The 56713-nt window shown below is 62.9% G+C and carries 53 protein-coding genes and 1 riboswitch (1 of these 54 cut by a window edge); of the genes, 30 read left to right on the top strand and 23 right to left on the bottom strand.

Features of this window, described 5'->3' with window-relative positions:
- Both AC57B1_RS21375 and AC57B1_RS21370 read right to left on the bottom strand, forming a co-directional pair.
- Positions 1 to 89, bottom strand: the 5' end (the start) of a protein-coding gene (locus tag AC57B1_RS21375; RefSeq protein WP_496418840.1) for a cobaltochelatase CobT-related protein. The gene continues 1666 nt to the left of window position 1, outside the view; the window shows 89 of its 1755 coding nt (coding positions 1-89); it begins with the start codon at positions 87 to 89; its stop codon lies off the left edge, out of view.
- Between the two features lie 5 nt (positions 90 to 94).
- The gene (locus AC57B1_RS21370) at positions 95 to 1324 is read right to left on the bottom strand and encodes an AAA family ATPase (protein ID WP_496418574.1); all 1230 of its coding nucleotides are present in this window, start codon (positions 1322 to 1324) and stop codon (positions 95 to 97) included.
- Between the two features lie 181 nt (positions 1325 to 1505).
- Here AC57B1_RS21370 and AC57B1_RS21365 point away from each other — a divergent pair, with 181 nt between their 5' ends.
- Entirely contained in the window at positions 1506 to 2612 is a 1107-nt protein-coding gene (locus tag AC57B1_RS21365; RefSeq protein ID WP_494410813.1) for a porin, read from the top strand.
- A 21-nt stretch (positions 2613 to 2633) separates the two neighbouring features.
- On the opposite strand, the gene AC57B1_RS21360 is transcribed toward AC57B1_RS21365, so the two are convergent.
- Together AC57B1_RS21360 and AC57B1_RS21355 are read right to left on the bottom strand one after the other, a co-directional pair.
- Positions 2634 to 4997 carry an FdhF/YdeP family oxidoreductase gene (locus AC57B1_RS21360; RefSeq protein ID WP_408345993.1) on the bottom strand — a complete coding sequence of 788 codons (2364 nt, stop codon included), beginning with the start codon at positions 4995 to 4997 and terminating at the stop codon, positions 2634 to 2636.
- Between the two features lie 79 nt (positions 4998 to 5076).
- Positions 5077 to 5310: a hypothetical protein gene (locus AC57B1_RS21355; protein WP_408345990.1), complete on the bottom strand. Its 234-nt coding sequence runs from the start codon at positions 5308 to 5310 to the stop codon at positions 5077 to 5079.
- 207 nt (positions 5311 to 5517) lie between these two features.
- Here AC57B1_RS21355 and AC57B1_RS21350 point away from each other — a divergent pair, with 207 nt between their 5' ends.
- The gene (locus AC57B1_RS21350) at positions 5518 to 5763 is read left to right on the top strand and encodes a DUF6723 family protein (RefSeq protein ID WP_091808250.1); all 246 of its coding nucleotides are present in this window, start codon (positions 5518 to 5520) and stop codon (positions 5761 to 5763) included.
- Between the two features lie 40 nt (positions 5764 to 5803).
- Here AC57B1_RS21350 and AC57B1_RS21345 read toward each other — a convergent pair whose 3' ends face one another.
- A complete protein-coding gene (locus tag AC57B1_RS21345; RefSeq protein WP_496418573.1) occupies positions 5804 to 6040 on the bottom strand; it encodes a hypothetical protein in 237 nt (78 codons plus the stop codon).
- A gap of 156 nt (positions 6041 to 6196) precedes the next feature.
- On the opposite strand from AC57B1_RS21345, the gene AC57B1_RS21340 reads away from it, so the two are divergent.
- The 3 genes from AC57B1_RS21340 (at position 6197) to tkt (ending at position 9597) form a co-directional block, all read left to right on the top strand.
- Complete coding sequence (locus tag AC57B1_RS21340; protein WP_496418572.1) at positions 6197 to 6457, top strand: hypothetical protein; 261 nt, start codon at positions 6197 to 6199, stop codon at positions 6455 to 6457.
- A 239-nt stretch (positions 6458 to 6696) separates the two neighbouring features.
- Positions 6697 to 7242 carry a cupin domain-containing protein gene (locus tag AC57B1_RS21335; protein WP_496418571.1) on the top strand — a complete coding sequence of 182 codons (546 nt, stop codon included), beginning with the start codon at positions 6697 to 6699 and terminating at the stop codon, positions 7240 to 7242.
- Positions 7243 to 7512: 270 nt separating this feature from the next.
- A complete protein-coding gene (gene tkt / locus AC57B1_RS21330) occupies positions 7513 to 9597 on the top strand; it encodes a transketolase (protein ID WP_496418570.1) in 2085 nt (694 codons plus the stop codon).
- A gap of 174 nt (positions 9598 to 9771) precedes the next feature.
- On the opposite strand, the gene AC57B1_RS21325 is transcribed toward tkt, so the two are convergent.
- The 4 genes from AC57B1_RS21325 to AC57B1_RS21310 form a co-directional block, all read right to left on the bottom strand.
- Entirely contained in the window at positions 9772 to 10857 is a 1086-nt protein-coding gene (locus AC57B1_RS21325) for a hypothetical protein (protein ID WP_091808258.1), read from the bottom strand.
- A gap of 233 nt (positions 10858 to 11090) precedes the next feature.
- Entirely contained in the window at positions 11091 to 12197 is a 1107-nt protein-coding gene (gene zapE, locus AC57B1_RS21320) for a cell division protein ZapE (protein WP_496418569.1), read from the bottom strand.
- Positions 12198 to 12324: 127 nt separating this feature from the next.
- Positions 12325 to 14655 carry a PAS domain S-box protein gene (locus tag AC57B1_RS21315; RefSeq protein WP_408345974.1) on the bottom strand — a complete coding sequence of 777 codons (2331 nt, stop codon included), beginning with the start codon at positions 14653 to 14655 and terminating at the stop codon, positions 12325 to 12327.
- 4 nt (positions 14656 to 14659) lie between these two features.
- Positions 14660 to 15463 (bottom strand): alpha/beta fold hydrolase, encoded by an 804-nt coding sequence (locus AC57B1_RS21310; protein ID WP_091808265.1) that lies wholly within the window; start codon positions 15461 to 15463, stop codon positions 14660 to 14662.
- Positions 15464 to 15636: 173 nt separating this feature from the next.
- Between AC57B1_RS21310 and AC57B1_RS21305 the strand changes: the two genes are divergently transcribed.
- Positions 15637 to 15852, top strand: coding sequence for a hypothetical protein (locus tag AC57B1_RS21305; protein WP_496418568.1), 216 nt, complete (start codon positions 15637 to 15639; stop codon positions 15850 to 15852).
- Here AC57B1_RS21305 and AC57B1_RS21300 read toward each other — a convergent pair.
- Positions 15814 to 16716 (bottom strand): YihY/virulence factor BrkB family protein, encoded by a 903-nt coding sequence (locus AC57B1_RS21300; protein ID WP_408183946.1) that lies wholly within the window; start codon positions 16714 to 16716, stop codon positions 15814 to 15816. The two genes, AC57B1_RS21305 and AC57B1_RS21300, sit on opposite strands and share 39 nt — an antisense overlap.
- Positions 16717 to 16911: 195 nt before the next feature.
- Here AC57B1_RS21300 and AC57B1_RS21295 point away from each other — a divergent pair, with 195 nt between their 5' ends.
- From AC57B1_RS21295 to AC57B1_RS21265, 7 genes are all read left to right on the top strand, one after another.
- Positions 16912 to 18072, top strand: a complete 1161-nt coding sequence (locus AC57B1_RS21295; protein ID WP_496418567.1) for a ligase-associated DNA damage response exonuclease — start codon at positions 16912 to 16914, stop codon at positions 18070 to 18072.
- Complete coding sequence (locus AC57B1_RS21290; protein ID WP_496418566.1) at positions 18069 to 19745, top strand: ATP-dependent DNA ligase; 1677 nt, start codon at positions 18069 to 18071, stop codon at positions 19743 to 19745. The genes AC57B1_RS21295 and AC57B1_RS21290 overlap by 4 nt, the downstream gene beginning before the upstream one ends.
- A 357-nt stretch (positions 19746 to 20102) precedes the next feature.
- Positions 20103 to 20543, top strand: coding sequence for a response regulator (locus tag AC57B1_RS21285; RefSeq protein WP_408346441.1), 441 nt, complete (start codon positions 20103 to 20105; stop codon positions 20541 to 20543).
- 212 nt (positions 20544 to 20755) lie between these two features.
- Positions 20756 to 21622: an SDR family oxidoreductase gene (locus AC57B1_RS21280; protein WP_408345962.1), complete on the top strand. Its 867-nt coding sequence runs from the start codon at positions 20756 to 20758 to the stop codon at positions 21620 to 21622.
- Between the two features lie 170 nt (positions 21623 to 21792).
- Complete coding sequence (locus tag AC57B1_RS21275) at positions 21793 to 22341, top strand: (2Fe-2S)-binding protein (protein WP_496418565.1); 549 nt, start codon at positions 21793 to 21795, stop codon at positions 22339 to 22341.
- Positions 22338 to 23342 (top strand): FAD binding domain-containing protein, encoded by a 1005-nt coding sequence (locus AC57B1_RS21270; RefSeq protein WP_496418564.1) that lies wholly within the window; start codon positions 22338 to 22340, stop codon positions 23340 to 23342. Before AC57B1_RS21275 ends, AC57B1_RS21270 begins: the two co-directional genes overlap by 4 nt.
- On the top strand, positions 23339 to 25588 hold the full coding sequence (locus tag AC57B1_RS21265) for a xanthine dehydrogenase family protein molybdopterin-binding subunit (protein ID WP_408345953.1): 2250 nt from the start codon (positions 23339 to 23341) through the stop codon (positions 25586 to 25588). The genes AC57B1_RS21270 and AC57B1_RS21265 overlap by 4 nt, the downstream gene beginning before the upstream one ends.
- Positions 25589 to 25727: 139 nt before the next feature.
- Here the strand turns inward: AC57B1_RS21265 and AC57B1_RS21260 are convergent, their stop codons facing one another.
- Positions 25728 to 26132: a PRC-barrel domain-containing protein gene (locus AC57B1_RS21260; RefSeq protein WP_091809299.1), complete on the bottom strand. Its 405-nt coding sequence runs from the start codon at positions 26130 to 26132 to the stop codon at positions 25728 to 25730.
- A gap of 213 nt (positions 26133 to 26345) precedes the next feature.
- Between AC57B1_RS21260 and glgX the strand changes: the two genes are divergently transcribed.
- The 3 genes from glgX (at position 26346) to AC57B1_RS21245 (ending at position 31139) form a co-directional block, all read left to right on the top strand.
- The gene (gene glgX / locus AC57B1_RS21255; RefSeq protein WP_408345947.1) at positions 26346 to 28562 is read left to right on the top strand and encodes a glycogen debranching protein GlgX; all 2217 of its coding nucleotides are present in this window, start codon (positions 26346 to 26348) and stop codon (positions 28560 to 28562) included.
- 147 nt (positions 28563 to 28709) lie between these two features.
- The gene (locus tag AC57B1_RS21250; RefSeq protein ID WP_496418563.1) at positions 28710 to 28889 is read left to right on the top strand and encodes a DUF2934 domain-containing protein; all 180 of its coding nucleotides are present in this window, start codon (positions 28710 to 28712) and stop codon (positions 28887 to 28889) included.
- A 225-nt stretch (positions 28890 to 29114) separates the two neighbouring features.
- Positions 29115 to 31139 carry an AI-2E family transporter gene (locus tag AC57B1_RS21245; protein ID WP_496418562.1) on the top strand — a complete coding sequence of 675 codons (2025 nt, stop codon included), beginning with the start codon at positions 29115 to 29117 and terminating at the stop codon, positions 31137 to 31139.
- A 135-nt stretch (positions 31140 to 31274) separates the two neighbouring features.
- Here AC57B1_RS21245 and AC57B1_RS21240 read toward each other — a convergent pair whose 3' ends face one another.
- Together AC57B1_RS21240 and AC57B1_RS21235 are read right to left on the bottom strand one after the other, a co-directional pair.
- On the bottom strand, positions 31275 to 31457 hold the full coding sequence (locus AC57B1_RS21240) for a hypothetical protein (RefSeq protein ID WP_408345938.1): 183 nt from the start codon (positions 31455 to 31457) through the stop codon (positions 31275 to 31277).
- 121 nt (positions 31458 to 31578) lie between these two features.
- On the bottom strand, positions 31579 to 33144 hold the full coding sequence (locus AC57B1_RS21235; protein WP_496418561.1) for an FAD-dependent oxidoreductase: 1566 nt from the start codon (positions 33142 to 33144) through the stop codon (positions 31579 to 31581).
- Positions 33145 to 33170: 26 nt separating this feature from the next.
- On the opposite strand from AC57B1_RS21235, the gene AC57B1_RS21230 reads away from it, so the two are divergent.
- The 6 genes from AC57B1_RS21230 to AC57B1_RS21205 all read left to right on the top strand — a co-directional run bounded on the left by AC57B1_RS21230 (position 33171) and on the right by AC57B1_RS21205 (position 40470).
- Positions 33171 to 33326 (top strand): hypothetical protein, encoded by a 156-nt coding sequence (locus AC57B1_RS21230; RefSeq protein WP_496418560.1) that lies wholly within the window; start codon positions 33171 to 33173, stop codon positions 33324 to 33326.
- A gap of 128 nt (positions 33327 to 33454) precedes the next feature.
- The gene (locus AC57B1_RS21225) at positions 33455 to 35608 is read left to right on the top strand and encodes a hybrid sensor histidine kinase/response regulator family protein (RefSeq protein WP_496418839.1); all 2154 of its coding nucleotides are present in this window, start codon (positions 33455 to 33457) and stop codon (positions 35606 to 35608) included.
- A 143-nt stretch (positions 35609 to 35751) separates the two neighbouring features.
- Entirely contained in the window at positions 35752 to 36051 is a 300-nt protein-coding gene (locus AC57B1_RS21220) for a hypothetical protein (RefSeq protein WP_091808297.1), read from the top strand.
- 333 nt (positions 36052 to 36384) lie between these two features.
- A complete protein-coding gene (gene tssF, locus AC57B1_RS21215; protein WP_496418559.1) occupies positions 36385 to 38274 on the top strand; it encodes a type VI secretion system baseplate subunit TssF in 1890 nt (629 codons plus the stop codon).
- Positions 38274 to 39356 (top strand): type VI secretion system baseplate subunit TssG, encoded by a 1083-nt coding sequence (gene tssG, locus AC57B1_RS21210; RefSeq protein ID WP_496418558.1) that lies wholly within the window; start codon positions 38274 to 38276, stop codon positions 39354 to 39356. Before tssF ends, tssG begins: the two co-directional genes overlap by 1 nt.
- Before the next feature lie 91 nt (positions 39357 to 39447).
- On the top strand, positions 39448 to 40470 hold the full coding sequence (locus tag AC57B1_RS21205) for an alpha/beta hydrolase (RefSeq protein WP_496418557.1): 1023 nt from the start codon (positions 39448 to 39450) through the stop codon (positions 40468 to 40470).
- A gap of 64 nt (positions 40471 to 40534) precedes the next feature.
- On the opposite strand, the gene AC57B1_RS21200 is transcribed toward AC57B1_RS21205, so the two are convergent.
- The 3 genes from AC57B1_RS21200 to AC57B1_RS21190 all read right to left on the bottom strand — a co-directional run bounded on the left by AC57B1_RS21200 (position 40535) and on the right by AC57B1_RS21190 (position 42524).
- Positions 40535 to 41554, bottom strand: coding sequence for a class I fructose-bisphosphate aldolase (locus tag AC57B1_RS21200; RefSeq protein WP_496418556.1), 1020 nt, complete (start codon positions 41552 to 41554; stop codon positions 40535 to 40537).
- A 97-nt stretch (positions 41555 to 41651) separates the two neighbouring features.
- The gene (locus AC57B1_RS21195) at positions 41652 to 42071 is read right to left on the bottom strand and encodes a secondary thiamine-phosphate synthase enzyme YjbQ (RefSeq protein WP_496418555.1); all 420 of its coding nucleotides are present in this window, start codon (positions 42069 to 42071) and stop codon (positions 41652 to 41654) included.
- Positions 42072 to 42203: 132 nt separating this feature from the next.
- Positions 42204 to 42524: a thioredoxin family protein gene (locus AC57B1_RS21190; RefSeq protein ID WP_408345914.1), complete on the bottom strand. Its 321-nt coding sequence runs from the start codon at positions 42522 to 42524 to the stop codon at positions 42204 to 42206.
- Positions 42525 to 42765: 241 nt separating this feature from the next.
- On the opposite strand from AC57B1_RS21190, the gene AC57B1_RS21185 reads away from it, so the two are divergent.
- The 4 genes from AC57B1_RS21185 to AC57B1_RS21170 all read left to right on the top strand — a co-directional run bounded on the left by AC57B1_RS21185 (position 42766) and on the right by AC57B1_RS21170 (position 46663).
- On the top strand, positions 42766 to 43062 hold the full coding sequence (locus tag AC57B1_RS21185; protein WP_091808309.1) for a DUF2628 domain-containing protein: 297 nt from the start codon (positions 42766 to 42768) through the stop codon (positions 43060 to 43062).
- 174 nt (positions 43063 to 43236) lie between these two features.
- On the top strand, positions 43237 to 44559 hold the full coding sequence (locus AC57B1_RS21180) for a sugar efflux transporter (protein ID WP_408345911.1): 1323 nt from the start codon (positions 43237 to 43239) through the stop codon (positions 44557 to 44559).
- A 298-nt stretch (positions 44560 to 44857) separates the two neighbouring features.
- Complete coding sequence (gnd, locus tag AC57B1_RS21175) at positions 44858 to 45955, top strand: phosphogluconate dehydrogenase (NAD(+)-dependent, decarboxylating) (RefSeq protein ID WP_286162239.1); 1098 nt, start codon at positions 44858 to 44860, stop codon at positions 45953 to 45955.
- 15 nt (positions 45956 to 45970) lie between these two features.
- Positions 45971 to 46663, top strand: coding sequence for an HAD family hydrolase (locus tag AC57B1_RS21170; protein ID WP_091808317.1), 693 nt, complete (start codon positions 45971 to 45973; stop codon positions 46661 to 46663).
- A 151-nt stretch (positions 46664 to 46814) separates the two neighbouring features.
- Here the strand turns inward: AC57B1_RS21170 and AC57B1_RS21165 are convergent, their stop codons facing one another.
- On the bottom strand, positions 46815 to 47351 hold the full coding sequence (locus AC57B1_RS21165) for an ankyrin repeat domain-containing protein (protein ID WP_496418554.1): 537 nt from the start codon (positions 47349 to 47351) through the stop codon (positions 46815 to 46817).
- A 140-nt stretch (positions 47352 to 47491) separates the two neighbouring features.
- Positions 47492 to 47617 (bottom strand): hypothetical protein, encoded by a 126-nt coding sequence (locus tag AC57B1_RS21160; RefSeq protein ID WP_286162203.1) that lies wholly within the window; start codon positions 47615 to 47617, stop codon positions 47492 to 47494.
- A gap of 416 nt (positions 47618 to 48033) precedes the next feature.
- Here AC57B1_RS21160 and AC57B1_RS21155 point away from each other — a divergent pair, with 416 nt between their 5' ends.
- Positions 48034 to 50427, top strand: a complete 2394-nt coding sequence (locus tag AC57B1_RS21155; protein ID WP_496418553.1) for a phosphoketolase family protein — start codon at positions 48034 to 48036, stop codon at positions 50425 to 50427.
- 7 nt (positions 50428 to 50434) lie between these two features.
- On the top strand, positions 50435 to 51601 hold the full coding sequence (locus AC57B1_RS21150) for an acetate/propionate family kinase (RefSeq protein WP_496418552.1): 1167 nt from the start codon (positions 50435 to 50437) through the stop codon (positions 51599 to 51601).
- Positions 51602 to 51603: 2 nt separating this feature from the next.
- Here the strand turns inward: AC57B1_RS21150 and AC57B1_RS21145 are convergent, their stop codons facing one another.
- Positions 51604 to 51864 (bottom strand): BON domain-containing protein, encoded by a 261-nt coding sequence (locus AC57B1_RS21145; RefSeq protein ID WP_408345899.1) that lies wholly within the window; start codon positions 51862 to 51864, stop codon positions 51604 to 51606.
- A gap of 181 nt (positions 51865 to 52045) precedes the next feature.
- Positions 52046 to 53257 carry a D-amino acid dehydrogenase gene (locus tag AC57B1_RS21140; RefSeq protein ID WP_091808326.1) on the bottom strand — a complete coding sequence of 404 codons (1212 nt, stop codon included), beginning with the start codon at positions 53255 to 53257 and terminating at the stop codon, positions 52046 to 52048.
- Positions 53258 to 53447: 190 nt separating this feature from the next.
- Positions 53448 to 53540: riboswitch (glycine riboswitch) on the bottom strand.
- Positions 53541 to 53749: 209 nt separating this feature from the next.
- Between AC57B1_RS21140 and AC57B1_RS21135 the strand changes: the two genes are divergently transcribed.
- Complete coding sequence (locus tag AC57B1_RS21135) at positions 53750 to 54382, top strand: LysE family translocator (protein ID WP_496418551.1); 633 nt, start codon at positions 53750 to 53752, stop codon at positions 54380 to 54382.
- Positions 54383 to 54423: 41 nt separating this feature from the next.
- Entirely contained in the window at positions 54424 to 54819 is a 396-nt protein-coding gene (locus tag AC57B1_RS21130) for a PaaI family thioesterase (protein ID WP_091809312.1), read from the top strand.
- A gap of 27 nt (positions 54820 to 54846) precedes the next feature.
- On the opposite strand, the gene AC57B1_RS21125 is transcribed toward AC57B1_RS21130, so the two are convergent.
- The 3 genes from AC57B1_RS21125 to AC57B1_RS21115 form a co-directional block, all read right to left on the bottom strand.
- Complete coding sequence (locus AC57B1_RS21125; protein ID WP_496418550.1) at positions 54847 to 55374, bottom strand: GNAT family N-acetyltransferase; 528 nt, start codon at positions 55372 to 55374, stop codon at positions 54847 to 54849.
- A 6-nt stretch (positions 55375 to 55380) separates the two neighbouring features.
- The gene (locus tag AC57B1_RS21120; protein WP_496418549.1) at positions 55381 to 55953 is read right to left on the bottom strand and encodes a helix-turn-helix domain-containing protein; all 573 of its coding nucleotides are present in this window, start codon (positions 55951 to 55953) and stop codon (positions 55381 to 55383) included.
- Positions 55954 to 56057: 104 nt separating this feature from the next.
- Positions 56058 to 56624, bottom strand: coding sequence for a lipocalin family protein (locus AC57B1_RS21115; protein WP_496418548.1), 567 nt, complete (start codon positions 56622 to 56624; stop codon positions 56058 to 56060).
- Positions 56625 to 56713: the final 89 nt, after the last annotated feature.

The following is a 56713-nucleotide window of genomic DNA, read 5'->3' as shown; positions in this document are numbered from 1 at the left end:
TACTGCCCGGTCAGCACGCGGGCGACCTTGCTGAGTGTGGATTCGAATGCGAAGCCGCGCGTGTCGCGCGGATTGCGCGTGGCGTGCATGGTGTTCAAGCGTCGGTGGCCGGCGCGATGTGATGACGGATGATGCCGCGAATCAACGCGGCGTCTTCCGGGCTCACCTTCGCATAAATTGCCGGGCCGGCTGCGCGTTCGGGGTCGCCCGTGCGCAGCATCAGTTCGGCCCAGTCGAGCAGTCGCCGGGTGGAGAACGCACTCGACAGGTCTTCGCGGGCGAACGCCGCGCGGCAGTCGGCGGCGATCGCGGCAAGCGTGGTGGCGAGCGCGCGCGTCATGTGCGGGGCGAGCGTGGCCATCAGCACATCGGCTTCTTCCGCGGGTGACAGATAGTCGAGTAGATAGACGCGCCAGCGATCCAGAAACGCCTCGTTCATCAGATTGGCGCCCTGATACAGATGCCGGAACTGACTCATTGCGCCGACCGCATTCGCCGTGGCGAACAGCCGGAAGCCCGGATGTGGCGCGACGATCTCGTTGCCTTTCTCCTTCAGCACGAGGCGGCCGTGCGGTTCGAGCACGGCGGTGAGGGCGGCGAGAATGGACGGCTCGGCAAAATCGATTTCGTCGACGATCAGCCAGAGCCCTTCGCGCATGGCCGTGGGCAGCACGCCGTCCACCCAGATCGTCTCACCGCCCTTGACCGTCCAGAAACCGACAAAGTCGCCGACGGTGGTCTGCCCGTTCATATTGGAGCGCAACACGCCATGATGCGAACGCGCCGCGACCTGTTCGATCAGGCTGGTCTTGCCCGCGCCGGTATGGCCGATCAGCATCACGCGCCGGTTCTCGACGATGTCCTCGACAATGTCGTTAAAGCGCTCGGAGAACAGATAGGCCGGGTTCAGGCGCGGCACGAGCGGATTGCCCACGCCGCAGCGCACATCCACATGACCGATGCGCACGGTCTCGCCGTTACCTTCCACCTGCCGATGTTTTGCCGCCGCGGTCTGTGCCGCGGCGCGCTGCAATTCCGGCATAAAGGCGACGCGCCCGGCCGCGGATTGCTCGCTTGCGGCATTGTCCGTGTCGATCGCGAAGCCTTCGCGGCGCCATTTCTTGAGCTTCGCGCGCAGATTTTCCGCATCGACAACGAGATCGATATCGACCGCGCCAGGCTCGCCGCCGTTGTCCACGCCATGTTCGAGGCGATAGGTTTCCGGCCGGTCTGCCACACTGACGCGCCACCATTCCGCGCCGTCTTCCGTTGCGCGTTGGTAGAGGCCAAGATTTTCGTCTTCGGTCAGTTCGGGCGCGTTCATGGCAAAGGTTGAATAGTCAATGACGAATAGTGCGTTGCGATTTGGCTGACGCCGAATGACCGACTATCTTATCTTGAGCGGCTTTCGAACTGCCAATTGCATTCCGGGCTGGCCGGCAGTTTCGAAACATTCGCAGTCCGCTTTGCCCCACATCGCGAAAGAACAAATCGAAGGCAGAACAATGAGACTACATACAAAACTCATGGCTGCGCTGGCCGTGGCAAGTCCGCTGGCATATGGCCAAACGAGTGTGACGCTATATGGCCGCCTCGACGCGGGCCTCGAATATCTGAATCACATCAACAACGGCGCGGGCGGCAGTTCAAGCCGCTGGAGCGCGGAAGGAGGCGATTGGGGCACCAGTATGCTCGGCCTCAAAGGCAATGAAGGCCTGGGCGGCGGCCTGAATGCGATCTTCAACCTCGAAACCGGCTTGCAGGTCATGAACGGTACGACAAGCGGCGGGCGGCTCTGGTCACGGCGCGCGTTCGCGGGTTTGAAGAGCGAACAGTGGGGCACGTTGCAGGCCGGCCGTAATCTGTTTATCGACAGCGACGGCGTGTGGGAATTCGACCCGTTCGTGCAGCAGGCGTTTTCGTCGGCCTCGCTCGTGCGCGGGCGCAACTGGCAGCAGACGAGCAACAACGTCGAGTATCACAGCCCGGTGTTCTGGGGTTTCGACGTGCAGGCGCAATATGCGTTCGGCAACCAGCCAGGCGCGTTCAATAGCGGCGCGGTGGGCGAGTTCGGCCGCTCGGACGGCATCATGCTGACGTACCACTCGCCGCTCTTCGACGTGCGCGGCATCTACGACGAACTGCGTGACGTCAACGGCCACTTCAGCAACATCTTCCAGGCGTCGCGCGAATATTTCGTGGGCGCGAACGTGCGCCTCGACTCGCTGAAACTGCAGGGCGCCTACACGCATTACTCAGCGCCCGATTCGCCGGCCGGCGTGGCGGACACCGCGGACCACTACTGGCTCGGCGCCACTTACACCTTCCAGCCGCGCTGGGCCGTGACGGCGGGGGGATTCTACGTGAAGGTCGGCGACGGATCGGGCGACGCCGCGCACGATCCGTCCGGCCACGCGATGATGTACGTGCTCGGCACCACCTACAACCTGTCGAAGCGCACCTTCCTGTACGGAACGGTGGGTTACGTGCATAACGGCAGCAACTCGAATTTTTCGCTCGAAGCTTCGCCTCGCGATGCGGTTGGCAACACGAGTCCGCTCGTCGGCGAATCGCAAACCGGCGCTTATGTCGGGATGCTGCATCAGTTCTGAGGTCTGTCTGCTTGCGCCGCGTCAGGCGGCGGCTTCGGTCACGAGGGTGGATTTGCGCAGCCGCACCGGGATCGACTTGGAAGCCGGCACCTGACTCGTTTTCGCATGATGCGAGAGCGGAATCAAGCGGTTGCATTCCGGGTAATAGCCCATGATGCAGCCACGCGGAATGTCGAAAGCATGGACGTACATGCCGTCGATCTCGCGCGAGATGCCGTCGTTCGAGTCGGTGGAGATACATACCGATTCCCCTTCCGCAAAGCCGAGCCGTGTCATGTCGTCCTGATGCATGAGCAACACCTCACGGCTGCCTTGCACGCCGCGGAAGCGGTCGTCGAGACCGTACACGGTCGTGTTGAACTGGCTGTCGCCGCGGGTCGTCATCAGGCGCAGCACGTCGGGGCCGCGCGACGGCATATCCGCGTCTTCGTCGAGCGTATCGGGCACGATGAAGTTGGCCTTGCCGTTTTCCGTGTTCCATTTGCGCTCGCACGCCGCAAGAGGCCGATGAAACCCGCCTGGCTGCCTGAAGCGCTGATTGAAGCCCTTGAACTGATCCGGATAGGTACGCTCGATCGCCTCGCGCACCAGTGCATAGTCATCTACCCACGCATCCCAGTCGAGCTTCGGATTGCGCGGCAACAGCGCCTTGGCGAGGCCCGCGACAATCGCCGGCTCGGACAGCAACATGTCGCCGGCCGGCTCGGCCATTCCATGCGAACCGTGTACGCAGGCCGTGCTGTCTTCCACGCTGACCCATTGCTCGCCGCTCGCCTGGCGGTCGATCTCGATGCGCCCGAGACACGGCAGCAGATAGGCGACCTCGCCATGCAACAGATGGCTGCGATTCAGTTTGGTGGCGATCTGCACCGTGAGCCGCAGCCGTTGCCAGGCGGGGTCCATGACATGATGATCGGGAATCGCGACCTGGAAATTGCCCCCTAAGCCGAGAAAGGCTTTGACCTTGCCGTCGAGCACGCCGCGACAGGCTTCGACGGTGCTCATGCCTTTGTCGCGCGGCGGCTCGAAGCCATACAGGTCCTTCAGTGTGTCGAGCGGCGCGAGTTCAGGCTTCTCCGTGATGCCGACCGTGCGCTGTCCCTGCACGTTCGAGTGGCCGCGAATCGGACAGATGCCGGCGCCGGGCCGGCCGATATTGCCGCGTAAAAGCAGCAAGTTCGACAACATCTGCACGTTATGCACGCCGTTGCGGTGTTGCGTGATGCCCATGCCGTATAAGACCATCGACGCATTCGCCTGCGCGTAAACACGCGCCACGCTTTCGAGCGCGGCGCGGCTGAGTTGCGAGCGCTGCTCGATCTCTTCCCATGAGGTCGCGCGCATGGCGTCGGCGAAGGCTTCGAAACCGAGTGTGTGTTCGGCAATGAACGCCGCGTCGAGAACGCGTGGCGCCGCGTTGCGTTGCGCGTCGTCGTCCCATTCGATCAGCAGCTTGCACAGTCCGGCAATTGCCGCCGCGTCGCCGCCGATCTTGACCTGATGGTATTGCGTGCTGATCTGCGTGTCGGCCGGGGTCAGCATGTCGAGCGGCGACTGCGGGTTCGCAAAACTAACCAGCCCGCGCTCCTTCAGTGGATTGAAGGTGATGATCTCCACGCCGCGTTTGCGCGCGTCCTGCAGTTGATGCAACATGCGCGGTGCGTTGGTGCCGGTGTTGTGGCCGAAGAACAGCATGCAGTCGGTGTGGGTGAAGTCTTCGAGCTGCACGGTCCCGACCGGCACGCCGATCGTTTTCGGCAAGCCGACCGAGGTGCTTTCGTGACACATGTTCGAGCTGTCGGGCAAGTTGTTGGTGCCGTAGAGCCGGGCAAGCAACGCATACATGTAGGACGTTTCCAGCGATGCGCGGCCGGATGCATAAAACACGGCCTCGTTCGGATGAATGGCTTGCAGTTCCCTCGCGATCTCGGCGAACGCGTGTTCCCAGGTGGTCTGCACGTAGCGGTCGCTTGCGGCATCCCAACGCATCGGCGCGGTCAACCGCCCGCGCGATTCGAGTTCGAGACTGCTCCATGCGCGCAGTTCGTTCAATGTATGCGTGGCGAAAAAGTCGGCTTCGACGCGTTTGCTGGTAATTTCCCACGCGGTCGCCTTCGCGCCGTTTTCGCAGAACTCGAACAGGTGCGGGTCCGCCGGCTTGGCCCATGAGCAGCTCACGCACGCGAATCCGTCGGCCTTGTTTTGTTGCGCCAGGATGCGACTCCCGTTCAGCGTGACATGTTCCTGAACGAGAATCGACGCGACCGCTTTCACCGAGCCCCAGCCGCCCGCCGCGTTGCGGTATTCCTTGATCGGCGCGCTGTCGGGCGTGGAATCCGCTGCCGTGTTGTCGGGTGCTGTTCCGGCGATCTCATCCGTACTCATGCTGGGCCTCCTCGGCGTAGGTGGCCGCTCCTCGACGACCGGCTCGCAGGAGGAGGTCCGCAATTACCGGACCAGTGAATTAACTTGTGCTTACAACGATCTTCCGAGGCTGGAAGAAGGTGGTGGCGACCGGCGGCGGTTTGACTGGCGGATCGCCTTCGGGCGCACGTGTCGGATCGTTCGGCGGCACATCGTCGGGCGGCGGCGACGGGTCGGGATCGCTGGTGGGGAGCGGGACATCGGGATCCACCGCGGGTGGCGTCGGCGTATGCAGATGCAAGGTCGGTCTGCGTCGTGTGCTGAACAGAATCATTGTTATCTCCATGATGGTGCGCCTGATTTTCGCAAACCGCCGTTTGCAATCCGCATGCCACTCGCCCGGGTTCCCGAAATTTACGGCGCTGATCGTGTGGAACGGCTATTGCTCGGTCAAGGCATGCGCGCGGTGCTCAGCGGCGACTCGCGCCGACATATCACAGCGAACACGACGCACTGAAGTGCAGGGATAAGGGAAAGACAAATGGCGCGACATAAGGCCGACGTGGCTGACGACGACTTCGAGATTTACGCCAGCTATCACGGAACAGGCGATGGCCGTTACGTAGGTGGACTGAAGGTCGTCAGAAAGGCGGACAGAAAAATCCTGTTTCCATTCGACGGCGCGCCGGAGATCGGGCCATACGCGACCGCCGACGAGGCGCGGCGCGCCGCGATCGACTATGGCCGGGAGATTGTCGCCGCGGATCGCGCGGCTCCTGAAAAGTGACGGGGGCGGCGTGAGCGCGCCGTCTGCAGGCCGCAACGGCTCAGGGCATGCCGCCGAGTGACGGAGAAATCGTGCTGCCCCGACCGGAGTCGTCGGGAGATTCGTCGGGCACCGTCGGTCGGGCGGATAACGGCGGATGGGTGCGATAGCAACTATCGATCGAAGTATCGGCAAGGCAGCGCTGGAATGCGTCCGCGTCATTCTTTTGGCCGAATGTGTAAAGGGTTCGCTCGACTTGCACTTCCGTTTCGGACAGGCGAATGGTCGTCATCGTCATGAGGATCTCCTTTTTACAAATGGTGGTCCGGACCTCCACTTGAAACGCCGCAACCGGCGTGCCCACCGTGGTTCGAGTGCGCTTTCCGCTCACTCGGCCAAGAGGGACCGGATGTTGCTGCAATGAGGACATACCCGACATTAACAGGAGGGCGTCATGCAGGACAGCAAACCCCAGGAGAGCTCCGCCGAACACAGCGCCGAGGCGGTGAAACAGCGTAACAAGCCGAGCGGCACGCACTATGTCGAGCCCAGCCCGCTGGGCATCGAGCCCGTCGAGCAGACCGGCGTGGACAAGCAGACCAATCCGCCGCGCTCCAGCGACAGCCCCGCGCAAACCGCCGAGGTGCCCTTGGGCACAGGCTCCCATGCCGAGCCGCCGGGAGGGGGCGGACGCGAGTCGCAGCGCAAGAACTGACGCGCCACGTGCTGCTTCGGCACGCGGTGGTGTCGTACATGCAAATCCCACCACGGGAGGATTCACTTCATATGTTTGAAAAATTCGTTCACCGACACGGTCACGCGCGCAAAGCGGCTCAAAGACTCGCCCGCGCGCAGGCGGGCGCGCTTTATGCGGCCCTGAAAAGATCGCCGGGGCCACCGCGCGCGCCCGACTCCGGGCAATATCGTGAGCATCGGGGCGCAGAGGAGCATGCCATGCACAACGATTCGCTGCATGGATTCGATGCGGCTCAAACGGAGTACGAAGCCTTCATGCTGAAGCCGCATGATTGGGTGCCGAATAACCGCAAGCTGCCGGTCGTGATCTACCGGCGTGCGCTCATGCCGGACAGCGGCGACCTCGGTGCCGCATTCGAAATCCTGTTCGAACGCAACGCATGGCCGACGCAATGGCGCGATGGCATCTTCGACTACCATCATTTCCACGATTCCGCGCACGAAATTCTGGGCGTGACGGACGGGTCCGCGCGGGTGATCGTAGGCGGACCGGGTGGCACGGTAGTGACGCTATCCGCCGGCGACGCGATCCTGCTGCCGGCCGGCACCGGCCATTGCCTGCAATCGTTCGCGCGGCACTTCCGGGTGGTGGCCGGTTATCCCGAGGGCCAGCAATGGGATATCCGCCGCGAGGCGCTCACGCCGGACGAACTGGCGGCCATGGAGGCGTTGCCTTTTCCGTCGCTGGATCCGATTGACGGCAAACACGGTCCGCTGGTGGAGCATTGGCTGCATGCAGCCTGAGGCGGTCGCTTCTTTTTTGACTCGTAGCCGCGACGATCCGAACGATTCTATAGCGCAAGCCCTCTGAAAGATAATCCGCTGCTTCCTTCCAACAGCAACCCTGTACATGCGGCACGTCACGCTCCGTGCAGGTTTGCGCGCATTGGCGCATCATCGTCGAGTCTCGCAGCGGTTCCTCATGCGTTCTGCCACATCAACACGGTTCGCCGGGTTCGCCGACGCAAGCAGTGCGTCCCGGTCGTCTCTTTCACGCCGAACAAGGAGTGTCCCATGCAAAACGATCCCGCCCTCGATCAGCTGTGTATCAACACGATTCGCACGCTGTCGATGGACGCTGTGCAAAAGGCCAATTCCGGTCACCCCGGCACGCCCATGGCATTGGCACCCGTTGCCTATCACCTGTGGCAAAACCATCTGCGTTACGACCCGGACGAGCCGCTGTGGCCGAATCGCGATCGCTTCGTGCTCTCGGTCGGGCATGCATCGATGCTGCTGTATTCGCTGTTGCACCTCGCGAACGTCAAGGCCGTGGATGACGACGGCAAGCCTGCTAACGGACCCGCTGTGTCGCTCGACGATATCGAGCATTTCCGTCAATTGGGCAGCAAGACGCCGGGCCACCCGGAATACCGGATGACGACCGGCGTCGAGACCACCACCGGCCCGCTCGGGCAAGGGCTCGGCAACAGCGTCGGCATGGCGATGGCGGCACGCTGGTACGAGAGCCACTTCAACCAACCGGATGCGCCGCTGTTCGACTATCGGGTCTACGCGCTGTGTGGCGACGGCGACATGATGGAAGGCATCTCGCACGAGGCGGCTTCGCTCGCGGGACATCTCAAGCTGTCCAATCTGATCTGGATCTATGACAGCAACCGCGTCACGATCGAGGGCCATACGGACCTCGCCTATAGCGACGACGTGGAGAGCCGCTTTCGCGGCTACAACTGGCACACGCTGCATGTGAACGACGCGAACGACGCCGCCGCGCTCGATGCAGCGTTCGTCGAGGCGAAAAGCATCACCGACAGGCCGACCCTGATCGTGGTGCACAGCATGATCGGCTGGGGCGCGCCGCATAAGCAGGACACTTCGGCGGCGCACGGCGAACCGCTCGGCGTCGAGGAAGTGGCGCTCGCCAAAAAGGCGTACGGCTGGCCCGAGGATAAATTTTTCTACGTGCCGGACGGTGTGCACGAACGCTTCACTGCGGGCTTCGGCGCGCGTGGCAAGGCGGCGCGCGAGGACTGGCAGGCAAAGTACGACGCTTACAACAAGAAGCACCCGGAACTGGCGCGTGAATTCGCGCAGATCGAAGCGCACGAATTGCCGGCAGGTTGGGACAGCGACATTCCCACGTTCGACGCGGACCCGAAGGGTATCGCTTCACGCGATTCGTCGGGCAAGGTGCTCAACGCGATTGCCGCGCGCGTTCCATGGATGATCGGCGGCGCGGCCGACCTCGCGCCTTCCACCAAAACCAATCTGAAGTTCGAGGGCGCGGGCAGCTTCGAACACGACAATTACGGCGGCTGCAACCTGCATTTCGGCATTCGCGAACACGCGATGGGCGCGGCGGTGAACGGCCTCGCGCTGTCGAATCTGCGGCCGTTCGGTTCGACCTTCCTGATTTTCAGCGACTATATGAAGCCGCCAATCCGCCTCTCGGCGATCATGGAAGTGCCGGCCATCTACGTGTTCACGCACGATTCGATCGGCGTGGGCGAAGATGGTCCGACGCATCAGCCGATCGAGCAGCTAGCGTCGCTGCGCGGCGTGCCGGGGCTGACCGTGCTGCGTCCGGGCGACGCCAACGAAGTGGCCGAGGCGTGGCGTGCAGCACTTGCGGATCCGCGGCGGCCTTCGTGCATCGTCGTGTCGCGTCAGCCGCTGCCCACGCTGGACCGCAGCCGCTATGCGGCTGCGAGCGGCACGCAGAGGGGCGCCTACGTGCTGGCCGATGCCGCCGACGGACAGAAGCCGCAAGTGATCCTGATGGCGACCGGCAGCGAACTCTCGGTTTGCGTCGACGTGTACGAGAAACTCAAGAGCGAGGGCATCACGGCGCGTGTCGTGTCGATGCCGTCGTGGGATATCTTCGAGCGTCAGGACGAGGCGTATCAGGATTCGGTGTTGCCACCGGACGTAGACGCGCGCGTGGCGGTCGAACAGGCGGCCTCGCTGGGCTGGGATCGCTATGTGGGGCGTCTCGGCGCGCAGGTGGTGATGCATACGTTCGGCGCTTCCGCGCCGCTTGCCGAGCTGAAGAAGAAGTTCGGCTTCACGCCGGAGCATGTGTACGAAGCGGCGAAGCAGCAGATCGAGCGGGTGAAGTCCAAGCGCAGCCAGGAGTAGCGCGCGTGCGGCGTGCGCGACAGACACCGGCGGAGTGAGCCAGCTCACACCCGCCGGTTTTTCATTTGCAGCCTGGCTTCGCGCGCTGCCATCGCCGCGGCATCAAGTGCGACACCAATCGCGACATGAATCGCGACATGAATCGCGACACGAACCCGCACACCAGGCGCGGAATCAATTCGCCGGAATCGTCACCACCGGCGCTTTGCTGCTCGTGTCGGCTTCCGCCAGCGCCATCAGATTTTGCACCACCGTGAAGGCGTATTTCGAATCGAAGTCGTTGCGATCGACCCAATACGTGGACGGGCCATACGCGATCATCACATACGCGTTGTCAGGCGGCGTCTTACCCGAATGCACGATGATGGTCGGCCGCGTCTCGCCGCCGATCAGCCCCACGGTCGGTTTGGTCGAGCCGTCGCTGATGCGTTCGACGGGCACCTGCACCTGGGCGCCGAGATCGGTCAGGATGCCGAGCACGGAGCGCGTCACCATCGGAATCTTGTCGCCCTTCTGCGAGGCCGACGAGGGGCCGTAGACGATTTCATACGTGCGTGTATTCGACGACAGATGCAGCAGCTTGCGCACGCGCGCCAGATCGGCCGCCGTGGCCGGCGACTCGCCGCTGGTGGTCGCGCCCATGACCAGATATACGCCCATCGCGCCGTTCTTGCCGTCCGCCTGGCGTGACTCGACGTTCAACTCGCCCGCCAGTTGCAGGCGCCGCAGCGCTTGCAGCAATTCGAAGAACCCCGGCGCGCCCGCGCTGTTCTCGCCGCCGAGCGCATTGCCGTTCTGCAAGCCGCCCACCGACTGCGCGGTGATGCGCAACAGCAGATCGATCGGAATGCCGCCTTCGGCGAGCGGCAATACCAGCGACGGCGCGAGCGGCCGGATATACGCGGAGGCAAATGCTTCGCCGGTGGTCGGCGTGAAGGTGAAGGTCGGATGATTCGAGTAGGACACGCTGCCCGTAGCAAGCGCGTAGTTCGGCTGGCTGCCCGAGCCGACGTTGGCGGTGGCGCCGCCCGTCGCGTCGAACGTATAGGCCGCGATGATGCTGCTGACAGTTAGGAACGCGGGTGCGTCGCCGTAGCGGAGACCGACCACGGCGGCGAGAATCTCGCGTTTCTTTGCGTCGCCGAGGGCGCGCGCATAGTCGACCTGGTCGGCTTTCAGGCGGGACGGTCCGATGTGTACGCAGGCTGAAGTGAGGCAGGCCGCGCACAATGCCGCGGCGACAGAAGCGGTTCTGATCATAACGGCGAGGAGGGCGGAACACTATCCGCTGAAGAATGGGCCCGCAACGGCGGTAGCAGGACCTATTCCCGTATGGCGGCGGAAGGCCGCCGATCGCCATTTCGTCTTATGAATCAGCGGTGTATTCGCCCGGATAGAGCGAAAGCGGCGGTGCGCAGGAATTGCTATTGCGTTGCAATATTTGCAGAAGCCCGTGCCTGATTACGCACGGTTCAAACCACCTGACGGGCGCATTACACGGAATCGTCTACTGTGTTCTCGGTCAGGTCCGCCGACCTTTCGCCGGCAATGTCCAGCGTGCTGCGATAAGCGCGCGATTGCATTTCGGCAAGACGGCTCAACGTGCGTGACAGATCATGTGCCCCTTCCAGGCCGTTGAGCGCCGCCACGATCGGCTCATCGGATGCGATGAACAGGGCGCGCTTGCGGTCGTAGAAGATATCGACCAGCCAGACCAGCCGTTGCAGCGTGTGGGGGTGAGTCAGCGATTCGGTGCGCAGATTGTCGAGAATCAGACCGTGCCATTGCTCGGCAAGCTCCAGGTAGTCGAGATGCGAACGGTTCGCCACGCACAGATTCTCGAAGTCTGCCCATAGCAAAGCCGCGCCCGCTGCGCGCGCGGCGAGCGGCCTGCCGGCCGCGCTCAACGTGACCGGACTCGACGCCGCGCTGCCTTCGTAGTGCACGAAAATGCGGCGCAGCGCTTCGTGGGTGGCGGGATCGAGCGGTGCAAAGAAACGCGGAACGTCCGCTTCTTCTCCACCGAAACGATAGTCGCGCGCGCCGTCGAAATGAATCACGGTGAAGCAGCGTTTGATCTGCTCGATGGTCGGCAGAAAACGCTCGTGAAACTCCGGGTCGGCGAGCAGGGCGTCCGGCGCGTAGTTCGAGGTGAGTACGATGCGGGTGCCGAGGCCGATTGCGGTATCGAGAAAGCGGCCCATCAGAAACGCGTCGGCGATATCGTGCACGTGGAATTCGTCGAAACACAGCAGCTCGCTACCATCGAGCCATTGTCGCGAGACCGAGCCGAGCCGGTCGTCGCCGCGTGGCTCGTTCACGAGCCGCCGGTTCATCTCACGCAGAAATTCGTGGAAATGCAGACGCCGCTTTCGGCCGTTCGCCAGTTCAAACACGGTATCGACCACCAGACTCTTGCCGCGCCCCGGCAATCCGTAGCAGTACACGCCTTGATGGTTCGGTGCGGCGCCAGATGATCTCGCGGCCCGGCCGTTAGCGCCGAGCAGGGAGGCGAGCGCTGCGATCGCTTGACGCTGGCTCGTATCGGGCACGATGCCGTGCGCGGCCAGCGTGCGCGTGACCTGAGCTTCGTCAAACATGGGCAAGCGTGCCGGTGTGCAGCGAGTGGCTGCAAAAGCGTACAGCGGCGAATGGCGGAGCGAGGTGCGCGAGCATAAAGGGGCGGGTGGCGGAAATCGCGTCAGTTTAACAAGCCGCGCGTACCGCTCATACCCGCTGCCGGCTCAGTACCCGTTGCAATTCCCGTGGATCGACCGGTTTGGTGAAGTGATGGTCGAAGCCCGCCTCCACGGCGGTTTGCTTGTCTTGCTGCTGCCCCCAACCCGTGACGGCGATCAGCAGAATGCCGGCGTCCTCATGATCGCGGCGAATCCGCCGCGCCACTTCATAGCCGTTCAGTCGCGGCAAGCCGATATCCAGAATCACCGCCTGCGGGTCAAAGGCGTCGATCAGTTCGAGACCGGCAATGCCGTCGCCGGCGGTGCGCACTTCGTGACCTTCAAGTTGGAGCACCATTGCGAGGCTCTCGGCGGCGTCCGCGTTGTCGTCGACGACCAGCACGCGCAGGCCGGCCGTATGCGGCGCCTCGGGCGGCGCGCTGTCGGCGGGCAGCGCGGCGGCTTTCGTCAGCGGCAGCCGGATCACGAACTCGCTGCCGGTGCCGGGGCCGTCGCTGAAGGCCGCGACCGTGCCGCCATGCAGTTCCGCGAGGCCGCGCACCAGCGCGAGTCCAATGCCGAGCCCGCCTTGCGAGCGGTCCAAAGCCGGCGCGAGTTGCGAGAACATTTCGAACACGCTGTCCAGATGCTCGCGTGGAATGCCGATACCGGAATCGCGCACGACGATCACCGCTTCGTCGCCTTCACGCTCCGCCGCGAGCGAGATGCTGCCGCCAGGCGGCGTGTACTTGGCCGCGTTGTTCAGCAGATTCAGGATCATCTGCGAGAGGCGGGTGGGATCGGCGATCAGATAAAGCGGCTCGCGGGGCAGCGTCACGCTCAAATGATGGGATGAGGCCTGCACGGTCGGCCGCGCCGCTTCCATGGCCGATTGCATCGCGCGCGCCAGTTCGAGCCGTTGCTTGCGCAACTCGAGCTTGCCTTGGGTGATGCGCGAGACTTCCAGCAGGTCGTCGACCAGATGCGTCATGTGTTGCAGTTGCCGGTCGAAAACGTCGCGCGACCAGTTCAATTGCGGATCGGCGAACTCCTTCAAACGCAAAATCTCAAGCACGTTGCGCATGGGCGCAAGCGGATTGCGCAGTTCATGCGCGAGCGTGGCGAGGAATTCATCCTTGCGGCGATCGGCTTTGGAGAGTTCGAGATTCAGCCGCGTGAGCTGATGTTCCGCGCGCCGGCGCTCGGTAATGTCGCGATTGATGCTGACCGCGCCGTAGATGTCGCCACGCGCGTTCGCGAGCGGCTTGACCACGGTTTCGCAGACGCCGCGCGAACCGTCGCGCCGCACGAAGGGCAACTCGCCGCGCCACGTGCCTTCGGCGGCCAGCGCCGCTAGCGTTTCCCGGCGAATGTTCAAGGCATCTTCCGGCGGCAGAAAGAGCGCGACCGGCTTGCCGAGAATCTCGCGCATGCGATAACCGAGCATGCGCTCGCCGCCCACGTTAAAGTCGGTGATATTGCCGCGCAGATCGGTGATCACGATCGCGTCGCTCAGGTGCTCGAAGATCGCGGCCTGGCGCAGCAACACGGTCTGCGCTTCCTTGCGTTCGGTAATGTCGATGCCGAGGCCGTAGATCATCAGCGGCTCGCCGTGCCGGTCGTAGGCGGCGCGCCCGCGCCCTTCCATCCAGCACCAGTCGCCGCTCGCATGCAGGAAGCGGAATTCGGCGACGTAATCGTCGCCGGCTTCCACCGCATGGTCCACCGCCTCGTTCAGCGCGAGCAGATCGCCTGGATGAATCAGTTCGAAAAAGCCGCCGGGCGTGTTGGCAAAACGTCCTTCGGCGTAGCCCGCGAGCGCTTCCAGTTCGCGGCTCCACCAGAACTTGCCGGACTTCGGCTCGTGCGACCACGCGCCCATGCGCGCGCCGCGCATGGCGAGACTCAGCACGTCGCGGCTTTCCTGCAACTCTTTTTGCGCGAGCTGATGCGCGGCCACGGAGGCCTCGGCATTGCGCCGTGCGAGCAGCAACTCCTGCTCGTACTTATGGCGATCGGCGACGATCAGCACGGCCACTTCGAGGTAAGTCAGCTCGCCATGACGGCGGCGCACCGCGTTGAGCAGCATCGGCAGCATGTGGCCGTCGCGATGCATCATGTTCAGCTTGACCTCGGCCACCGAACCCTGCATTTGCAGGAGCGGCGCCCAATGCGTCTGATAGAACACCTTGCCGCCCGTGCTCAACAGATCCTGGATCTGTCGCGCGCCGGCAAGCTCGTGGGCCTCGTAGCCGAGCCAGCCGCAGAAGGTCGCGTTGACGCGCAGGATGCGGCCATTGTGGTCGGTGACGAGCAGGCCGCAGGCGGCGTGCTCGAACAACGCATCGCCGGAGGGCAGCGGGTAGTCCGTGCTTTGCATCGCGTTACAGGCTCATCGGCCCGAGAAAGGCGCGCATGGCAGCCGCGCTCGCCTGAGGCGAACTCAGGTGCGGACAATGGCCGATGTTTTCGATCAGCTGCAGCGAACTGCCGGGCAGCATGCGGTGCATGTATTCGCCGACCTCGCGCGGCGCGATGATGTCGTCGCTACATTGCAGAATCAGCGTGGGCGTGACGGCGCGCGGCAGGATGTCGCGATGGTCGGAGAGAAAGGTCACGCGCGCGAATTGCCGCGCTATCTCGGGATCCGCGCGGCAGAAGCTGTTGGTCAGTTCGACGCCGAGTTCCGGCTGCTCCGGCGCGCCCATGATGGCCGGCGCCACGGTACTCGACCAGCCGAGGTAGTTGCTCTCCAGCGTGCGCAGCAGGTCCTCGATATCTTCGCGAGAGAAGCCGCCCACGTAGTCGCCGTCGTTCACATAGCAGGGCGACGGGCTGACCATGATATGCGCGCGGAAGAGTTGCGGCGCCTGCAGGCTCGCGATGAGGCCGATCATTGCGCTCACGGAGTGGCCGACGAACACCACCGGAGCCTCGGCGACTTCGCGGATGATCTCGATCAGGTCGCTCGCGTATCCGTGCAGTGAGTCGTATTTGTCGATGTCGTACGCGGCGAGGTCGGACGAGCCACTGCCGACGTGGTCGAACAGCACGATCCGGTACTCGTCATGAAACGACGGCGCGAGATAGCGCCACATGCTCTGATCGCACCCGAAGCCGTGCGCCATCACCATGGTTCGTGTGCCGCGGCCGGAAATCTGTATGTTGTTGCGCTGGGTGATGCTCATGGTCTGTTCCCGAAGCCTGCCGGATGAAAGCGGCGATCACGCCAGGCGCGCCTCAGCCGGTATTCAGCAGAATGTTACCCGAGTCTTGCCCGAGCGTTGCCCGAGTGTTGCCGCGAAGCCGTGTATCGGTGTTGTCAGGCGTGGGCGGCATGTGGGACTCGGAGCGGGAGGTCTTGCGTCTGACGCTGCGACCAACGTTTGGTTCCGGCGCGCATGTGATCCGCGAGCGGTCAATCCCGTATGATGCAATTGGCATTGGCATTGGCATTGGCATCGGCATCGGCATCGGCATCGGCACGACAAAAAGTGGCGGGCAGACGCACGCCGCAGGCTTTCCATTCGCGTGTCCGTCAACCGGTCTCGATTTTCGGCTGCGGCGCCTCAGGTGACTCGGTTCCGAATCGTTCGTATTGCGAAATCACCTGTGCGCCGAATAGCAATAGTGTTGCGAGCCACTCCAGGCTGAACAGGATCACGATCGCCATGGTCAGCGATCCATATACCACGCTGACTTGCGAGAGCGTGGCGAAATACCAGACCAGCACATGCCGGGTGATCTCCCACAGCGCGGCGGCCACTATGCCGCCGAACAGCGCGTGTTTGAGCGAAGGGCGTCCGACAGGCATCACCATATAGATCGAAGTCAGCACGAAAATCTCGCCCGCGAGGCCGAGCAGATACAGCACGACGCGAGAGAGTCCTTGCAATGAAACGTGCAACCCGAACAAATCGATGCCTTCGGCGCCGATCGCCTCGAGACCGCTCGACACGAAGGTGACGATCAGCAAGCCCACGCCGAGAAACAGGATGTAGCAATACGGCAGCATGGCCGAGAGCAGGAAGTGCCGTCGCCGTACCACCACGCGGTGAACGAAAATCAGCGACATGGCGTTCTCCAGAACGGTGAAGGCGAGCGAGCTGAAGAAGATCATGGTGAGCAGCAGCACCCAGCCGATCACCGCCCGATGCGCGAGAAAATTGGCCAGTTCGCGCACCAGCGCATTCGACTGGCCCGGCACCAGCCATTGCAACAGATGCGCGAGCGCCGCCAGCAAAACATGTTGCGGCACGACGCGCGACAGGGCGATCACGATCAGGATCATCAATGGCACGATCGACAGCAACGCGTAATACGCGACTGCGCCGGCGAGCAGCAAACCCTGGTTTGCACGAAACGCTTTCAAGGTTTGCAGCAGGAAAGTACCGGGATGTTTTGCCACATACAACGCGTGATCGTCGATGATGGTTTGCATGGGACCTCTCAGCGCGCGTTGCGAACTCTGCGGGCATGCAGACTTTGTCGACGCGCTTGCCTTGTCACTTAAGCAAGTATGCGGCCATACTGGATAACGCTGTCGTTCGGATGCGCCGGCCCGGCAAAGTGCGCCGGGAATGCAGTTTGCTTGGCGGCTGTGGCGACGTTGCATTAACCTGCTTCAGGATCCCACTTGAACCTAGCCTCTGACCACGCGGACAGCGCCGACCTGGTGGTTGCGCGGCCCGAGGGACTGTACTGTCCACCCGGCGATTTTTATATCGACCCGTGGCGCCCTGTCGAACGCGCCGTGATCACGCATGCGCATTCCGATCACGCGCGCTTCGGGCATCGCCAATATCTTGCTTCGCGAGCCGGGGCGAACGTGCTGATGTCGCGTTTGCCCGGCATTTCGCTGCAAACCCTGGCTTATGGCGAGCGTCTCGATCTCAACGGCACAACCGTCTCGCTGCATCCCGCCGGGCACGTGCTGGGCTCGGCGCAAGTGCGGATCGAATACCGAGGGCGCGTTTGGGTCGCATCGGGCGACTACAAGCTCGACCCCGACCCGACCTGCGACGCTTTTGAACCGGTACGGTGCGACACCTTCATTACCGAGTCGACCTTCGGGCTGCCGATCTATCGATGGGACGCGCCGCAAACCGTATTCGATGGCATCGATTCGTGGTGGCGTCACAACGCTGCCGAAGGACGCGCGTCGGTCCTGTTCTGCTATTCGTTCGGCAAGGCGCAGCGCGTGCTGGCGAGCGTCGACGCGGGCATTGGTCCGATCTTCTGTCACGGCGCGGTCGAGCCGCTCAATCGCGCGTATCGGCAAGCCGGGGTCAGCTTGCCGCCGGTGCGTCTAGTCAGTGAGATACCGGTCAAGGACAAGGCCGTGTTCCGGCAAGCGTTGATCGTTGCGCCGCCGTCCGCGCAGGGCAGCGCGTGGCTCAAGCGCTTCGGCGACTACAGCGACGCGTTCGCTTCGGGATGGATGCGGTTGCGAGGCGCGCGCCGCAGGCGTGGTGTCGACCGCGGTTTCGTACTGTCGGACCACGCGGATTGGCCCAGCCTGCAAACGGCTATTCAGGCGACTGGCGCCGCACGCGTAATCGTGACCCACGGGTCCGTCGAGCCGATGGTGCGCTGGTTGCGCGAACAAGGCCTCGAAGCGGGCGCGTTTGAAACGCAATACGGCGACGACACGGTCGAAGCTGACGCCGCGGGTGCGGATGAAACAGCCGCTACGGGCAACATAAAACTTCCACTCGATCAGTCGGGCGAGCAGGACGAATCCGCCGATAACGCCGCCACGCTGGCTGATCCCGTCAACCCGGCGAGTAGCGCATGAAACGCTTCGCGGCCCTCTTTACCGCGCTCGACGCGACCACCTCGACGCACGACAAACTCGAGGCGCTTACCAGTTACTTTGCCGTGGCCGAGCCGGAAGATGCGGCGTGGGCATCGTATTTCCTCGCTGGCGGTAAGCCGCGCCAATCGGTGCCCACGCGTCTTCTGAGCGAGATCGCCCGCGAGCGCGCCGGTCTGCCGGCATGGTTATTCGAGGAGTCGTATCACGCCGTGGGCGATCTGGCGGAGACCATCGCGCATATTCTGCCGCCCGCGCAGCGCACCTCCGAACTGGGTCTCACGCAATGGATCGAGCAGCGCATTCTGACGTTGCGTGGGGCGGCGCCGGAAGAGTTGCGCACGCGTTTGCTCAGCTATTGGGACGAACTCGATTGGGGTGGCCGCTTTCTGCTGACGAAACTGATTGGCGGCGGGTTTCGCGTCGGCGTGGCGCGGCAACTGGTGGTGAGGGCGCTTGCGGAAGTGGCGGGCGTCGATCATAAGCGGATTGCGCAACGTATGGTCGGTTGGACCGACTCGCAACAGAAGCCCGACGCCGCGCGCTATCTGCGTTTGATCGCACCCGAAGCAACGGGTGACGATGCACAAGCCAGCGAGCCCCAGCATGACAGCGATCTCGGGCTGCCGTATCCGTTCTTCCTGGCCCATCCGTTGCAGGCTGAGCCGGCCACGCTTGGCGATCCCTCGCAATGGCAGATCGAATGGAAATGGGACGGGATTCGCGCGCAGCTCGTCAAACGCGGCGGACGCGTCTGGCTGTGGTCACGCGGCGAAGATCTGATCACGGACCGGTTCCCCGAAGTCGCGGCGCTAGGTGAGGCCTTGCCAGACGGCTTCGTGATCGACGGGGAGATCCTCGCGTGGGAACCGGGCGCAAGCGCGCCATTGCCATTCGCGCGCTTGCAACCCCGTATTGCCCGCAAAACGCTGACGAAAAAAATCCTCGCCGATTCGCCCGCCACGCTTCTTGCTTACGATCTGCTCGAAGCGCACGGCAGGGATTTGCGCATGACGCCGCTTGCCGCGCGGCGAGTCCAACTGGATGCGCTCTCAACCGCCGTGGAAGGCACGCTCGCGCGCGATCTGCTGCGCGTGTCGCCACTCGTACGCGCGCCTGATTGGCATGAACTCGCGGCGTTGCGTGACGAGAGCCGTGCGCGTGGCGTGGAAGGTCTGATGGTCAAGGAGCGCGAGTCGATGTACGGAGTGGGCCGGACCAAGGCGTCCGGCACATGGTGGAAATGGAAAATCGATCCTTATGCAGTAGATGCCGTGCTGGTTTACGCACAGCGCGGACATGGCCGCCGGGCCAGTCTCTACACCGATTTCACATTCGCGATATGGGACGAAGCGGACGGTGTACGCACGCTCGTACCGTTCGCCAAGGCGTATTCCGGACTGACTGACGAAGAAATGCGCCAGGTGGATGCGGTTGTGCGCAAGACCACGATCGAGAAATTCGGTCCTGTGCGCAGCGTGACGCCCACGCTTGTATTCGAAATTGGCTTCGAGGGCATTCAGGCGAGCCCGCGTCATAAATCCGGTGTGGCAGTGCGGTTTCCGCGCATGCTGCGCTGGCGCACCGACAAACATATCGACGACGCCGATACGCTCGCCATGCTTAAAGGCTTCATCGACGATCCCTCGGGATAAACCCGCTGAGTAGAAATCCCTAAAGCGTGCAAGTAGCCGCCGCCTCGTGCACGCGGCATGCGCGGCCCGCACAGCCGTCGTGCGTCTGATCGACGCACAGGCGTCATCTACCATGAAATTCGCGCTGTCTCCTGGTATTAAATCCATGAGCGGTGATTTATGGCGTGAGCTATGGTGGTGAAGTAAAGCGTATGCGGCGGCCGCCTGAGCGCCTCGCTACGCACACCGAAGCCTTCGTCGGGCGCACGATGGATTTTGTCCGTGCGTCGGGAGCGAATCTTGCGCGCGTGTTCCGAAGTGCCTGCGAGTAGCGCATGGAAGAATGCCAGGGAGAAGAGGGTGACGTTCGACGACCAGATGGATGAAAACGACGACGTGGTCGTGTGGACGCCGATCCAGTACGCGATGGCTTCGCACCGGCGTGTGCTCGTGGTGGACGATTACCGTGAAGCGGCAGAGGCATTGCAGATGTTGCTCACCGCCGACGGCTTCGAGTGCCGCGCGCTCGAAGACCCGCTTGCGGTCTGCGAGATGGCGCGCGAATGGCAGCCATTCGCGGTGGTGCTCGACATCAAGATGCCGGGGCTCGACGGACTTGAACTGGCTCGCCGCCTGCGCGCCCATGCTTCGACTTCCCATATGCTGCTGGTGGCATGTACCGCGTTTGCCTCGCGTGACGACCGGGCCCGCGCCAAAGCGGCTGGTTTCGACGCACATTGCGCCAAGCCGCTGACGCCAGAGCGTTTGTTGCGCGTGCTCGAATCGGCCGCCGCTCTGCATGAGGCCGGACGACCGTAAAGGCTGCGTGCGCTTTGAAATAAATCCCATGCCGTCGATCCTGCTATTGCTGGACGATTGAAACAGGAGCGGGGGATGCAGATCGAATTCTCCTTCCAGCATCACGAAGCTGTCGAACCCACGATAGAACACGGGTCCACGGGTTGCTGATTGCGTTGCCATGCGGTGTGTATTCACACATTGCGCAATCTCATCGCAACCGGAGGTCCGTCATGAGCGACACGCAACGTCCTGCACCACCTTTCCCCAACCAGCAACAGAACCACACGCCAGGCCTCACCGCGCCGATGCAACCGCAACCCGACCACGGCGAGCGGTCCTATCGAGGCTCGGGACGTCTCGCGGGCAAAGCGGCGATAGTCACCGGCGGCGACAGCGGGATCGGCCGCGCCGTTGCCATCGCATTCGCGCGTGAAGGCGCCGACGTACTCATTTCGTATCTGAACGAGGACGACGACGCGCGCGAGACCGCGCGCTGGGTCGAGGAGGCGGGGCGCAAAGCCGTCTTGCTGCCAGGCGACATCACGAACCCGGCGCATTGCAATACGATCGTCGATCGGGCTATCGAGGTTTTTGGCCGGCTGGACATTCTTGTCAATAACGCCGCCTACCAGATGAGCTATCCATCGCTCGATGCGATCAGCGACGAAGAGTGGGACAAGACCTTCGATACCAACATAGGCGCGATGTTCAGGATCACGCGGGCCGCGGTCAAGCATATGAAACCCGGTGCCGCGATCATCAATACTACGTCGATCAACGCGGATCATCCTAATCCGGGTTTGATCGCGTATGCGACGACCAAGGGCGCGATTCAGAACTTCACGGGTGGCCTTGCGCAATTGCTGGCGGAGAAGGGCATCCGTGCCAACTGCGTGGCGCCTGGGCCGATCTGGACACCGCTGATTCCTTCCACCATGCCGCCGGAGAAGGTCGAGAAATTCGGCGAACAGGTGCCGATGAAGCGGCCCGGTCAGCCCGCCGAACTGGCGGCGGCCTACGTGATGCTCGCCTCCGATGAAGCCAGCTATATCTCCGGCGCAACTATCGCGGTCACCGGCGGATCGCCGATCATTTAGGTTGATTGAATTAATCCGGCAGCACTGCGTTTCCTTTGTTCGACGATAGCTTCGTTCGCCAGCACGACGCCGACGCGGCGCGAGCGCGGGCCGACGTGCCGCGGTGGCACGTCGCTTGCGCAACCCCGCTGTATCGCTTAGCGACCTATCGTCAGGAGAAGGAGAAACCCATGGATACCCCAATCGCGGACTCGGCGCTCGATCTCGCGCCGAGCGAAGTCGAGCGCGTGCCCGTCACGTTCGAAATCAACGGCAAAACCCAGCATTTCGAAGTGGAAGCATGGACCACGCTGCTCGATCTGCTGCGCGAACACTGTCATCTGAGCGGCACAAAAAAAGGCTGCGATCATGGCCAGTGCGGCGCCTGCACGGCAATCGTCGACGGCCAGCGGATCAATACCTGTCTTGCGCTCGCGGCCGTGCGCGACGGCGCCTCGATCACGACGATCGAAGGCCTCGCCGATGGCGACACGCTGCATGTCATGCAGCAGGCGTTCATCGACCACGATGCGTTTCAATGCGGCTACTGCACGCCGGGGCAGATCTGCTCGGCCGTCGCCATGCTCGACGAGGGCCACGTGAAGTGTGCCGACGACGTGCGCGAATTGATGAGCGGCAACCTGTGCCGCTGCGGTGCTTACACGAATATCGTGGCGGCGATTCTCGACGCCGCTGATTTGCCGCACGAGCAGCGCGTCGACGAGGGAGCGCACTCATGAACCGCTTCTCTTATACCCGCGCGAGCGCGGTGCCTCAGGCGATCGATCAGCATCGCTCCAATGCGACGGCAGCGTTCATTGCGGGCGGCACGAACCTGGTCGACTTGCTGCGCGAAGACGTGACGCATCCTGCGGTGCTGGTCGATATCAACCGTTTGCCGCTCAGGCGGATCGAGACGACGGAATCAGGTGGCCTCAAGATTGGAGCATTGGTAACCAATAGCGCGGTTGCGTACGACCGCGCGGTGGCCGCGCGCTATCCGCTGCTGGCCAAAGCCATTCTGGCCGGTGCGTCCGCGCAGATCCGCAATGTGGCGACAGTCGGCGGCAATCTGCTGCAACGCACGCGCTGCCATTATTTCTACGACGCCGGCACACCCTGCAACAAACGCGAACCGGGAACGGGCTGCCCGGCGCTGGAAGGCGTGAACCGTATTCATGCCATTCTCGGTGCAAGCGATCAGTGCATCGCCGTGCATCCGTCGGACATGTGTGTCGCGCTTGCAGCGCTCGATGCCAGCGTGCATCTCGCCGGTAAGGACGGTACGCGTACGCTGCCATTTGCAGACTTTCATCGCCTTCCCGGCGACACGCCGAACATCGACTCGAATCTGCGCGACGACGAATTGATCACGGCGATCGAGTTGCCGAAGCAGGGCTTCGTCACCCATCACGCTTACGTGAAAGTGCGCGACCGGGCCTCGTATGCATTCGCGTTGGTGTCGGCCGCAGTGGGCGTGGAACTCGACGGCGACACGATCGTGAACGCGCATTGCGCGCTCGGCGGCGTGGCGCACAAACCGTGGCGCGATACCGTTGCGGAAGATGGCTTGCGCGGCAAGCGCCTCGATGCCGCCACCATGCGCGATTTCGCCGCCATGCTATTACGCGGCGCCCACGGCTATCGGGATAACGCCTTCAAGATCGAACTGGCGGCACGCGTCATCGCGCGCGCGTTCGAATTGGCGACGCAACGTTCGATTGAGGAGACCGCACCATGAACCGCGTCGAATCATTGCCGGCCACACGGGCGACCGGCGTGCCGCACAACCGCGTGGACGGGAAGCTGAAAGTTACCGGCGCGGCGCACTATGCCGCTGATTTCACGGCTGAAGGTCTCACTTATGGTTTCGTCGTGTCGAGCACTATTGCGACAGGCCGTATTGTGTCGATCGATTCATCCGCCGCGTTGGCGTTGCCGGGCGTGCTGCTGGTGCTGACTCATCAGAATCGCCCGGCATTGCCGCTCGAAGACAAAGCGTACAAGGATATGGTCGCGCCAGGCGGCAGTCCGTTCAGGCCGCTATGGGACGATCGCGTCTGGTACAGCGGACAACCTGTCGCCCTGGTCATTGCCGAGTCGCTGGAACTGGCGCGCTATGCGGCGTCGCTCGTGAAAGTCCGTTATGAAGCCACGCCGCATCAAACCGACTTGAGCGAAGCAGTGATGAGCGCTGTGCCGCCCTCGACTGAAAAAGGCGGCTTCGAACCACCGCCGCCGGCTCGCGGCGACGCTGACACGGCGCTGGCGAGCGCCGTCGCGCGCGTGGATACTTTCTACAGCACGCCCGCGGAATATCACAATCCGATGGAAATGCATGGGTGCACCGTGGTGCCCGACGCGCAAGGGCGCCTGACCGTGTATGAAAAGACTCAAGGCGTCGGCAATACCAAGTCATATCTCACCAACGTGTTTGGTCTGAAAGACGACGAGGTGCAGGTGATCGCGCCGTTCGTCGGCGGTGCGTTCGGCTCGGGCCTCAGGCCGCACTATCACCTTGCGCTCGCGGTCATGGCCGCGCGCGAACTGAAGCGGCCTGTCCGGCTCACGTTGACACGGCAGCAGATGTTCACGTTTGCCCACCGTCCCCAATCCATCCAGCGTGTCGCACTCGGTGCGGGCGCCGACGGCAGATTGCAGTCGGTGATTCACGAAGCGGTGTCGGAGACCTCGCAATACGAAGACTACTGCGACGTAGTCGTCAATTGGGCGGGGCAACTGTATCAGTGCGACAACGTCACGATGGGCTACAAGGTGGCGCGAATCGATGTGCCGACGCCAGCGGACACGCGTGCGCCAGGCGCGGCACAAGGGCTTTTCCCACTGGAAATGGCCATGGACGAACTGGCCGAAGCCTTGCAGATGGATCCACTCGATCTGCGTTTGCTCAATTACGCCGAGCGTGACGCCAACAAGAACTTGCCTTTTTCCAGTAAAGCATTGCGCGAGTGCTTTCGCGAAGGCGCGGCGCGCTTCGGCTGGGACAAACGGCCGCTTGCGCCGCGAGCCCGGCGCGAAGGTCATGAACTGATCGGCTGGGGCATGGCGACTGGGGTGTGGGACGCCATGCAGAACGAGGCGTCCGCGCGCGCGGTGATGACGTGCGACGGCCAGGTGAAAGTCTCGAGTTCGACCGCGGATATCGGCACCGGCACCTATACGGTGATGTGCCAGATCGCCGCGGATGCGCTCGGCGTTTCGATTCACGACGTCAAATTCGAACTCGGTGACACACGCTTGCCGAAGGCGCCAATTGAAGGCGGCTCGTGGACGGTATCGTCAGTGGGCAGCGCGGTGGATGTCGCCTGCAAGCGGCTGCACAACCGCCTCGTCGAACTCGTGCGGCAACATGGCGGCGCGCGTTTCTCGAGCGTTGCACGCGAAGACATCCGCCGCGTGGGTGAGCGTCTCGTTTGCGGAAGCGGTGCAGACGAGGCGATCACTATCGACGCGCTCTTCAGTCGCGCGGGCATCGACGAACTCGACGAGCAGGCCAGCGTGCAACCGCATGAAAAGCAACAGGCGTATTCGATGGGCACGCATTCCGCCGTATTTGCCGAAGTGCGCGTGGACGAAACGCTCGGCACGGTGCGAGTGTCGCGCGTGGTCAGCGCGATCGCCGCGGGGCGAATCATGAATCCGAAGACGGCGGCCAACCAGATTGCCGGTGGCGTGGTGTGGGGCATCAGCATGGCGCTGCACGAGCATGGTCAGTTCGACCATACTCTCGGGCGGCAAATGAATCACAACTTCTCCGAATACCATGTGCCGGTCAATGCCGACATCCACGACATTGACGTGTTGTTCGTTGAAGAACACGACGATATCGTCAATCCGTTGGGGGCGAAAGGCGTGGGAGAAATCGGCGTCGTGGGTGTGGCCGCCGCGGTGAGCAATGCGGTCTGGCACGCAACCGGCAAGCGGGTGAGGGCGCTGCCGATAACGCTGGATAAGCTGTTAGGTTAATGCACGCGAGGCGCAGAAGTTTTCTCCAGCCGGCTCGCGCCTTCGCGTGGGCTCCGGCGAGGGGCGGCAACCTTCACCGTCCCCCGCCGGGCGCGCCGACTCGTCAATAGCCGCGACGCTTTGGCAAATGCCTGAAGCCTCAATCCGGCGCGTACTTGAATTCAGGCAGCGTTTCAAGCGACTTTTTCGTGGCTTCCGGCAGGACTACACGACGGTTGTTGATCTGCAAATCGTTGAACGGAACGGCGACGAGATGTTTGCCCATGCCCAGAAAGCCGCCTACCGACAGGATTGCGTATGTGCCGCGATCTCCGCTCGGCGACACGATCAGGTCGTCCAGGGTGCCGATCGTGTCCTTGTTCTTGTTATAGACATCGGCGCCGCTTAGCTTGGAGGCACGATAGCCGCTGGCAAGCTGGACCACGTCCGTGCGCTTTTCCGTGATCGCTTGCGGCGCGCCTTGAGCGTAAGCGTTGCCATACGACGCGAATGTGGCGAGCAGCAATGCTGTGGCGGCGAGCGGTTTGAGTAGTGTTTTCTTCATGACGAACTTCTCCCTGATATGGATCTGGCGCTTTGCGGTACGCGCCATGTCGGCTTCGGTTGAGCGAGCTTGCCCTGATAGCTGCAAAATTTGTGCCGCACAGGCTCGCTGCCGTTCCGATCATGTCAGGTCCGTAATTTGCTATTTCATTGGGCTTGCTGTTCACTGCTTAAAACACGCGCGTCAGCGCCTCTTGCTTCCACAGGAACCCCTATGTCATCCCAAGCCAACTACTCGACGCGTATCGCGGAAGGCACGCCTTTTCCGCTCGGCGCGACATGGAACGGAAGCGGCGTCAACTTTGCGCTGTTCTCGGCGCACGCCACCAAGGTCGAACTTTGTCTGTTCGATGAAACCGGCGAAAACGAAATCGAACGCATCGAATTGCCGGAATACACCGACGAGGTCTGGCATGTGTTCGTGCCGAATCTCAAACCGGGCGCCGTCTATGGCTATCGCGTGCATGGTCCTTATGAACCCGAGAAGGGACATCGTTTCAATCCGAACAAACTTCTGCTTGATCCGTATGCGAAAGCACACATTGGCGAGCTGAAATGGGCGCCGGAAATCTTCGGCTATACGCTGGATTCCGAAGAAGGCGATCTCTCTTTCGATGAGCGCGACAGCGCGCCCTTCGTGCCGAAGTGCAAGGTGGTCGACGCCAACTTCTCGTGGAGTCATCCCGAGCGCAATGCGTTGCCGTGGGAACGCGTGATTTTTTACGAAGCCCATGTGCGCGGATTTACCAAACGGCATCCCGAAGTACCCGAAAATCTGCGCGGCACATTCGCCGGACTCGGCCAACAGGTCGTGCTGGACTACATCCGGAGTCTCGGCGTGACATCGGTCGAATTGATGCCGGTGCAGACTTTTGTCAACGACAGTTATCTGCTCGACAAGGGCCTGACCAACTACTGGGGCTACAACACCATCGGCTTCTTCGCGGCCGATCCGCGCTTCTTTGCGTCGTCGATCGATTCGGTGGGCGAGTTCAAGGAAATGGTGGACCGCTTTCACAACAACAATCTCGAAGTCATTCTCGACGTGGTGTACAACCACACGGCCGAAGGCAACGAGCGTGGGCCGACGATCTCTTTCAAGGGAATCGACAACGCGTCGTACTATCGGTTGATGCCCGATGAGCCGCGCTATTACATCAACGACACCGGCACCGGCAACACGCTGAACCTGTCGCATCCGCGCGTGCTGCAAATGGTGACCGACAGCCTGCGCTACTGGGTGACGGAAATGAAGGTGGACGGTTTCCGTTTTGACCTCGCCACGATTCTCGGCCGCGAACTGCACGGCTTCGACGAGGGCGGCGGTTTCCTCGACAGTTGCCGGCAGGACCCGGTGCTATCGAGCGTGCGACTCGTGGCCGAGCCGTGGGATTGCGGCCCTGGCGGCTATCAGGTCGGCGGCTTTCCGCCCGGCTGGGCCGAGTGGAACGACCGCTTTCGTGACACCGTGCGCGAATACTGGAAAGGCGACGAAGGCAAGGTCGCCGATCTCGCCACGCGTCTCACCGGTTCGGGCGACAAGTTCAACCATCGCGGCCGACGCCCCTGGGCGAGCGTAAACTTCATTGCCGCGCACGACGGCTTCACGCTCAACGATCTCGTCTCATACAACGACAAACACAACGAGGCCAACGGCGAGGACAACAAGGACGGCCACTCGGATAACAAGTCCTGGAACATGGGCGTGGAAGGGCCGACCGACGACGCGGAGATTCGTCAGCAACGCGAGCGCCAGAAACGCAACCTGCTGGCTACGCTGCTGCTCTCGCAAGGCACGCCGATGATTCTTGCCGGCGATGAATTCGGCCGCACGCAGAAGGGCAACAATAACGCCTACTGCCAGGACAACGAGATCAGCTGGGTGGATTGGGAAGCGATCGACGACGACGGCCGCGCGCTGACGGAGTTCGTCAAGAATCTGACCACGCTGCGGCATCGTCTGCCGGTTTTGCGGCGCGGCCGCTTTCTCACCGGCGAGTACAACGAGGCGCTGGAGGTCACGGACGCGCGCTGGCTTTCGCCCGACGGCACCGATCTTTCGCAGGAGCAGTGGGACGATCCGTCCATGCGCTGTTTTGGCCTTGTAATCGATGGCCGCGCGCAGGCGAGCGGGATTCGCCGGCCGGCGTCGGACGCGACTTTGCTACTGGTGCTGAACGCGCATCACGATGTCGTCAATTTCACGCTGCCGGACATTCCCGAGGGCGATCGGTGGACTTGCCTGCTCGACACCAACATGCCGGTGCGTGCTGAATTGCCTCACTTCGCCGCCGGCGACGCGTATCAGGTGACCGGCCGCTCGCTGCTGCTGCTTGCGCTCGAAGCGCCGAGCCGCGCCACACAGCGTGTATTCGATCGCCTGGAAGAACAACTCACCACCGACGAAACCGAACCCCCTGCACAGGATTGACGAACCGTCACGAAGACCGCCAACGGGCTGGCGACGGCGGGTATAGCGCTTGCTCGTTTCCCGATGACTGCGCGCCCGCTGCCTTTAGCGGCGGGCGCGCAAGTCAGCCGATACCGGCATTCGTCAGGTCTAACTGAGGGTGATCAAATGGAACAGGAACAAACCTCTCAAGAGGAACAGATTCGCACGCGCGCTTATTACCTGTGGGAACAGTCAGGTGATCAGAAGGGCACGCCTGACGAGTATTGGGAGCAGGCACGCGCTGAAATAGAAAAAGAGGCGCCGCCGACGGAAAGTGGTCCCGTGGGTGAGAAGGCTGCGAAATAGATGCGCTGTTCGGGCAGATATCGAGCGCGCGCAGCATTGAAGAAAAGGTGGCCAGACGGTTGGCCGAAAAGTGAAGTACAGCTGTACAGCTTCGAGTTGCATCGTCGACGCCCGCGCGGCCCGCTGCCGCGATGCCGTCGGCGTGCGCAACCTGTATGACACGTGTATGACCTGCCACGCCTGACGAGAACGGGAACCCAACGGAGCCGAACAGAGCATTCGCAAATGAAGGACATTCCCGACCCGCGTGGCGTGAGGCCTGCCGCCCGCATTCAGGCGCCACCCGCTGCCTTCGGGCTTGACAGCCTGATTGCGCTTGCCGTGGGCGTGACGGTGGTCGCGTGCCTGTACTTTGCGAGTGCGGTACTGATTCCGATCACGCTCGCTATCCTGCTCAGCTTCCTCGTTGCTCCGCTGGCCGACGCGCTGACGCGATTGCGGCTCGGCCACGTGGCGTCCGTATTCGCCGCGGTGGTGATTTCAGTGTCGGTGATCGGTTTGCTCGGCGCGGTGATCGCCACCCAACTCACCGATCTCGCAGCCGGCATGCCGCGCTATCAGGCGACTGTCGAACACAAGATGGAAACTGCGCACAACCTGACCATCGGCAAGCTGAACCGTTTTGCCAGTGCGGCGGGTCAGGCTCTGCAGCGCGCGACGATCGAACCGCCGCAACCGGCGCCGCAGCGCAATGCCGCCTCCACCGGCGCTGCGCAATCGACTGCCAATGTTCCCGCCGCCGTCCCGGTCGAGGTGCGCGAACCGGTGCCGACACCGTTCGAACTCGCGCGGCGCGTGCTGTCGCCGGCCATCAGCCCGCTCGAAACGGCGTTTATCGTGTTCGTCGTGATGGTGGTGATCCTCCTGCAACGCGATGACCTGCGCGACCGTGCGATTCGCCTGTTTGGCTCGCGCGATCTGCACCGCACCACCACGGTAATGGACGAAGCCGCGCGGCGGCTGAGCCGTTATTTCGTTTCGCAACTCGGGCTGAATGCAGGAGTCGGCGTCGTCATCGGCGCGGGGCTGTTTCTGATCGGCGTACCAAGTCCGATTCTGTGGGGCATTCTCGCGGCCTTGCTGCGGCTCGTGCCCTATGTCGGCATCTGGATTTCAGCGACGCTCGCCACCGCGCTCGCCGCCGCCGTCAGTCCGGGTTGGGCGATGGCGATCTGGTCGCTGGCCCTGTTCGTCACTGTGGAATTGCTGGTGGGGCAGGTCGTCGAACCGCTGCTGTACGGACGCAGTACGGGGCTTTCGCCGTTTTCGGTGGTGGTCGCCGCGATTTTCTGGAGCTGGATCTGGGGGCCGATAGGGCTGATTCTGTCGACACCGTTGACGCTGTGTCTGCTCGTGCTCGGCCGGCATGTCCGCAGGCTGGAGTTTCTCGACGTGTTGCTCGGCGACCAGCCGGCGCTGACGCCCATCGAAAACTTCTACCAGCGAGCGCTCGCGGGTGATCCCGACGAGGCGATCGAGCAAGCCGAGGCCTTGTTGCGCGAACGTTCATTGTCGGCGTACTACGACGAGGTCGCGATCAAAGGTTTGCAGCTCGCGGCGAACGACGTGGTGCGCGGCAGCGTGACGGCCGCGCAGCTCGCGCGAATCGAGGCGACCACGAACGATCTCGTGGATGGCCTCGACGGCTATGAGGATCGCGAGCCGGCGACAACGCCGGTCGCGGAAGAAAACTGGAGCGCGGCGGGGCCGATCGCGCCTTCGGATTCGGACGCTGCACAAGCTGAAGCTGCAAGCAAGCGCATCGCTTCTTCCGCGCATGTAGACGCCGGCACGCCGAACCAGCCGCCGCTAGCCGCCAGCAATCGTGTGCTGTGCATTCCCGGACGCGGCCCGCTCGACCCGTTGGCGACGACGATCCTGTTGCAGTTGCTGGCCAAGCACGGGTTCACGTCACGGGCGCTGCCGCACGATGCCGCGTCGCGAGCATCGATCGATAGTCTCGATGCGGACGATGTCGGCATTGTCTGCATTCTCTATCTGCAGATCGACGGTATTCCGTCACATTTGCGCTACCTGGTCAGACGCATTCGTGCGCGTCTGCCGAACGTGTCGATTGTCGTCGGACTGTGGGCGCCGCAGGATACGGAGAAGTGGAGCGCGGATCTGCAAACCGCGATGGGCGCGGAGTGTTACGCCACTTCACTGCAGGAAGTTTTGGCGGCTTGCAAGCGCGTCGAGATGGACCGGTCCCATGTCGAAGAAACATTGCCTGTGGTGGTCAACGGTTAGTACGGGGGCGATTGGTCAGCGCAGCATTGCGTTGAGTTAACCGTCCCCATCGTCCGCCAGGATTGCAGTTGCGTAGGGCGAAAAAAATCGCCCGTCCGCAGTGCGTCCGGGCAATTCGTATCCGGCCAACAACGTTTAATGCCCAGCGGGTTTCTTCGCTGCCGACTTGTCTTTCGAAGTAGCCTCCTTGTCCGGGACGATCTTCGTGGTGCCGCCCGTGGAGGGCGGGTCGCTCGCGGGGAAGCTGTCTTCGACCTCGCGGTCGATCTGCTTTTCGCTCTTGTCCGAGTGCGGGTGCTTTTCCTTCTGTTCTGTCATGGCGTTTCTCCTTCAGGTCATTGAGTCATCATCGAGTCGGCGAGGCCAGCCACGCGGGCCGATCCGGGTGTTGCCTTACGTCGCGCTATCGTTCTGCGCGGGTCGTTAGTGTTTGAATTGTTCATTGCGCGACGCACGATGCGTCTCTGATCATCGCCAGCGCATCCGCGCGCGACACGCCTCGCGCCATGGCATCGATCAGGCGAGCGGTCTGCGCTTCGCGTTCGCATGCCAGCGCCGCGATCACCCTGGCGTCCTTCACGTACAGCGCGACGAATTGCTGCTGATCCAGGTCGCCGTCAATCACGATCTCGTCCCACTCGTTCGCATGGCCGAGATATTCGAAACGTTTGCCGAAGTGATAGGTCCAGAAATACGGCACGCCGGCGTAGCGATGGCGCGCTCCGCACATGTTTTCCGCGGCAATGCGCGCATGCTGCTGTGCGACGCGCCAGTGTTCGATGCGCAACGGTTCCTCGTCATCATGCAACGGAAACGCTGCGATATCCCCCGCCGCATACAGGCCGGGCGCGGCTTGCATGCCGGCGTTGACGATCACGCCGCCGTCTTTCTGCAGCGGCAGTCCTTCGACAAAACCGGTGGCCGGCGCGACGCCCGTGCCCAACAAGACGAGATCGGCCGAGATGGCGTCGCCATTCTCGAGCATGACCTCGTGGACGTCGCCTTCCTCGCCTTCGAGCGAGGCGACCTTCGCCTCAAGACGAAACACCACGCCATGTCTCTCGTGAAGTTCACGGAACATGACGCCGGCGCGCTCGCCGAACTGCTTCGCGAACGGCACTTTCTCCGGCGAGATAACGGTGACCGGTGTGCCGCGTTTGCGCAGCGCGGAAGCCGTTTCGAGTCCGATGAAACTGCTGCCGAGAATCGCCACGTGAGTTTGCCCGGCATCGTCGCCGATTGCGTCGACGAGTGCGGCGGCGTCGTCGAGACTGCGCAGCACATGCACGCCGCCGAGTTCGACGCCCGGAATCGCCGGCAACTTCGGTACGCTGCCGGTGGCGAGCAAGGCGGTGTCGTAAGACAGCTTGCCGCCGGTTTCGAAATGAATCGTGCGGCCGGGCACATCGAGCCGTGCGACGTTGCCGACGATCCGCTCCACGTCATGCCGCTCGAACCAGTCTTGCGGTAGAAGCGGCGGCACGTCGGCCGCCGGCATTTCACCGGACGGCACGAATTTGCTCAACGCCGTGCGGTCGTAGGGCAGATGCGGCTCTGCTCCGATCAGCGTCAGATGACCGCTAAACCCGCATTCGCGCAGGGCTGCGCAAGCCGCGGCACCTGCCGCGCCCGCGCCGAATACAACGTAGTGCGGTTTGAGCTCACTTGCGTTGCGCACCGGTTGCGGTAGTTTTTCCGGCGTCACCATCACATCGTCGCCGGCGACGACCACGGGATAGCGGTCGAGCGCGACCAGCGCGGGCGGTTCGAGCACGTTGCCCGTGGCGACGTCGAACGTTGCCTTGTGCCACGGGCAGATAATCCGGCCGTGGCATAGCGCGCCTTCTTCCAGCGGTGCGCCGGCGTGCGGGCAATCGGCGGAATAGGCGTGCACGGTATCGCCGTCGCGCACCAGCAGGATCGGTTTGCCATCCACGACGAAGCGTTCGGCGCGGTCCGATCGCAATTGCGATAGCTGGGCGACGCGTCGGGCAATCGTGGGCATGGCGAACTCCTCACGGGCGATGAAACGTGATGGCGCAGACGGCGCGCAATGCACAATGGCGCGCGTATTGCAGCGCGCCTTTCATCCTGCTGTATTCCCGTGGTGCAGCAATCCACGTGCCCAACGATTTGCAACTGTCCAAGCGCCTGTTCCACGGCTATCACGCTATGGAGAACGCCTGAAGTGCGGTAAATTCCGGGGAAGGGAAATAGCGCACGACCCAGCGTACGACCGAGCGCACGACCGCGCGCGGCACATCGCGTGGCGTACTTTCCTTCAACTATCTTGTCCTTTCACGGAGAGCTTGACCGTGCAGCGTGCGGAACGTGTCGCAGTCGATGTCCCGATGCCCTCGCGCAATTTCGCCGCGACGCGGCGCATGCTTCTGATCGTGCTGGCGGTGTCGATTGTGTTTCCTCTGATCTGCCTCGCGGGCTACGGCTACTTCGACTACCAGCGCCGGATTGCCGATTCCGACGACATGATCGAGCGGCTCGCACGCGTTGCCGAGGAACAGGCGGTGAAGGTGCTCGACCTCAATCAGCAGATGTCCTCACGCATCGTGGAGTTGCTCGGCAACGAGGACGAAACGCAAATTCGCGCACGCGAACCCATGCTGCATGATCGTCTGCGTGAAATCGGCGGCGACTTTCCGCAAGTGTCGTCCATTTACCTGCTCGGCGCGAAAGGCGATCTGCTCGTGTCGAGCCGCGTATTTCCCGCGCCCGCCATCTCGATCGGTCAGCGTGAAGACTTCCTGTCCGCCAAGGCAATGCGTCCGCAGCAGTATTTTTCGCTGCCAATGTTCGGACCACTGTCGCAAACCAACGTGTTCACCACCGCGACAGGGCGCTCGGACGCCGATGGCCGCTTCCTCGGCGTAGTATCGGTCGCGCTGCGCAACGAGTACTTTTCGCGCTTCTATCGTGAGCTGACGAATGGTGATTCGTCGCTGGCGATGGGCCTGTATCGGCAGGACGGCAATCTACTGGTCCGCTATCCGCCCTGGCCGGCTGGCGCGAAGCCCACTCCGCAAAGCAAATTCACGCAGGCGTTGCGCGACAAACAACTGTTCGGCCACGTCCGTTTGAACTCAACCGTGGACGGCGTCGAGCGCCTGTTGGCATTCCGCCGCGTGGGCGACTATCCGCTCTATGTGATGAGCGCGTACGCGACCTCGTCGATCGGTGCGGCATGGCGGCAGCATTTCATTCTGATCGCTGCGCTGACGGCTGTGCCCTGTCTCGCCATCTGGCTGCTGGTGCTTTACTCGCTGCGTCAACTGGAAGGCGAGCGCCGCGCGTGGGAACGCTGGCAGGGTGAAGTGGCGATGCGTCTTTCAGCCGAAGCGTCGAGCCGGCAACTGCAACGCATGGGCGCGCTCGGCAATCTCGTGGCGAATGTCGCGCACGATTTCAACAATCTGCTGATGGTGGTCGCCGCCAACACGGAGCTCGCACGGCTCAAACGCTTCAACCACGTGGAGAAAGAAGTGCTCGCGGTGGAGCGCGCCACCGCCACGGCCGAATCGCTCACACGCCGCCTTCTGAGCGTGGCGCGCAAGCAGCCGCTCAAACAGGAGCCGCTCGATCTCGCCACATGGTTGCCCGCCGCCGCGCCGCTGATCGACGCGGCGCTCGGCGACAATGTGGAACTGGCGCTGAACATGGTCGACAGCGTCTGGCAGGTGCTGGCCGATCCGACCGACCTCGAATACGCGATCATGAACCTGGCCGTCAACGCGCGCGACGCGATGCCGCGCGGTGGACGCTTCGTGATTCGTTGTCAGAACAACCGGCTGGTCGGCAGCGACACCTTGCTGCCCGACGGCGAGTACGTTCTGATTGCCTGTTCCGACGACGGCGAAGGCATGCCCGAAGCCGTCGCGCGGCGCGCGTTCGAACCGCTCTTTACCACCAAGCTGCGCGGCTCGGGCACCGGTCTCGGGCTCGCGCAGGTGCTTTCCATGTGCGAACAGGCCGGCGGCACGGCAAAGATCGAAAGCGTGCCGGGCAGCGGCACGACGGTCAGGTTATATCTGCCGCGATATCGCGAACGTCAGAAGGCGACGGCGACGCAAATCGAAACGGCGCAGGCGGCGGTGCCCGCGCCGAGCGGCGTGGTGCTTCTGGTGGAGGACAACGAGGACGTCGCGGCGGGTGTGGCGGCGGTGCTGGAAACCTTCGGCTGCGAGGTACGCCATGAACCGACCGCCGATCAGGCGCTCGACCTGCTCACGGGCGGCGCGCGCTTCGAGCTCGTGCTCTCCGATATCCAGATGCCCGGCAAGCTCAACGGCATCGACCTCGCGGAGAAAGTGCGCAGCGCGTGGCCGTCGCAGAAGATCGCCTTGATGACCGGCTACGCCGACGAACTCGAACGCGCGCGGCGGCTAGGCGTGGCGATTCTCGCCAAGCCATTCAATATCGACGAATTGCACGCGCTCGTAGTTTGCGAACCGTAAGCTCGCAGGCCGTAACGTGTGGCGTTGCGTGTTGGAAGCATTTCATGACTCGCGGCACAGCCCTTGCTGAAAAGAGGACGAGGTATGCGTGTCGGGCTGGATCAGCCGGCGCAACCCGCTTCTTTTTCGAACCGGAGAATGTCATGAACATCGGAAACAAAACCCGCAGCGTGTTGCTCATCTCGACCTTGCTCGCCGCATCTTCGCTCGCCATGGCGCAAGGCGCGGGTGGCGGCGGTGGTGGCCCGGCTGGCAACGATCCGAATGCCGGCACGACGGCCGGCGCGACACGTGAAGGCGGCGACATGCAGGCATCGGGCGCGATGGCGCATTCCAAGTCGACCAAAAAGCATCACACGAAGTCGTCGAAGGCGAGCAAGCCTGCAACCGACTCCACCAATATGCCGGGTGCGGATGCCAGCAGCGATACAAAGGGGCAGTGACGAAAAGGCCTGACGCGGCGAACAACGCTGAGTCAGGCTTTACGCTTTCTTCTTCGGTACGTAGGGGACAATCCGCTCACAGTTCACTCGGTAATCCTCATGAAAGTTAACCTTCCATAACGATTTCAGTTATGTGGATGTGCCCCGCCGACACGCCCCCCTGAGTAGTTGACGATTATTTCCCCGCAACGCTGATTGAACGCTTTCCAGTGCCGGGTAAAAATGCGGCAGTCGCTGATTGGACGTACATCGGGATTCGCATGCGGACAGACGTTTCGCGCGACGCACGTGCCGTGTCAGCGAGTCCGCCACAAGAACAACACCAAATCGCCGATGGATCCTCGACTGCTGGATTACTACAATCAGGAGCTGATTGACATGCGCGAGCTTGCTCCCGCGTTCGCGCAGGCTCATCCCCGGCTCGCTCAACGCCTCGGCATGAAAGCGGGCGATATGGCCGACCCGTACGTCGAACGTCTGATCGAGTCGTTCTGCTTGATGGCAGCGCGCATGCGGATCAAGCTCGACGCGGAGTTTCCTCGTTTCACCGGGCATCTGCTCGATGTGCTGTATCCCAACTACGTCGCGCCCACGCCTTCCATGGCCGTTGCGCGTTTCTTTCCGGGGCGCAAGTACGTCAACGCGGCCGAAGGTTTTCGGGTGCCGCGCGGTTCGACACTCAGATCGCGTATGCCTCCCGGCGAAAATACGGTTTGCCGCTTCCAGAGTAGTCAGGACGTCATGCTCTATCCGCTCGAAATCGTCGAGGCGCGCTTAACCGGCGTTCCGCCGGACATGCCCGCGCTCGAACGTTATCTGCTGGCCAATACCGACGTGCGCGGCGCGCTGCGACTGCGATTGCGCACGCTCAACGGAATGGACATTGCCGGTCTGCGGGACCTGGACAGGCTGCCCATTTATCTGACGGGCGACGAGCAGATTGCATCGCATCTCTTCGAATTGCTGCACACGGCGAGCGTAGCGTCGATTACGGGCGCGCCTCGCGAATTCGGCGTGGCGGGTGGGCTGCTTTCAGTGGTCTCGGGCGACGCCGTGGTGCATGAAAGCCTTGGTCCCGATCAGGGGCTGTTGCCGCTTTCCTGGTCGAAATTTCACGGCCACAACCTGTTGCAGGAGTATTTCGCGTGTCCGGCCCGCTTCTACTTTTTCACGCTGACAGGACTCGAGGCGGGTTTTCGCAGAACAAAGGGCGACGAGGTCGAGATTGTCGTGCTACTCGACCGAGCGCCCGAGCGGCTCTTGAATCTGGTCGATGCGTCACGTTTCGCGCTCTTCTGCACACCGGTGATCAATCTGTTTCCAATGCGCATGGACAATATCGCGTTGAATGGCACGGACACCGAGTTCAGGGTGATTCCGGCTCGCGCTGCTCCATTGGACTACGAAGTGTTCTCCATCCAATCCCTCACAGCGCAGGCAACGACGGAATCCGCCGAGTTCGAGTTCCGCCCGCTATATCAGTCACTCAATAACGACGAAGGTAATTACGGGCGCTACTTTTCAACGCGCCGCGAACGCCGTTTGATTTCCGATTCGGCGCGTCGCTATGGTAGCCGCACGCAGTACATCGGCACGGAGGTGTACGTGTCGCTCGTGGATCAGCACGAGGCGCCGTATCGCGAAGAGATTCGCTACCTCTCGGTGGCCGCGCTCGCCTCCAACCGGGATTTGGCGAGCCTCGTCCCACGTGACGGCGTGAATGATCTCGAACTGGATGACAGCGGGCCGGTAGACAGCATCGGCCTGATTCGCCGGCCCACGGCGCCCAAAGCGCCTTATGCCGGGCGCGAACTGGCATGGCGATTGATTCGCCAACTCAACTTCAATTATTTGCCGCTCGACGATCTCGATCACCGCGCCGACGCCCAGGGTTTGCGCGATCTGTTGCGGCTATTCGTGACGGATGAGACGACGGACCAGCGCCGCCAGGTGGAGAGTCTCGTCGGCGTAAAAACGCGTGCTGTCACACGCAAGCTGACTGGCAACGGCATGCTGGTATTCGGTCGCGGCGTGGCGTGCGAACTGACGGTCGACGAAACGGGATTTTCGGGGACCAGCCCGTATCTGTTCGGGCTGATTCTCGAACACTATCTCGCGCGCCGCGCGTCCATCAATTCGTTCACGCAGACTGAACTGCATTCGATGCAACGCGGTCGCGTCGCGCGCTGGCCGGTGCGTATGGACACGCGCGGAGTGCTCTGATGGAGCGCGTTTCTTTCGGGGCCATCACGCATCGCACGTTGCTCTCGCCGGCGCTGATCGGGCATTTGCAGGCCGAACCGTGGCGCTTCGGATTTCTCGCGCTGCTGCGTCGCATCGGCGCCGACAAGTGGATCGATCCGGTCGGAACGGCGTCACGCCCGCAGGCTGAGCCGTTTCGTCTCGGGCAGCAACCCAGCCTGTGTTTCGCGCCGCGCGAGATCGCGAGCGTAGACGAAGCCGACGGACGGTTGAAGGTGCGCCTGTTCGGTCTCGGTATGCTCGGGCCGAACGGACCGTTGCCGATTCACGTGACCGAAATCGCGCGTGACCGCGACCAGAGCCGCAACGACGCCACGCTCGTCAATTTTCTCGATATCTTCCATCACCGCTATCTGACGCTGCTTTATCGGGCCTGGGCATCCGCGCAAGCTACCGCGGGACTCGATCGCGCTGACAATGAGCGCTTTTCGTTCTATGTGGCGAGCCTGACGGGCCAGGACATCCGCGAGATCGGTCACGGCCCGTTGCCCGCGCATGCACGGCTCGCGGCTTCGGCGCACCTCGTGCGGGAGGCGCGCAATTCCGACGGGCTGCGCATGACGCTAGAGCGCTACTTCGGCGTTCCGGTCGCGATCGAGGAATCCGTGTTCAGCTGGATCGATGTCGATGCAGAAGATCACAGCTATCTGGGCAAGCCGGGCGCCGCTTCGACCATGACGGTGGGCGCGTTGCTGGGCGAACAGGTGCCCGACTGTCAGCACACCTTTCGCATTGTCGTCGGTCCGCTCGATATCGCCGCGTACCTGCGCTTCACGCCGCGAGGCGCTGATTTGCCGAAGCTCGTCGAATGGGTCAGGACGTTTGTCGGCTTTGAGTTCGAGTGGGAGCTCGAGTTGCGTCTCGAACCGCAGAGCGCGCCGCCGGCCATTTTAGGCGGCCCGCAGCAACTCGGCTGGTCGGGCTGGCTCGGCCATGCACCACACGACGACCGCCTCGCCTGCGTACGCTTCAAACCGGAGCGCTATGCGGCGCAATTCTTTAGCCGTTTCGCGCCGCCATGCGCCAATCTGCGACAGGAATAGCGCTTGCTCGAATCTCACGGCATGCACGGGGGTCGAGCGCGGTGTTCACAGCTTCGATGGATCCGTGAAATCTTCCATCAGGAGCATCGCCATGACACTCGGTGACACCATTAAAGGCATGGTCGGCATGGATCCCACGGGTCACGCCGATCCCGAGATGAAAGCCGTACTCGACGCGCTCAAGAGTTTGAACCCCAAGCCAATCGAGGATTGCACCGTAGCCGAAGCTCGCCAGCAACCCACGCCCACCGATGCCGTGAAAAAGCTGCTGAGCGACCCTGCGTTCAGCGCGCGCCCCGCGCTGGAGCTGGAGGCCGTGCGCACCGAGGACATCATGATTCCCGGCGCGGCGGGCAGCAATCCCGCGCGCGTGTACACCCCGCAAGGCGAGGGGCCATTCCCGCTGATTCTGTATTTTCATGGCGGCGGCTGGGTGATCGCCGATCTCGATACCTACGACGCTACGCCGCGTTCCATGGCCGCGCAAAGCCGGGCGATCGTGGTTTCCGCGCACTACCGTCAGGCGCCGGAGCACTGGCTGCCGGCCGCCCACGAAGACGCGTTTGCCGCGTGGCGCTGGCTCGTGGGCAATGCGGCGAGCCTCGGCGGGGACCCCGGCAAGATTGCGGTAATGGGTGAGAGCGCCGGCGCCAATCTCGCGATCAACGTTTCGATTCGCGCACGCGACACGGGCACGCGCATGCCGATGCACCAGTCGCTGATCTATCCGGTGGCGAGCAACAATATCGTGTCGATCTCTTATGAAGAGAATCGCAACGCCCGGCCCTTGAACAAGCCGATGATGCTCTGGTTCCTGCATAACGTGATCAATAGCGAGAGCGATCTCACCAGTCCGTTGATCGACGTGGTGAGCGCCGATCTGTCACGCTTGCCGCCGGCTGTCGTTGTCACGGCGGGCATCGATCCGCTGCGCTCGGACGGTGAGAAACTCGTGCAGAAGCTGCACGGCGCGGGCGTGCCCGTCGAGCATCGCAATTACCGTGGCGCGACTCACGAGTTCTTCGGCATGGCGGCCGTGGTGCAGGCGGCGCGCGACGCGCAGGCCTTCGTGTCGCTCGCGCAGCGCCAGGCATTCGGCGGGGCGCCGCTTTGACGCGTTGGCGCGGTCCGCTGTTCTCGACCGATCTCGGCACGCAACGGACCGTGCGGCGTTCAGGCTAGCTCTTTTCCTGCGCGGCCTCGTACTTGCCCAGCGCGGCAGCGCTGTTCAGACGCGCGCGTTTGAGCAGCGCCTGCTGTGCCTGCTCGACGTGGCTCGCCTCGCCCCTCCAGGCTTGCAGCGGCGGTTCCTGCAACGCGCGGCCATAGGAAAAGCTCAAATTCCACGGCAGCGCGCCGAGACGATTCATGGCGTCGAGATTCGCGGTCGCTTCTTCCGGCGACTGGCCGCCGGACAGAAATACGATACCCGGCACCGCCGACGGCACGGTGCGCTTGAGCACCCGCACGGTATGAGCGGCAATATCGGCGCTCGACGACTGTTGCGCGTGTTCCGAGCCGGCGATCACCATGCTCGGCTTGAGCAGAATATGTTCGAGGACCACGCGATGCCGGTGCAACGCATGGAATACCTCGTGCAGCACGGCCTCGGTGACCTCGGCGCTGCGCTCGATGGTGTGCTCGCCGTCCATCAGCACTTCGGGCTCGACGATCGGCACGATGCCCGCTTCCTGCGAGATCGCCGCGTAGCGTGCCAGCGAATCCGCATTCGCCTCGATGGCCAGCCGGCTCGGCAGGCTCGCCGTGATGTTGTAGACCGCGCGCCACTTGGCGAAACGCGCGCCTTGCCGTTTGTAGTCGGCGAAACGGCGGGCGAGTCCGTCAAGCCCTTCGGTGATTTCGTCGCCCGGGGCGAGCGCGAGCGGAATCTTGCCGAGATCCACCTTGATGCCGGGCACCATGCCATTTTTTGCGGCGAGTTGCGGGAACGGCGTGCCGTCGTCCGCTTTCTGGCCCAGCGTTTCTTCGTAGAGAATCACGCCGCTCACGAATTCGCCGAGTCCGGGCGTGGTGAGCAACAGGTTGCGATAGGCGCGGCGATTTTCCTCGCTCGATTCGAGGCCGATCGTCTTGAAGCGTTTGGCGATGGTCGGGCCGCTTTCGTCGGCGGCGAGAAGGCCTTTGCCGGGTTGAACCATCGCCTTGATGGTGGCTTGCAATTCGCTACGGGTGTCCATGAGGTGTGCTCCCTTTAATCCGGTTCGCGGATGAAATGTTGCAACGAATCTCTGTCAACAATGCACCTTGAAACATACACGGCCGCGACTCGCGCCGTCATTCACCGAGCAGATGCAGCACGATGTCCCGATGCTGCGTATGACGGCGATGTTCGAACAGATACAAGCCTTGCCAGGTGCCGAGCACCATCTGCCCATGTTCGACCGGCACCGACAATTGCACTTGCGTGAGCGCCGTGCGCAAATGCGCCGGCATGTCGTCGGGGCCTTCGGCGTCGTGTTCGTAACGCTCGGTGTCTTCGGGCGCGAGGCTCGCGAAGTAGCGCTCCAGATCGCGCTGCACCGAAGGGTCGGCGTTTTCCTGAATCAGTAACGAAGCGGACGTATGACGGCAAAAGAGCGTCAGCAGGCCGGTCTCGATGGCTTGCCCGGCGACGAAGCGCCGCGCTTCATCGGTGAACTCGACGAGCCCGCGGCTGCGGGCTTTGACGCTCAGGTGATGGATGGCTTGGCGCATGATAGCTGTGGGTCGGGTCTTGCGTATTCGTGTCTGCGTGGCGTGGGCCAATGCGGCGGCGCATCAGTGGCTGTGCGTACAGCACGACGCGGTTCGACGTAACTCGACATTAAAGAGACATTAAAGAGACATTTAGAGCGATGTGAACGCCTCAGCGATTTGCGTTGCGTTCGCCGGTCGCACCACGCGCGCGACTTCGGCGCCATTGCGCATGAGGATCAGCGTGGGCCACAGCTTGACCTTGAACGAGCGGCCCAGCGGCCGGCCCGGGCCGTCTTCGATCTTCAGGTGCCGGACGTCCGCATGCGGTTCGAGCGCTTGGGCAATCGATGCTTGCGCACCCTGGCAATAGCCGCACCAGTCCGTGCCGAATTCGACGATGGTGGTGCCCGGCAGGGCATCGAGCTCGGCCCGCGAGGGGGCTTTGGAAGAATAGGCGGTCTGCGTGGCCATGCGTGCTCCGAAGCGGTTTAACCTGTGCTGGCGGGGTTGCGCTGTGATGGCGCGCCCTGCGTGTGAATCTGGTAAGAGTAGCAGCTATGCCCGCGATCGTCAGGCAACGCCGCGCCGACCAACGTGCGGCGAAGCACGCGGCAGCGTGAATTTCACGCGGACTCGCACAGTTGCCGGCATGACGTGGTAAACATCGTCGAGGCCGCGAGGCGGCGGCGAATCATCGTGGTCAGGAAAGGATATGGGCGAAAGGATTTATCTGCGGTACCCGGGCAAGGACGAAACCGTCGCGGTCGCCACGGGCTTCAGTTGGGGCGCGTGTCTGCTCGGTTTCATCTGGGCGTTGTCGAAGAAAATGTGGTTTGCCGCGTTCGTCATGCTGGCAGTCAATCTTCTGCTGTTCTGCTCGGGCTTGTGGGGCGAAACCGCCGACCTGATCGGATTGGCGCTGTCGGTGGTGTTCGGCATGGCCTGCGGCTTCTATGGCAATCAGTGGCACCGCTGGACGCTGGAAAAGCGCGGCTACGTCGTGCTGTAACCGGCGCCGCATCCTGCGGCCTGCGACCGGCGAATGTGCTTCGCAATTTTGGGACGCGGTGACGCGGGTTTACGCGCCCGCAAGCTAAGCCGATAATGCCCCGGTCGTTCCGGCCACGAAGTTTGCGGCGCGCATAGCGCGTGGCAGGCTCGCTTTCCCTGATCCTCCGCCCCCGTGTTGAAAACCTCACGTTTTTTCGACCTGCTACGCATCCCCGGCTTCAAGCCGCTCGCCGCCGCGACTCTGATGCTCGGTGTGGCGATGTCGTTCACCGCTCCCTATCTTTCCCTGTTCGGCGTCGAGCGCGCGGGCATGACGCCGTTCAGGCTCGGCGTCTTCATGACGCTGATCGCGGCGAGCGGGGTGCTCGCCAGCACCTTCGCGGGCCGCTGGAGCGACGCGAGCGGACGGCACCGACCCTTGCTGCTGGCGGCGCTGGTGGCGGCGGCGCTGGGTTATCTGTGTTTATGCGTCGTGCGTGACTACCGGTTGCTGCTGGTGGTCGGGATCGTCTTTATCGGCGCGGGCGGCTCGGCTATTTCCATGGTCTTTTCGTTCAGCCGCGCGGCCTTGCCGGTAGCCGATCCGGCGGAGCGCGTGTTCGCCAGCGCGACCTTGCGGACGATTCTCTCGGCGGCGTGGGTGTTCGGGCCGTCGGTGGGCGCGCTGGTGCTCGCCGCCAGCAGCTTCTACGGGCTGTTTCTGTTCGCCGCCGCCAGTTTCGGTGCCTGCGCGGCCATTGTCTGGCGCATGCGGGAGCCGCAGGGTCATCTGGGCGATCACACGGTGGAAGACACGGCGTCCGAACCTTCCGCTTCGATTACCGTGCCGCCGCTCACCGCACCCGGCGAGGACGCGCACGAGGACCTGCCCGGCGTCGCCTCGGCCAACGACATCCGCCGCGCGGTTGCCGCGCTCACGTTGCTCGGCCTTGCCGCGAACGCCACCATGATCGTGCTGCCGCTCTATATCGTGCACGGTCTGAGCGGCACGCATCTGGACGTGTCGATCATGCTCGGCCTCGGGGCTCTGATGGAGATTCCGATGATGCTCGCGCTCGGCGCGAAGTCGTCGGCGTTGCACAAGCCGAACTGGCTCGGCGCGTGTGCTGCGGTGCACGCGGTGTATTTCGCCGGGATGGCACTGGCGGGCAATGTCCATGTGCTGATTCCCATGCAGATGCTCAACGCGTTCGTCGTCGCGGTGACGTCGTGTCTGGGCATGACGTACGTGCAGGATCTGATGCCCCACGCGCCCGGCCGCGCCACCGCGCTCTTCTTCAACGCGGCGCGGGTCGGCTCGATTCTCTCGGGCGTGTTGTCCGGTTTGCTGGTGCAGGCGTTCGGCTATCGCGGCACGTTTATGTTCTGCGGCTTGCTGGCGTTATGCGCGCTCGTGCTCTTCGCCGTGCCGGGCGATCGCTATCCGGTGATGTGGCAGGCCGTGAAGCGTTTTGTGCGTTCGCAATACGGCAAACTTCAGGCAAGGCGGCAATAGACGCTCGAGCCCGTTCGAGTCCCCGCCCGCGAGGCCGAAGTGTAAGAGGTCCGTCAGCCGAATCGAAGCCTGCACGAGCGGGATGCCGCGCAGCCACTCATGTCAGGAACTTTACGCCGCGCAAAGCCTCTGCAAAGAAGCGTATCGTCTTTCGATACATACGGTGGCGCAGCTTCGCAGCACGAGACAAACGCGTGGCCGCCGCGCGTTTGGCGCACGCAGGAAAACACCACTAAAGTAAGCGTAGTCGCGCGCGATCGTTCGCGCCGCCACTGGAACACGCAGCGAAATCACAAACATTGCCGCAGTACAACGAAGCAAATCGAGCAGCGCAACGAGGCACTTTCCGGAGCGAGATATGCAGCTAGGCATGATTGGATTGGGACGCATGGGCGCCGACATGGTGCGGCGTCTGACGAAGGGCGGTCAGCAATGCATCGCTTACGACGTGCAGCCCGCGGCGGTGGAGAAGCTGAAACAGGACGGCGTGGCGGGCGCGGCGTCGCTGGAGGATCTGATCGCGCAACTCGAGAAGCCCCGCGCCGTATGGCTGATGGTGCCGGCCGCGGTGGTCGATATGACGCTGGAGAAACTCGTGCCTTTGCTGGAGCCCGGCGACATCGTGATCGACGGCGGTAATTCCTACTATCACGACGACATTCGCCGCAGCGCTGAGTTGGCCAAACGCCAGCTTCACTATGTGGACGTCGGCACGAGTGGCGGCGTGGCGGGCCGCGAGCGCGGCTACTGTCTGATGATCGGCGGCGAACCGGAGGTCGTGAAGCGGCTCGAACCGATTTTCTCCACCCTCGCGCCGGGCGCGGGCGCCGCGCCGGCTACACCCGGCCGAGTCAGCGGCGCGAGCACCGCGGAGCAGGGCTTTCTGCACTGCGGGCCGCACGGCGCGGGGCACTTCGTCAAGATGGTTCACAACGGCATCGAGTACGGCTTGATGGCCGCCTACGCCGAGGGGCTGAACATTCTGCGCCACGCGGACGCCGGCAAGCACGCGCGCGAGGCCGACGCCGAAACGTCGCCGCTGCGGCGTCCCGAGTTGTATCAGTACGATCTGAATCTCGCCGACGTCACCGAGGTCTGGCGGCGCGGCAGCGTGATCGGTTCATGGCTGCTCGATCTGATTGCCGGCTCGCTGGTCAGCGACGCCGATCTGCAGAACTACGCAGGGCGCGTATCCGATTCGGGCGAGGGGCGCTGGACGGTGGCGGCCGCCATCGACGAAGGCGTGCCCACGCCGGTGCTGAGCGCCGCGCTGTTCGCGCGCTTCAGTTCGCGCGGCGAAGCGGATTTTGCGAACCGGGTGCTTTCGGCGATGCGGCATGATTTCGGCGGCCACGTCGAGAAAGCGGCCACGCCGTCCGATGGGCCGAAAGGCTGATTCCAGGGAGCCGCGATGCAAGCCACTACTGCTACGCCGCACGACGTCGTGTTTCTGTTCGATTGCGATAACACCCTGCTGGACAACGACCTTGTGCTGGCCGATCTGCGCGCGCACATGATGCGGGAGTTCGGCGCGCAGAACGCCGCGCGATACTGGGAAATCTTCGAGACGCTGCGCACGGAACTCGGTTACGCCGACTACCTGGGCGCGCTGCAGCGCTATCGCCTTGAGCGGCCGCGCGACACGCGGCTCCTGCTCATGTCCTCGTTCCTGATCGACTATCCGTTTGCGAGCCGTCTGTATCCGGGCGCGCTGAATGTGCTGCGGCACCTGAGCGCACACGGTCCCACGGTTATCCTCTCCGACGGAGATGTGGTGTTCCAGCCGCGCAAGATCGAACGCTCCGGGCTATGGGATGAGGTCGAAGGGCGGGTGCTGATCTACATCCACAAAGAGTTGATGCTCGATCAGGTGATGGAGTGTTATCCCGCCCGCCACTATGTGATGGTCGACGACAAGCTGCGGATTCTGGCAGCCATGAAAAGGGCGTGGGGGGCGAAACTGACGACGGTGTTTCCCCGCCAGGGGCACTATGCGTTCGACCCGAAAGAGATCGCCAGCAATCCGCCGGCGGATGTGACCGTCGAGCGAATCGGAGAGCTGGTGGATATCGACGTGGAGTGGCTGTTGGCGGAGAAAGGCTAGGTCTTTCGCGGCGCTTGCGAGTCTGCGTGGATCATTCCCGCTCACAGAGATGTAACAAGCGCCGCAAGCCAACGCCGCTCCAGCGCAAGAACCGAGTTTCTTCAAGCCTCACCGCGGTTCAAGAGCCAGGTTCCTGCAAACGCGCTGCGTCTCAGGAACCAAGCTCCTTCAAACGCGCTTGCGCTTCGCCGGCGCCCATACGGCCGGCTGCGTCCATGGCCGTTACGCCATTCGCATCGCGCGCTTTCGGATCAGCGCCGTGCGCAATCAGCAATTCCATGATCGCCGTGCGATTGAACATCGCGGCGATCATCAACGCGGTGCGTCCGTCCGGCGACGCGCCTTCCACATCCGCACCATGCGCGAGCAAGGTTTCGATCACCGTGTCGAAGCCCTTGAAAGCCGCGCCCGCTATCGGCGTCTGCCCGTTGTCGTTGCGCAGGTTCGGATCGGCGCCGCGTTCGAGCAGCGTGCGCACGGCTTCGACGTGACCGTGGTAACTGGCCAGCATGACGAGGCTGTCGCCCTTGTCGTTACGCAAATTCGGCGGTACGCCTTTTTCGATCACCGCCGCGAGCATCGCGGCATCGCCGCGCCGCGCGAGGTCGAAGACCTGCTGCGCCAGTTCGAGCAATTCCGGGTCGATCGGCTGGCCGGCGGGCGGGGAAGTATCAGCGTGGTCCGTCAATGGCATCTCCTTGCAGTAAGCCGGGCGCCGCAAGTCTCGCGAACGCATGAATACGCACGAGTATGCATGAGATGGCGCCGGCAAGATTCTCTCAGGATACACATCTTGGGCCGGCCACGCCCGCGTCAGCGCCGCAGCGCTCAGCCGTGCCCGAACAGCTTGACCAGCAAGCCGAACACACCGATCAGAACAGCGACACCCGCGAACAGCAGCACGAATGTGATAACGAGGATCAACGGTGCTTTCCAGCGGCTGGGTGTCGGCATGATCGAGTGGTCAGGTGAGGAGGGTAGACAAAGCGGGATGCGCGGATGCGCTCCGCCGCCGTGCGTACAGCTTCACGAGCATAAACGCATTCCCTTAATATGCGCTTAAGTCTGGCGCAAGCGGCGCGATGCCGAGCATCTGCGTTTCTGCGCAGACGGTGTTGGCTCAAACCGGAGGCGATTGCATCGAACCATGCCGCGCGCTTCCTGTCACACTGCGTGACGTGAACGGGCTCGCCGCCTGAAAAGCGGCATGGATTCCCGCTGCAATGAGGTTTGGCCTCTACGCTTTCGTTATGTCATCTGCGTGACAGGATGGCCGGGTGCGCTGATTTCTGCGCGCCCGCCGCATCACGAACCATCACCGCCGCCGCACCCGCTAACCCGCCTGACCGTCCTTTTCAAGGAGTGAAGCCGTGGCTGAAGCAACTTCCCGTCCTACACCGCCGCAAGTTCTAGACGCCGATACGTTGCGCAACATGGATCGCTACTGGCGCGCCTGCAACTACCTCTCGGCCGGCATGATCTATCTGCGCGACAATCCGCTGCTGCGCGAACCGCTGAAGCCCGAACACATCAAGAACCGCTTGCTGGGCCATTGGGGTTCGGACCCGGGGCAGAGTTTCCTGTTGGTGCATCTGAACCGGCTGATCAGGAAGCTCGATCTGAATGTCATCTACGTGGCGGGTCCCGGTCACGGTGCGCCGGCCACGCTCGCGCATTGCTATCTGGAAGGGCATTACTCGGAAATCTATCCGGACCGCAGCGAAGACGAAGCCGGCATGCAGCGCTTTTTCCGGCAGTTCTCGTTTCCCGGCGGCATCGGTTCGCATTGCACGCCCGAGACGCCCGGCTCGATTCACGAAGGCGGCGAACTCGGCTATAGCCTCTCGCACGGCTACGGCGCGGCGTTCGACAACCCCGATCTGATCGTCACCGTCATGATCGGCGACGGCGAAGCGGAAACCGGGCCGCTTGCCACCTCGTGGCACTCGAACAAATTCCTCAATCCGATCCGTGATGGCGCGGTGTTGCCGGTACTGCATCTGAACGGCTATAAGATCGCCAATCCGACCATTCTCGCGCGCATTCCCCGCGAAGAGCTGGAAGCCTTGCTGTCCGGCTACGGCCACAAGCCGTATTTCGTCGAAGGCGACGATCCCGCCGTCATGCATCAACAGATGGCGGCTACGCTCGAACAGTGCATCGGAGAAATCCGCGCGATCCAGCAGCATGCGCGCGAGCGCAACGACGCGTCGCGGCCACGCTGGCCGATGATCGTGCTGCGTTCGCCCAAAGGCTGGACCGGCCCGAAGGAAGTCGACGGCCACAAGGTAGAAGGCTCGTGGCGCGCGCATCAGGTGCCGGTGCTCGATCCGGTGACCAATGGCAAGAGTCTGAAGCTGGTGGAAAGCTGGTTGCGCAGTTACGAGCCCGAGTCGCTGTTCGACGAAGCGGGGCGCCTCGTGCCGGAGTTGCGCGAGCTCGCCCCGAAGGGGGCGCGCCGGATCAGCGCGAATCCGCATGCGAACGGCGGCCTGTTATGCAAGACGCTCGACATGCCGGCGTTTCGCGATTTCGCGGCCGCGGTGAAGAAACCGGGTGGCTCGTATCTATCGCCGACCGAAGTGCTCGGCAAGTTCCTGTGCGAAGTGATGCGCCGGAACATGACGAACTTTCGTGTGTTCGGCCCCGACGAAACCGCGAGCAACAAGCTGACCGCGATCTATGAAGCGTCCGGGAAAACCTGGCTCGCGCAGACCGTCCCGAGCGACGCGGACGGCGGCGAACTATCGGTGGACGGCCGCGTGATGGAAATGCTCAGTGAACACACGCTCGAAGGCTGGTTCGAAGGCTATGTGCTGACCGGCCGGCACGGCCTGTTCGCCACTTACGAAGCGTTCGTGCACGTGATCGATTCCATGTTCAATCAGCACGCCAAGTGGCTGGAGAAGGCGAAACGTGATCTCGGCTGGCGCCAGCCGGTGCCGTCGATCAACCTGCTGATCACCTCGCTCGTGTGGCGGCAGGATCACAACGGCTTTACGCACCAGGACCCCGGTTTTCTCGATGTCGTTACGAACAAGAGCCCGGACGTGGTGCGTATCTATCTGCCACCGGACGCGAATTGCCTGTTAAGCGTCGCCGATCATTGCTTGCGTTCGCGCGATTACGTCAACGTGATCGTCGCCGACAAGCAGCCGCATTTGCAGTATCTCGACATGGACGCGGCGGTCACGCATTGCACCAAAGGTATCGGCATCTGGGACTGGGCGTCGACGGATCAGGGCGTCGAGCCCGATGTGGTGATGGCCTGCGCGGGCGACATCGCGACCATGGAGGCGCTCGCCGCCGTGCAGATTCTGAAGGAGCAGTTCACCGACCTGAAGATCCGCTTTGTCAACGTGGTCGATCTGTTCCGGTTGATGCCGGAGCACGCGCATCCGCACGGTTTGTCCGACCGCGATTTCGATTCGTTGTTTACCGCCACCAAACCGGTGATTTTCAATTTCCACTCGTATGCGTCGCTGGTTCACAAGCTGACTTATAACCGCACGAACCACGACAACCTGCATGTGCATGGCTATCACGAGAAGGGCAACATCAACACGCCGCTCGAACTGGCGATCATCAACCAGGTCGACCGCTTTTCGCTCGCGATCGACGTGATCGATCGCGTGCCGAAACTGCGCGGGGTCGGCGACCATGCGAAGGAATGGTTGCGTGGCCAGATCATCGAACATCTGGCGTATGCGCATGCCGAGGGCATCGACCGGGAAGAGATCCGCAACTGGACGTGGAAAGGCTGAGCGGGTCATGACCATACGCACTCCAGACGGTGCTGACGATCAAACGATTCTGGTGTTGAACAGCGGTTCGTCGTCGCTGAAGTTCGGCTTGTTCCGGTACGCCAGTGGCGACGAATCGCTCCTGCTGGAAGGCAGCGCGCAAGGCATTGGACGCAGCGACGGCAGTTTGCGGATCAAGGCGCCCGACGGCCGCGTGCTGCTGCAGCAGGAGCACGAACTGGAATCGCAGACCGACGCGCTGCAAAAGCTCGCGCAGGTGCTCGCGCAACAGCATCATGCGCGGCCTTCGGCGGTAGGGCATCGGGTGGTGCATGGCGGGCCGCATTTGCGCATGCATCAGCGGATTAGCGCCGACGTGCGGCGTCAATTGCAGGACGCCGTGCACTTTGCGCCGCTGCACATTCCCCCGGCACTTGCGTTGATCGACGAGGCCGAGAAAATTTTCTACGATGCACCGCATTTCGCCTGTTTCGATACGGCGTTTCACGCCACGCTGCCGCCGCGCGCGGCACAACTCGCGTTGCCGCGCCGTTATGTGGAGGCCGGCGTGATGCGCTACGGTTTTCACGGGCTGTCTTATGAATCACTGGTGACGCGGCTCGGCGCCGACTTGCCGGCGCGCGCGGTGTTCGCGCATCTCGGCAACGGTTCGAGCGTGTGCGCGTTGCGCGACGGCCAGTCGATCGATACGTCGATGGGCCTGACGCCGACCGGCGGCGTGCCGATGGGCACACGCAGCGGCGATCTCGACCCGGGTGTGCTGCTGTATCTGATGCGCGTGGAGAGGCTCGATGCCGGCGCGTTGGAGACGCTGCTCAATCGCGAGAGCGGTCTTGCCGGCTACGCGGATGGCGAGAGCGATATGCAGGCGTTGGAAAAACGCGCTGCGGCGGGCAATGCGAATGCGTCGCTCGCGATCGATGCCTTTGCCACTGCGGTGCGTAAGACGATCGGCGGCTATGCGGCGTTGCTGGGCGGAATCGATTTGCTGGTGTTTACCGGCGGCATTGGCGAGCACAGCGAGGCGATTCGCACGCGCGTCTGCGACGGACTGGCTTTCATGGGACTAACCGAAGGCGATCCGGCGGGCAAGGTGAAGGCGATTCACACCGAGGAGGAAAAGCAGATCGCGCGGCATTGCCGCGCGCTTGTACGTCAGGCAACCAAGGGCTGACTTCATTCGGGCTTGATGACAGTGTGATCCAGAACGCCCGTTACGCCGAACAGGCGCGTCACGTCTTCGAGTGCAGCGGTGCGTTGCTGGTCGCGCTGCAACTCGCCATGCAGCGTGATACGGCCGCGCGAGACTTGGACCTTCACGGCATGCTCGGGAACCGCGGCGTCCCAGGCGAGACGCCGCGTCGCTTCCATGGCGATCTGTGCGTCGCTCAGGCGTGTGTTGTGTGCCTTGGTTTTTGCGGTGCGGGCGTGCGGCATGGGTTCTCCACCGAAGTAACACGGATGGAAGAACACTAGCAGAAATGGAGCATCTGCCATTGGCTGACGGCGGCGATTTCACGCCACAGCCGCCGCCCAAACTCCCGCAGCACGGGGAGTTCAAGTCGGGCGACGACTGTGATGTCGAGCCAACGCCCTCAGCGAAACCCCCGCATCACGCCTACTGAATCGCGCCCGCGAGTGCCTGCGCGGTTGCGGCCGACAAGGTCCAGCCCAAATGTCCGTGCCCGGTGTTGTAGAACACGCCACGCCGTTTTCCACGGCCCACCTTGGGCAGCATGCTCGGCAGCATCGGCCGCAAGCCCGCCCACGGAATCACGCGCGAGGTCGATACCTCAGGGAAATACCGCCGCGTCCAGTCCACTAGCGGTGCAATCCGGTCCGAACGGATATCCCGGTTGAAGCCGTTGATCTCCGCCGTGCCGGCCACGCGAAAGCGATCCACGCCCAGGCGGCTCGTCACGATCTTCGCGCTGTCGTCGAGCAGGCTCACCCAGGGGGCGCGCTGCTGGCTGATTTCGTCATCGAGACAAACAGTGATCGAATAGCCCTTCACCGGATAGATATTCACGTGGTCGCCGAGCATGGCTGCAAAATCGCGGCTCTTCACCCCGGCGCAGACGACGATCCGTTCGAACGCAAAGCGCTGCGATTCGCCTTCGAGATTGACCGCCAGTGTAAAACGGCCCTCGGCAGGCTGCTCGATCGAGGTGATCTCGGCATCGTAATGAAATTCGACGCCGTGCCGCACGCACGCCTGAGCAAGGCCGCGCGTGAACTTGTGAATATCGCCGGTCGAATCGGACGGCGTGAAGAATCCGCCGTAAAAATCGCCGTGCAACGTGGGTTCGATGCCATGCAGCTCGCTCGCCGTCACCGGGCTGCGCTCGAGGCCGCCTTCGCGCAGCAATGCGTTCACCTTGCTGGCGGCATCGAATTCCTTGCGCGTCTTGTAGATATGCAGAATGCCGCGCCGTTCGAGATCGAAGTCGATGCCTTCGGTTTCGGCAATCGAAAACAGATGCTCGCGCGCGGCGATCGCGAGCCGCACGGTTTCGACGGTGTTCGCCCGATAGTGCGGAATCTGCCGCAGGAATTCGCCCATCCACGAGTACTTGTGCCAGGTGGGTGTGGGATTGAGCAACAGTGGGGCGTCGCGCGTGAGCATCCAGCGCAGGCCTTTCATGACGGTGGCCGCGCTGTTCCAGACTTCGGCATTGCTGGCGGACAACTGCCCGCCGTTGGCGAACGAGGTCTCCATCGCCGCATAGCGGTGGCGTTCGAAAACGGTGACGTGGTGGCCGCGCTGGGCGAGGGCGTGAGCGGTCGTGACGCCGGTAATGCCGGCGCCGATAATGGCGATTCGTGACATGTCATGGTCCAGAGTAGTTGAGCATCACCGGTGTCGATTTCATGTCGAAACCGGCGTCGATGCCCCATCTGTCCATGTACCTGAGAGTTTCTTCCCCGCGGCGGCCGGCCCGTCATGAGTGATGAGCCGTGCGCGGAGAATCCCCTTCGGTGGGCGCACGCGGTATGCCGGTGCGCCGCTCTCCAGATGTTCCTGCTGCGCGGTCCTTTTGCCTGAGAGTTTCCGGGGCGGTTGCTCCGTCGGCGTCGTCCGAATTTCTGACGATCTCTCCCGCGCTGCATTGCAGAACGGCTCGACGATACCGTTCAAAATAATTCGCCGCAAGTGTTTCGTGCGAGTCACCGCGCAAGAAGTGGCCAGAAGCGCCGCAATTGAACATGAATGCGGCTCATACGCCAATGCGAATTTCTCAAGCCGGCCGCGACGCTGAAATCGGCGGCATCGGCTATATTTGGCGGCACTGTCCGACTTTCATTCGCCAAGGAGAATGCCGTGCCCGCCCTCACAACGCTGCTCGCCTTCGGTCTGGTCTCGCTCGGCATGGTGCTCACGCCCGGGCCGAACATGATCTACCTGATCTCGCGATCGCTCTGTCAGGGGCGTCGCGCGGGCCTCGTTTCTCTTGGCGGCGTCGCGCTCGGCTACGTGTTCTACATGTTCTGCGCGGCGTTCGGCATTACCGCGCTGCTGCTGACGGTGCCCTACGCGTACGACGCATTGCGTTTCGGCGGCGCGCTCTATCTGTTGTATCTGGCCTGGCAAGCGGTCAAACCGGGCGGCCGTTCGCCGTTCCAGGTGCGCGACCTGCCGCACGACAGCCGCAGCAAGCTCTTCACCATGGGGCTCGTCACCAACCTCGCGAATCCGAAGATCGCGGTGATGTACCTGTCGCTGCTGCCGCAGTTCATTTCGCCGGGGCACGGCAGCGTGCTCGCGCAGTCGATCGCGTTCGGCTGCGTGCAGATCGTCATCAGCGTGACGGTCAATGCGCTGATCGCGAGCATGGCGGGCTCGATTGCCGTGTTTCTCGCCGGGCGGCCGGTGTGGTTGCTGGTGCAGCGCTGGTTGATGGGCACCGTGCTTGCCGGACTTGCGGTCCGCATTGCGCTCGATTCGCGCCGTTGAGCGCATCTTGCATCTCTCATCTCGAACACAAAGGCATGCTCATGTCCGACTTTCCCATCGACAACCCGTTTCTCGAATCGCTCGGCGTTCGCCTGACGCAATGGCGCGACGGTTACGCGGAACTGGTCATGCCGATCGATGCCAGCAAGCTCAATCGCCAGGGCGTGCTGCAAGGCGGCGCGATCGCGACGCTGCTCGATGCGTCGGCGGGTTATGCGGGCATCTTCGCGCCGAGCGGCGACCCGGCCCGGCATGCGTTCACGCTGTCGCTGACCACCAACTATCTCGATAAGGGACTCGGTGAACTGGTCACCGCCAAGGGTTTTCTGGAGCGCGCGGGCCGCTCGATTTTTTTCTCGCGGAGCGAGGCGTGGGTGGACGGCAAGCTGCTGATCGCCAGCGCGCAGGGCACGTTCAAATATTCGAAGACCGCGTGAGGCGCACAGGCCGGCCCCGCGCTTCGCTCATAGCGCCTTGTACATGATGGTGGTCGAGTCGAACTCATGGGTGTGCGTGCCACGCGCGTATCCCGGGATCACACCTGCTGTCCGATAACCCAGTGCGGTATAGAGCGGCTCGGCGTGGTCGCCGGTGCGGGTGTCGAGCGTGAGCAGGCTGCGCTGCAATTCATGCGCACGGCGTTCGAGTTCCGTCATCAGCGCCCGCGCAATGCCCTGACGGCGGAACGCCGGATGGACCAGCAGTTTGCGCACCTCGGCGCGATGCCGCTGATTCGGCATCGTGTCGTAATCCAGTTGCACGGTGCCCGCAATCGCTTCGCCCTGACGCGCGACTAGCAACATCAGGCCGCCGGCACGCAACGAAGGCAGCACTTTGATGCGCCAGAACGCTTCGCACTCGTCGGCGCCACACGGCATCACGAAACCGACGCTGGCCCCGTCATGCACGCAGGCGCCCAGCAGCGCGCCGAGTTCAGGGAGATGACGCACGAGGTCGTCGGCGGAGAAAGGGGTGAGGGTGGTCGCGCTCATGCTGGCTCACACGATGAACAGAATATAGCGCGCCGCGCTGTGCGCGGGCGTCACGAAAGCGCTGGGGCCGAACAGTTGGTAGCGCAGGCAGTCGCCGGGTTGCAGGTCGTGGCGCTGGCCGTCCACGGTGATCTGCAACTGCCCTTCCAGCAGGATCAGATGATGTTCGAGCCCGGGCCGCGGCGACGCGTTGTAGGTAATGCGCACGCCGGCGTCGAGTTCGCATTCCAGCGCCTCGCCGCTCAACGCCTGCGCGGGTGGCGACACGGAACGCCGCCGGAAGCCGATGCTGGCGTCGGTCCAGAGCGGCTGGGCGTCGCGCGGCACGAGCGGCGCGAAGTCCTCCTCGACCATGTGCATGAGGCGCGACATGGGCAGGCCGTAAGCCACGCAGAGTTTGCCGAGCACGCTCGCCGTGGGGCTGACGGCGGCGTTTTCGAGGCGCGAGAGGGTTGCGCGGCTCACGCCGCTCAGTTTCGCAAGATCGTCGAGCGACCAGTTGCGCTCGGCGCGCAGCGCCCGCAGCCGCTGGGCGATACGGCGGTCGATGGCGTTGTCGTCGGAGAGTGGGGTTTCCATATTAGAGAAAATATCCCGAATATGGAAAACGGTCAATGATGACAAAAATCGGGTCGGTCCGGCTGACGCGGACCAACCGTCGGTTAGCCGGTCAGGAGCGCGACTTACTCGTGCCTTGTCATACGCAGCATCGACGTGTCGTAACCCAGCGCGCGAACCCGCTCGATCAGCGCGTCTTTCACGCTCGCAGCGGGCATGGCCTCACGCGTCAGGATCCACAGATAACGTCCGCTCGGCTCGCCGACGATCGACCAGCTATAGTCGTCCGCGTGATCCAGCACCCAGTAGTCGCCGAAGAAGAACGGGCCGAAGAACGACACTTTCAGTTTGGCATTGCCCGAGTCGGCGACCACCTTCGCGCGCCCCTTCGCGACGTCCAGCGGACCGTTCACCGCGCCTTGGTGGCAGCTGTTGATCACGTCGATCAGGCCGTCGTCGCGCGTGGCGTACTCGGCGGTGACGGCTTCGCAATCGCGCTCAAAGCGGTTTTCATAGCGCGCCAGTTCATACCATCGGCCGAGATAGCGGCTCAGGTCCACGGGCTTCGCGGGCTCGGGCACGTGCGCGTTGCCGCTCTTGCCGGCCGGGCTGAGCGCGCACGCGCCAAGCAGGCAGACTGCGCCGACCACGAGTGAAATGGGGGTCGCTTGCGAAAACGGAAAATAAAGCACGTTAGCGGCGGACGAACGTTGCCAGACGACCCCTTGGAGTCATTCAAAATCGAATCTCGAACGGCCGCTTCCGCCCTTGCATGAGCCGA

The sequence above is a fragment of the Paraburkholderia sp. BGA-UO-ETr-F21 genome (genome assembly GCF_059567925.1).
The sequence above is the reverse complement of the archived record's forward strand: the minus strand, read 5'-3'. Positions and strand labels throughout refer to the sequence as shown.

What these genes read in the sequence shown, in the direction of transcription:
- AC57B1_RS21370 (WP_496418574.1), bottom strand. Translation starts at nt 1,324, where the DNA reads ATGAACGCGCCCGAACTGACCGAAGACGAAAATCTTGGCCTCTACCAA.
- AC57B1_RS21365 (WP_494410813.1), top strand. Translation starts at nt 1,506, where the DNA reads ATGAGACTACATACAAAACTCATGGCTGCGCTGGCCGTGGCAAGTCCG.
- AC57B1_RS21360 (WP_408345993.1), bottom strand. Translation starts at nt 4,997, where the DNA reads ATGAGTACGGATGAGATCGCCGGAACAGCACCCGACAACACGGCAGCG.
- AC57B1_RS21355 (WP_408345990.1), bottom strand. Translation starts at nt 5,310, where the DNA reads ATGATTCTGTTCAGCACACGACGCAGACCGACCTTGCATCTGCATACG.
- AC57B1_RS21350 (WP_091808250.1), top strand. Translation starts at nt 5,518, where the DNA reads ATGGCGCGACATAAGGCCGACGTGGCTGACGACGACTTCGAGATTTAC.
- AC57B1_RS21345 (WP_496418573.1), bottom strand. Translation starts at nt 6,040, where the DNA reads ATGACGATGACGACCATTCGCCTGTCCGAAACGGAAGTGCAAGTCGAG.
- AC57B1_RS21340 (WP_496418572.1), top strand. Translation starts at nt 6,197, where the DNA reads ATGCAGGACAGCAAACCCCAGGAGAGCTCCGCCGAACACAGCGCCGAG.
- AC57B1_RS21335 (WP_496418571.1), top strand. Translation starts at nt 6,697, where the DNA reads ATGCACAACGATTCGCTGCATGGATTCGATGCGGCTCAAACGGAGTAC.
- tkt (WP_496418570.1), top strand. Translation starts at nt 7,513, where the DNA reads ATGCAAAACGATCCCGCCCTCGATCAGCTGTGTATCAACACGATTCGC.
- AC57B1_RS21325 (WP_091808258.1), bottom strand. Translation starts at nt 10,857, where the DNA reads ATGATCAGAACCGCTTCTGTCGCCGCGGCATTGTGCGCGGCCTGCCTC.
- zapE (WP_496418569.1), bottom strand. Translation starts at nt 12,197, where the DNA reads ATGTTTGACGAAGCTCAGGTCACGCGCACGCTGGCCGCGCACGGCATC.
- AC57B1_RS21315 (WP_408345974.1), bottom strand. Translation starts at nt 14,655, where the DNA reads ATGCAAAGCACGGACTACCCGCTGCCCTCCGGCGATGCGTTGTTCGAG.
- AC57B1_RS21310 (WP_091808265.1), bottom strand. Translation starts at nt 15,463, where the DNA reads ATGAGCATCACCCAGCGCAACAACATACAGATTTCCGGCCGCGGCACA.
- AC57B1_RS21300 (WP_408183946.1), bottom strand. Translation starts at nt 16,716, where the DNA reads ATGCAAACCATCATCGACGATCACGCGTTGTATGTGGCAAAACATCCC.
- AC57B1_RS21290 (WP_496418566.1), top strand. Translation starts at nt 18,069, where the DNA reads ATGAAACGCTTCGCGGCCCTCTTTACCGCGCTCGACGCGACCACCTCG.
- AC57B1_RS21285 (WP_408346441.1), top strand. Translation starts at nt 20,103, where the DNA reads ATGGATGAAAACGACGACGTGGTCGTGTGGACGCCGATCCAGTACGCG.
- AC57B1_RS21280 (WP_408345962.1), top strand. Translation starts at nt 20,756, where the DNA reads ATGAGCGACACGCAACGTCCTGCACCACCTTTCCCCAACCAGCAACAG.
- AC57B1_RS21275 (WP_496418565.1), top strand. Translation starts at nt 21,793, where the DNA reads ATGGATACCCCAATCGCGGACTCGGCGCTCGATCTCGCGCCGAGCGAA.
- AC57B1_RS21270 (WP_496418564.1), top strand. Translation starts at nt 22,338, where the DNA reads ATGAACCGCTTCTCTTATACCCGCGCGAGCGCGGTGCCTCAGGCGATC.
- AC57B1_RS21265 (WP_408345953.1), top strand. Translation starts at nt 23,339, where the DNA reads ATGAACCGCGTCGAATCATTGCCGGCCACACGGGCGACCGGCGTGCCG.
- AC57B1_RS21260 (WP_091809299.1), bottom strand. Translation starts at nt 26,132, where the DNA reads ATGAAGAAAACACTACTCAAACCGCTCGCCGCCACAGCATTGCTGCTC.
- glgX (WP_408345947.1), top strand. Translation starts at nt 26,346, where the DNA reads ATGTCATCCCAAGCCAACTACTCGACGCGTATCGCGGAAGGCACGCCT.
- AC57B1_RS21250 (WP_496418563.1), top strand. Translation starts at nt 28,710, where the DNA reads ATGGAACAGGAACAAACCTCTCAAGAGGAACAGATTCGCACGCGCGCT.
- AC57B1_RS21245 (WP_496418562.1), top strand. Translation starts at nt 29,115, where the DNA reads ATGAAGGACATTCCCGACCCGCGTGGCGTGAGGCCTGCCGCCCGCATT.
- AC57B1_RS21240 (WP_408345938.1), bottom strand. Translation starts at nt 31,457, where the DNA reads ATGACAGAACAGAAGGAAAAGCACCCGCACTCGGACAAGAGCGAAAAG.
- AC57B1_RS21235 (WP_496418561.1), bottom strand. Translation starts at nt 33,144, where the DNA reads ATGCCCACGATTGCCCGACGCGTCGCCCAGCTATCGCAATTGCGATCG.
- AC57B1_RS21220 (WP_091808297.1), top strand. Translation starts at nt 35,752, where the DNA reads ATGAACATCGGAAACAAAACCCGCAGCGTGTTGCTCATCTCGACCTTG.
- tssF (WP_496418559.1), top strand. Translation starts at nt 36,385, where the DNA reads ATGGATCCTCGACTGCTGGATTACTACAATCAGGAGCTGATTGACATG.
- tssG (WP_496418558.1), top strand. Translation starts at nt 38,274, where the DNA reads ATGGAGCGCGTTTCTTTCGGGGCCATCACGCATCGCACGTTGCTCTCG.
- AC57B1_RS21205 (WP_496418557.1), top strand. Translation starts at nt 39,448, where the DNA reads ATGACACTCGGTGACACCATTAAAGGCATGGTCGGCATGGATCCCACG.
- AC57B1_RS21200 (WP_496418556.1), bottom strand. Translation starts at nt 41,554, where the DNA reads ATGGACACCCGTAGCGAATTGCAAGCCACCATCAAGGCGATGGTTCAA.
- AC57B1_RS21195 (WP_496418555.1), bottom strand. Translation starts at nt 42,071, where the DNA reads ATGCGCCAAGCCATCCATCACCTGAGCGTCAAAGCCCGCAGCCGCGGG.
- AC57B1_RS21190 (WP_408345914.1), bottom strand. Translation starts at nt 42,524, where the DNA reads ATGGCCACGCAGACCGCCTATTCTTCCAAAGCCCCCTCGCGGGCCGAG.
- AC57B1_RS21185 (WP_091808309.1), top strand. Translation starts at nt 42,766, where the DNA reads ATGGGCGAAAGGATTTATCTGCGGTACCCGGGCAAGGACGAAACCGTC.
- AC57B1_RS21170 (WP_091808317.1), top strand. Translation starts at nt 45,971, where the DNA reads ATGCAAGCCACTACTGCTACGCCGCACGACGTCGTGTTTCTGTTCGAT.
- AC57B1_RS21160 (WP_286162203.1), bottom strand. Translation starts at nt 47,617, where the DNA reads ATGCCGACACCCAGCCGCTGGAAAGCACCGTTGATCCTCGTTATCACA.
- AC57B1_RS21150 (WP_496418552.1), top strand. Translation starts at nt 50,435, where the DNA reads ATGACCATACGCACTCCAGACGGTGCTGACGATCAAACGATTCTGGTG.
- AC57B1_RS21145 (WP_408345899.1), bottom strand. Translation starts at nt 51,864, where the DNA reads ATGCCGCACGCCCGCACCGCAAAAACCAAGGCACACAACACACGCCTG.
- AC57B1_RS21140 (WP_091808326.1), bottom strand. Translation starts at nt 53,257, where the DNA reads ATGTCACGAATCGCCATTATCGGCGCCGGCATTACCGGCGTCACGACC.
- AC57B1_RS21130 (WP_091809312.1), top strand. Translation starts at nt 54,424, where the DNA reads ATGTCCGACTTTCCCATCGACAACCCGTTTCTCGAATCGCTCGGCGTT.
- AC57B1_RS21125 (WP_496418550.1), bottom strand. Translation starts at nt 55,374, where the DNA reads ATGAGCGCGACCACCCTCACCCCTTTCTCCGCCGACGACCTCGTGCGT.
- AC57B1_RS21120 (WP_496418549.1), bottom strand. Translation starts at nt 55,953, where the DNA reads ATGGAAACCCCACTCTCCGACGACAACGCCATCGACCGCCGTATCGCC.